Source organism: Peribacillus sp. N1 (assembly GCF_054600815.1).
Window position 1 is genome coordinate 173,015 of the sequence record NZ_BAAHZO010000006.1, and the last position, 57,671, is coordinate 230,685.

At 42.5% G+C, this 57,671-nt stretch carries 56 protein-coding genes (2 of these 56 running past the window's edge); 4 read left to right on the forward strand and 52 right to left on the reverse strand.

Annotation, left to right across the window (positions count from 1 at the left end; genetic code table 11):
• Together ACYP5M_RS21605 and ACYP5M_RS21610 are read right to left on the reverse strand one after the other, a co-directional pair.
• Positions 1-1,041 carry the beginning of a calcium-translocating P-type ATPase, SERCA-type gene (locus ACYP5M_RS21605; RefSeq protein ID WP_459735541.1) on the reverse strand. 1,638 nt of this gene lie to the left of the window's left edge, so 1,041 of the gene's 2,679 nt are visible here — the first part of the coding sequence; its start codon is at positions 1,039-1,041; the stop codon falls past the left edge of the window.
• A complete protein-coding gene (locus ACYP5M_RS21610; RefSeq protein ID WP_260357047.1) occupies positions 1,041-1,169 on the reverse strand; it encodes a hypothetical protein in 129 nt (42 codons plus the stop codon). The genes ACYP5M_RS21605 and ACYP5M_RS21610 overlap by 1 nt, the downstream gene beginning before the upstream one ends.
• 293 nt (positions 1,170-1,462) lie before the next feature.
• On the opposite strand from ACYP5M_RS21610, the gene ACYP5M_RS21615 reads away from it, so the two are divergent.
• Entirely contained in the window at positions 1,463-3,184 is a 1,722-nt protein-coding gene (locus ACYP5M_RS21615) for an Rqc2 family fibronectin-binding protein (protein ID WP_434169052.1), read from the forward strand.
• 46 nt (positions 3,185-3,230) lie between these two features.
• Here ACYP5M_RS21615 and pyrE read toward each other — a convergent pair whose 3' ends face one another.
• From pyrE to ACYP5M_RS21825, 42 genes are all read right to left on the reverse strand, one after another.
• Positions 3,231-3,866, reverse strand: coding sequence for an orotate phosphoribosyltransferase (gene pyrE, locus ACYP5M_RS21620; protein ID WP_434169051.1), 636 nt, complete (start codon positions 3,864-3,866; stop codon positions 3,231-3,233).
• Positions 3,860-4,576 (reverse strand): orotidine-5'-phosphate decarboxylase, encoded by a 717-nt coding sequence (pyrF, locus tag ACYP5M_RS21625; RefSeq protein ID WP_434169050.1) that lies wholly within the window; start codon positions 4,574-4,576, stop codon positions 3,860-3,862. Before pyrF ends, pyrE begins: the two co-directional genes overlap by 7 nt.
• On the reverse strand, positions 4,548-5,489 hold the full coding sequence (locus tag ACYP5M_RS21630; protein WP_101224602.1) for a dihydroorotate dehydrogenase: 942 nt from the start codon (positions 5,487-5,489) through the stop codon (positions 4,548-4,550). Before ACYP5M_RS21630 ends, pyrF begins: the two co-directional genes overlap by 29 nt.
• Positions 5,486-6,265, reverse strand: a complete 780-nt coding sequence (locus tag ACYP5M_RS21635) for a dihydroorotate dehydrogenase electron transfer subunit (protein ID WP_101224601.1) — start codon at positions 6,263-6,265, stop codon at positions 5,486-5,488. Before ACYP5M_RS21635 ends, ACYP5M_RS21630 begins: the two co-directional genes overlap by 4 nt.
• Positions 6,262-9,468, reverse strand: a complete 3,207-nt coding sequence (gene carB, locus ACYP5M_RS21640; RefSeq protein ID WP_434169049.1) for a carbamoyl-phosphate synthase large subunit — start codon at positions 9,466-9,468, stop codon at positions 6,262-6,264. The genes ACYP5M_RS21635 and carB overlap by 4 nt, the downstream gene beginning before the upstream one ends.
• On the reverse strand, positions 9,447-10,553 hold the full coding sequence (locus tag ACYP5M_RS21645; RefSeq protein WP_459735509.1) for a carbamoyl phosphate synthase small subunit: 1,107 nt from the start codon (positions 10,551-10,553) through the stop codon (positions 9,447-9,449). Before ACYP5M_RS21645 ends, carB begins: the two co-directional genes overlap by 22 nt.
• A complete protein-coding gene (locus ACYP5M_RS21650) occupies positions 10,550-11,836 on the reverse strand; it encodes a dihydroorotase (RefSeq protein ID WP_230177546.1) in 1,287 nt (428 codons plus the stop codon). The genes ACYP5M_RS21645 and ACYP5M_RS21650 overlap by 4 nt, the downstream gene beginning before the upstream one ends.
• Positions 11,799-12,734: an aspartate carbamoyltransferase catalytic subunit gene (locus ACYP5M_RS21655; protein ID WP_101224736.1), complete on the reverse strand. Its 936-nt coding sequence runs from the start codon at positions 12,732-12,734 to the stop codon at positions 11,799-11,801. Before ACYP5M_RS21655 ends, ACYP5M_RS21650 begins: the two co-directional genes overlap by 38 nt.
• A gap of 194 nt (positions 12,735-12,928) precedes the next feature.
• A complete protein-coding gene (locus ACYP5M_RS21660; protein WP_101224597.1) occupies positions 12,929-14,218 on the reverse strand; it encodes a solute carrier family 23 protein in 1,290 nt (429 codons plus the stop codon).
• Between the two features lie 177 nt (positions 14,219-14,395).
• The gene (pyrR, locus tag ACYP5M_RS21665) at positions 14,396-14,938 is read right to left on the reverse strand and encodes a bifunctional pyr operon transcriptional regulator/uracil phosphoribosyltransferase PyrR (RefSeq protein ID WP_434169636.1); all 543 of its coding nucleotides are present in this window, start codon (positions 14,936-14,938) and stop codon (positions 14,396-14,398) included.
• A 196-nt stretch (positions 14,939-15,134) separates the two neighbouring features.
• Positions 15,135-16,052: an RluA family pseudouridine synthase gene (locus tag ACYP5M_RS21670; protein WP_402941751.1), complete on the reverse strand. Its 918-nt coding sequence runs from the start codon at positions 16,050-16,052 to the stop codon at positions 15,135-15,137.
• Positions 16,045-16,515, reverse strand: coding sequence for a signal peptidase II (gene lspA, locus ACYP5M_RS21675; protein WP_101224594.1), 471 nt, complete (start codon positions 16,513-16,515; stop codon positions 16,045-16,047). Before lspA ends, ACYP5M_RS21670 begins: the two co-directional genes overlap by 8 nt.
• 195 nt (positions 16,516-16,710) lie before the next feature.
• Positions 16,711-19,479 (reverse strand): isoleucine--tRNA ligase, encoded by a 2,769-nt coding sequence (gene ileS / locus ACYP5M_RS21680; RefSeq protein ID WP_459735542.1) that lies wholly within the window; start codon positions 19,477-19,479, stop codon positions 16,711-16,713.
• 394 nt (positions 19,480-19,873) lie between these two features.
• On the reverse strand, positions 19,874-20,389 hold the full coding sequence (locus ACYP5M_RS21685; RefSeq protein WP_034313857.1) for a DivIVA domain-containing protein: 516 nt from the start codon (positions 20,387-20,389) through the stop codon (positions 19,874-19,876).
• Positions 20,390-20,474: 85 nt separating this feature from the next.
• On the reverse strand, positions 20,475-21,248 hold the full coding sequence (locus ACYP5M_RS21690; protein WP_101224592.1) for a YlmH family RNA-binding protein: 774 nt from the start codon (positions 21,246-21,248) through the stop codon (positions 20,475-20,477).
• A 134-nt stretch (positions 21,249-21,382) separates the two neighbouring features.
• A complete protein-coding gene (locus ACYP5M_RS21695) occupies positions 21,383-21,649 on the reverse strand; it encodes a YggT family protein (protein WP_101224591.1) in 267 nt (88 codons plus the stop codon).
• 6 nt (positions 21,650-21,655) lie between these two features.
• Positions 21,656-22,120, reverse strand: coding sequence for a cell division protein SepF (locus ACYP5M_RS21700; RefSeq protein WP_034313864.1), 465 nt, complete (start codon positions 22,118-22,120; stop codon positions 21,656-21,658).
• Positions 22,121-22,141: 21 nt separating this feature from the next.
• Positions 22,142-22,813: a YggS family pyridoxal phosphate-dependent enzyme gene (locus ACYP5M_RS21705; protein WP_434169046.1), complete on the reverse strand. Its 672-nt coding sequence runs from the start codon at positions 22,811-22,813 to the stop codon at positions 22,142-22,144.
• A 2-nt stretch (positions 22,814-22,815) separates the two neighbouring features.
• Positions 22,816-23,643: a peptidoglycan editing factor PgeF gene (pgeF, locus tag ACYP5M_RS21710; protein WP_230177547.1), complete on the reverse strand. Its 828-nt coding sequence runs from the start codon at positions 23,641-23,643 to the stop codon at positions 22,816-22,818.
• 54 nt (positions 23,644-23,697) lie between these two features.
• Positions 23,698-23,967: a YlmC/YmxH family sporulation protein gene (locus ACYP5M_RS21715; protein ID WP_101224588.1), complete on the reverse strand. Its 270-nt coding sequence runs from the start codon at positions 23,965-23,967 to the stop codon at positions 23,698-23,700.
• Between the two features lie 220 nt (positions 23,968-24,187).
• On the reverse strand, positions 24,188-24,967 hold the full coding sequence (gene sigG, locus ACYP5M_RS21720) for an RNA polymerase sporulation sigma factor SigG (protein ID WP_034313871.1): 780 nt from the start codon (positions 24,965-24,967) through the stop codon (positions 24,188-24,190).
• Between the two features lie 151 nt (positions 24,968-25,118).
• The gene (gene sigE / locus ACYP5M_RS21725) at positions 25,119-25,838 is read right to left on the reverse strand and encodes an RNA polymerase sporulation sigma factor SigE (protein WP_034313874.1); all 720 of its coding nucleotides are present in this window, start codon (positions 25,836-25,838) and stop codon (positions 25,119-25,121) included.
• Between the two features lie 58 nt (positions 25,839-25,896).
• Entirely contained in the window at positions 25,897-26,823 is a 927-nt protein-coding gene (gene spoIIGA, locus ACYP5M_RS21730; protein WP_101224587.1) for a sigma-E processing peptidase SpoIIGA, read from the reverse strand.
• Positions 26,824-27,271: 448 nt separating this feature from the next.
• A complete protein-coding gene (ftsZ, locus tag ACYP5M_RS21735; RefSeq protein WP_230177549.1) occupies positions 27,272-28,432 on the reverse strand; it encodes a cell division protein FtsZ in 1,161 nt (386 codons plus the stop codon).
• A gap of 44 nt (positions 28,433-28,476) precedes the next feature.
• Positions 28,477-29,775 carry a cell division protein FtsA gene (ftsA, locus tag ACYP5M_RS21740; RefSeq protein ID WP_137018792.1) on the reverse strand — a complete coding sequence of 433 codons (1,299 nt, stop codon included), beginning with the start codon at positions 29,773-29,775 and terminating at the stop codon, positions 28,477-28,479.
• A 255-nt stretch (positions 29,776-30,030) separates the two neighbouring features.
• Positions 30,031-30,396: a small basic family protein gene (locus ACYP5M_RS21745; RefSeq protein WP_137018793.1), complete on the reverse strand. Its 366-nt coding sequence runs from the start codon at positions 30,394-30,396 to the stop codon at positions 30,031-30,033.
• On the reverse strand, positions 30,396-31,106 hold the full coding sequence (locus ACYP5M_RS21750) for a DUF881 domain-containing protein (RefSeq protein WP_459735510.1): 711 nt from the start codon (positions 31,104-31,106) through the stop codon (positions 30,396-30,398). Before ACYP5M_RS21750 ends, ACYP5M_RS21745 begins: the two co-directional genes overlap by 1 nt.
• Before the next feature lie 42 nt (positions 31,107-31,148).
• Positions 31,149-31,841 (reverse strand): DUF881 domain-containing protein, encoded by a 693-nt coding sequence (locus ACYP5M_RS21755; protein ID WP_459735511.1) that lies wholly within the window; start codon positions 31,839-31,841, stop codon positions 31,149-31,151.
• Positions 31,828-32,610, reverse strand: a complete 783-nt coding sequence (locus ACYP5M_RS21760; protein WP_434169042.1) for a cell division protein FtsQ/DivIB — start codon at positions 32,608-32,610, stop codon at positions 31,828-31,830. Before ACYP5M_RS21760 ends, ACYP5M_RS21755 begins: the two co-directional genes overlap by 14 nt.
• A 130-nt stretch (positions 32,611-32,740) precedes the next feature.
• Entirely contained in the window at positions 32,741-33,649 is a 909-nt protein-coding gene (gene murB / locus ACYP5M_RS21765) for a UDP-N-acetylmuramate dehydrogenase (protein ID WP_260357038.1), read from the reverse strand.
• 355 nt (positions 33,650-34,004) lie between these two features.
• Positions 34,005-35,105: a stage V sporulation protein E gene (spoVE, locus tag ACYP5M_RS21770; protein WP_098371083.1), complete on the reverse strand. Its 1,101-nt coding sequence runs from the start codon at positions 35,103-35,105 to the stop codon at positions 34,005-34,007.
• A gap of 160 nt (positions 35,106-35,265) precedes the next feature.
• Positions 35,266-36,618 carry a UDP-N-acetylmuramoyl-L-alanine--D-glutamate ligase gene (gene murD, locus ACYP5M_RS21775; RefSeq protein WP_230177553.1) on the reverse strand — a complete coding sequence of 451 codons (1,353 nt, stop codon included), beginning with the start codon at positions 36,616-36,618 and terminating at the stop codon, positions 35,266-35,268.
• Complete coding sequence (mraY, locus tag ACYP5M_RS21780) at positions 36,619-37,596, reverse strand: phospho-N-acetylmuramoyl-pentapeptide-transferase (protein WP_101224579.1); 978 nt, start codon at positions 37,594-37,596, stop codon at positions 36,619-36,621. It lies immediately after the preceding gene.
• 88 nt (positions 37,597-37,684) lie between these two features.
• Positions 37,685-39,157 (reverse strand): UDP-N-acetylmuramoyl-L-alanyl-D-glutamate--2,6-diaminopimelate ligase, encoded by a 1,473-nt coding sequence (locus ACYP5M_RS21785; RefSeq protein ID WP_434169040.1) that lies wholly within the window; start codon positions 39,155-39,157, stop codon positions 37,685-37,687.
• A 159-nt stretch (positions 39,158-39,316) separates the two neighbouring features.
• Positions 39,317-41,239 carry a stage V sporulation protein D gene (locus tag ACYP5M_RS21790; RefSeq protein ID WP_230177554.1) on the reverse strand — a complete coding sequence of 641 codons (1,923 nt, stop codon included), beginning with the start codon at positions 41,237-41,239 and terminating at the stop codon, positions 39,317-39,319.
• 113 nt (positions 41,240-41,352) lie between these two features.
• On the reverse strand, positions 41,353-43,506 hold the full coding sequence (locus tag ACYP5M_RS21795) for a penicillin-binding protein (protein ID WP_232782994.1): 2,154 nt from the start codon (positions 43,504-43,506) through the stop codon (positions 41,353-41,355).
• Positions 43,507-43,508: 2 nt separating this feature from the next.
• Positions 43,509-43,865 (reverse strand): cell division protein FtsL, encoded by a 357-nt coding sequence (ftsL, locus tag ACYP5M_RS21800; RefSeq protein WP_101224576.1) that lies wholly within the window; start codon positions 43,863-43,865, stop codon positions 43,509-43,511.
• Between the two features lie 31 nt (positions 43,866-43,896).
• Positions 43,897-44,829 carry a 16S rRNA (cytosine(1402)-N(4))-methyltransferase RsmH gene (gene rsmH / locus ACYP5M_RS21805; RefSeq protein ID WP_101224575.1) on the reverse strand — a complete coding sequence of 311 codons (933 nt, stop codon included), beginning with the start codon at positions 44,827-44,829 and terminating at the stop codon, positions 43,897-43,899.
• A 52-nt stretch (positions 44,830-44,881) separates the two neighbouring features.
• Positions 44,882-45,313, reverse strand: a complete 432-nt coding sequence (gene mraZ / locus ACYP5M_RS21810; protein WP_034313914.1) for a division/cell wall cluster transcriptional repressor MraZ — start codon at positions 45,311-45,313, stop codon at positions 44,882-44,884.
• Between the two features lie 343 nt (positions 45,314-45,656).
• Positions 45,657-47,285 (reverse strand): bacillithiol biosynthesis cysteine-adding enzyme BshC, encoded by a 1,629-nt coding sequence (bshC, locus tag ACYP5M_RS21815; protein WP_459735512.1) that lies wholly within the window; start codon positions 47,283-47,285, stop codon positions 45,657-45,659.
• A gap of 109 nt (positions 47,286-47,394) precedes the next feature.
• Positions 47,395-47,787 (reverse strand): DUF3397 domain-containing protein, encoded by a 393-nt coding sequence (locus tag ACYP5M_RS21820; protein ID WP_101224573.1) that lies wholly within the window; start codon positions 47,785-47,787, stop codon positions 47,395-47,397.
• Positions 47,788-47,791: 4 nt separating this feature from the next.
• Positions 47,792-48,676 (reverse strand): 2-dehydropantoate 2-reductase, encoded by an 885-nt coding sequence (locus tag ACYP5M_RS21825; protein WP_434169037.1) that lies wholly within the window; start codon positions 48,674-48,676, stop codon positions 47,792-47,794.
• Between the two features lie 467 nt (positions 48,677-49,143).
• Here ACYP5M_RS21825 and ACYP5M_RS21830 point away from each other — a divergent pair, with 467 nt between their 5' ends.
• Positions 49,144-49,632 (forward strand): N-acetyltransferase, encoded by a 489-nt coding sequence (locus ACYP5M_RS21830; RefSeq protein WP_101224571.1) that lies wholly within the window; start codon positions 49,144-49,146, stop codon positions 49,630-49,632.
• A 43-nt stretch (positions 49,633-49,675) separates the two neighbouring features.
• On the opposite strand, the gene ACYP5M_RS21835 is transcribed toward ACYP5M_RS21830, so the two are convergent.
• From ACYP5M_RS21835 to ACYP5M_RS21850, 4 genes are all read right to left on the reverse strand, one after another.
• Positions 49,676-50,296, reverse strand: coding sequence for an RsfA family transcriptional regulator (locus ACYP5M_RS21835; RefSeq protein ID WP_434169036.1), 621 nt, complete (start codon positions 50,294-50,296; stop codon positions 49,676-49,678).
• Between the two features lie 79 nt (positions 50,297-50,375).
• On the reverse strand, positions 50,376-51,218 hold the full coding sequence (locus ACYP5M_RS21840) for an enoyl-CoA hydratase/isomerase family protein (protein ID WP_459735513.1): 843 nt from the start codon (positions 51,216-51,218) through the stop codon (positions 50,376-50,378).
• 70 nt (positions 51,219-51,288) lie between these two features.
• The gene (gene rpmF, locus ACYP5M_RS21845) at positions 51,289-51,462 is read right to left on the reverse strand and encodes a 50S ribosomal protein L32 (protein ID WP_034313929.1); all 174 of its coding nucleotides are present in this window, start codon (positions 51,460-51,462) and stop codon (positions 51,289-51,291) included.
• Between the two features lie 65 nt (positions 51,463-51,527).
• Entirely contained in the window at positions 51,528-52,049 is a 522-nt protein-coding gene (locus tag ACYP5M_RS21850; protein ID WP_098371093.1) for a YceD family protein, read from the reverse strand.
• A 219-nt stretch (positions 52,050-52,268) separates the two neighbouring features.
• Between ACYP5M_RS21850 and ACYP5M_RS21855 the strand changes: the two genes are divergently transcribed.
• On the forward strand, positions 52,269-53,474 hold the full coding sequence (locus tag ACYP5M_RS21855; protein WP_459735514.1) for a nucleotidyltransferase: 1,206 nt from the start codon (positions 52,269-52,271) through the stop codon (positions 53,472-53,474).
• A 78-nt stretch (positions 53,475-53,552) separates the two neighbouring features.
• On the opposite strand, the gene ACYP5M_RS21860 is transcribed toward ACYP5M_RS21855, so the two are convergent.
• Positions 53,553-54,578 (reverse strand): SepM family pheromone-processing serine protease, encoded by a 1,026-nt coding sequence (locus tag ACYP5M_RS21860; protein ID WP_459735515.1) that lies wholly within the window; start codon positions 54,576-54,578, stop codon positions 53,553-53,555.
• The gene (locus tag ACYP5M_RS21865; protein WP_101224567.1) at positions 54,568-55,365 is read right to left on the reverse strand and encodes a patatin-like phospholipase family protein; all 798 of its coding nucleotides are present in this window, start codon (positions 55,363-55,365) and stop codon (positions 54,568-54,570) included. Before ACYP5M_RS21865 ends, ACYP5M_RS21860 begins: the two co-directional genes overlap by 11 nt.
• 309 nt (positions 55,366-55,674) lie before the next feature.
• Here ACYP5M_RS21865 and ylbJ point away from each other — a divergent pair, with 309 nt between their 5' ends.
• On the forward strand, positions 55,675-56,892 hold the full coding sequence (gene ylbJ / locus ACYP5M_RS21870) for a sporulation integral membrane protein YlbJ (RefSeq protein WP_459735516.1): 1,218 nt from the start codon (positions 55,675-55,677) through the stop codon (positions 56,890-56,892).
• A 41-nt stretch (positions 56,893-56,933) separates the two neighbouring features.
• On the opposite strand, the gene coaD is transcribed toward ylbJ, so the two are convergent.
• Positions 56,934-57,425: a pantetheine-phosphate adenylyltransferase gene (gene coaD, locus ACYP5M_RS21875; RefSeq protein WP_098865200.1), complete on the reverse strand. Its 492-nt coding sequence runs from the start codon at positions 57,423-57,425 to the stop codon at positions 56,934-56,936.
• Positions 57,426-57,671: the 3' portion of a 16S rRNA (guanine(966)-N(2))-methyltransferase RsmD gene (gene rsmD, locus ACYP5M_RS21880; RefSeq protein ID WP_034313946.1), read on the reverse strand. 330 nt of this gene lie beyond the right edge of the window; the window shows 246 of its 576 coding nt (coding positions 331-576); the start codon falls outside the window, past its right edge; its stop codon occupies positions 57,426-57,428.

A 57,671-nucleotide genomic window follows, 5' to 3' on the forward strand; every position in this document is an offset into this window, starting at 1 on the left:
AGTTTTCCCTCCACTCCAAACCTTCGTCACCGTCATTTTGTTTTGGGTCAGTGTTCCTGTCTTATCTGAGCAAATCACCGTTGCGCAGCCTAGCGTTTCTACAGCAGGAAGCTTGCGGACAATCGCTTTTTGTTTGATCATACGCTGAACGCCTAAAGACAAGGCTACGGTCACAATGGCTGGCAAGCCTTCGGGAATCGCTGCAACAGCCAATGATACCCCGGCCAAAAACATCGTATAGAGGTCATGCCCTTGAATGACACCAGTCAGGACTACAATTACAGTTAATATTAAAGCCGTGAAGATCAAAATTTTGCCTAACTGCTCCAACCTCCGCTGAAGCGGTGTTTCTTTTGTTTCTGCAGTCTGCAGGAGATCCGCAATCTTGCCCATCGCCGTATTCATACCCGTAGCGGTTACGATTCCGACTCCATTTCCTCTTGTCACCATCGTTCCCATAAAAGCCATATTTTCCTGATCACCGATACCTTCGACTTCATTCATCAATGGATCGGAACATTTAACGGCCGGGAGTGACTCTCCGGTAAGTGCAGACTCTTCTATTTCAAGGCTTGAATGGTCGACGATCCGTAAATCGGCACCAATTCGGTCACCGCTCGAAAACTTCAGGATATCCCCCACAACGACTTCCTTCGATGGGATCTTCAGCCACTGTCCATCTCGAAGCACGTTAACCTGCGGCGCTGCCATTTCCTTTAGGGCATCCAAGGATTTTTCTGCCTTCCGTTCTTGAAAAAAACCAAGTAATCCATTCAAAAAAACAATCGCCATGATGGCAATCGCATCGATATATTCACCCAATATCCCGGAGACCAATGTCGCGGCAAGTAAAACGATGACCATGAAATCTTTGAATTGGGCGAAGAATAAAAGTATGGCAGACTGTTTTTCCCCTTCCTTCAATTCGTTATAGCCATGCTTTCGCAGCCTGTCCTTTACTTCATCATCGTCCAAACCGTGTGTAACGTTTGTTTGAAGCGCTTTCTCCATTTCTTGATTATTCATTTCCTTGAACTCCATCAAGTATCACACATCCCTTTGAATAGAATGAAATAGGCTCCTGTATACATCTCAACAGGCGCTTTTTGCTTTACCCATCCAACACCTGCCTGCTTACCGATACATAAAACAACCTGCTCTTCTTCCATGATTATTCAGACTCGTCCAAAATAATGCTATAATTAAACAGAATTGCGGAAAGAAGAACGATGCGGATAATTTAATGAATGAACGAAAGCTAATCATGATGGATGGTCTAATTTAGGATTTATCTCAGGAACCTATAAAAATAGCATCCATTCAATATTCCCGAACGGCAGCTACAGCTTTCCACCCAGTTCGCTTAAATTTGTGATTAGCTAAAATGGGCAGTCCAATGCACTGATAACGCTTAGCAAAATGAGTATCTTAGAAAATCTTATGTAAAGGAAGTAAAAATAGAATGTCATTTGATGGATTATTTACGAAAGCGATGACGGAAGAAATCGCTTCTATATTAAAAGGTGGACGAATCAATAAGGTACATCAGCCTTATAAAAATGAAGTAATACTGGTTGTTCGTGCTGGAGGTAAGAACCATAAGCTCTTATTGTCAGCCCACCCAAGTTATTCGAGGGTGCAAATGACCGAAGAAAGCTATGAAAACCCCAAGGAAGCACCCATGTTCTGCATGCTTCTTAGGAAGCACCTCGAAGGCTACACGATAGAAAATATTTATCAATATGAACTTGATAGAATGATCATTTTTGAAGTGAAGGGCCGCAATGAGCTTGGTGATGTCTCCCAAAAGCAGTTAATCATCGAAATCATGGGACGTCACAGCAACATTGTTTTAGTTGATAAAGAACGGAATATGATTTTGGACAGCATTAAGCATGTTTCACATGCAGTTAACAGTTATCGGGCGATACTGCCTGGCCAAGAATATAAGGCTCCACCAGCACAAGAAAAGAATAATCCCTTTGATGCTACGGAGGACGGTATCAGGAAGAATATCGACTTCAATGCAGGAAAGCTGGATCGACAGCTTGTTGCCCATTTTTCCGGAGTTTCACCATTAGTTGCAAAGGAAGCCGTCTACCGGGCTGGGCTTGCCAACAGCACGACCCTTCCTTCAGCATTTTTAAGTATTATCCAGGAAATCTCGGAGCAAAAATATGCCGCAACGATCAAACAAGATGGAAATAAAGAAGTTTTTTATATGCTTTCACTAGAGCATCTGACTGGCAATCAACGTACGTTTCCTTCATTGAGCGAGATGCTCGACCGCTATTACTTCGGAAAGGCAGAAAGAGATCGGGTTAAGCAAAAGAGCCAGGATGTAGAACGTTTCATTACGAATGAAATCGAAAAGAACACAAAAAAAATCGGGAAGCTCGAACGTACATTAAAAGATACGGAACGCGGGGAACAGTATCAGTTGTTCGGTGAGCTGCTTACAGCTAATCTATATCAAATGAAAAAAGGCATGAAGGAAATAGAAGTCGTCAATTATTATGATGAAGATCAAAATATGGTCACCATCCCGCTTGACCCTTTAAAAAATCCATCAGATAATGCACAGAAGTACTTCTCCAGATACCAAAAGTCCAAAAATGCAGTCGGAGTAGTGCAAGAACAAATCGAAAAAACAAAATTGGAATTGGCCTATTTTGAAGCCTTGCACCAGCAGCTTCAATCAGCGTCACCCAGAGATATAGAGGAAATTCGCGAAGAACTTCAAGAAGAAGGATACATTCGGCAAAAAAAGAAAAAAGGCATGAAAAAGCCTGCAAATGCAAAACCGCAGCTTGAAACATATTATGCTACAGATGGAGATCTGATTTTTGTCGGGAAGAATAATAAACAAAATGATTACCTAACCAATAAGTTTGCACGCCGTGATGAAATATGGCTTCATACCAAAGATATACCTGGCTCACATGTTGTCATTCGAAATGAATCGCCAAGTGAAGAAACGATAAAAGAGGCAGCCGTATTAGCAGCTTTCTTCAGTAAAGCCAAGCAATCGAGTTCAGTGCCCGTTGACTTCACACAAGTTCGCCATGTTAAGAAACCGAATGGTTCCAAGCCCGGGTTCGTGATCTATGAGCAGCAGCAGACCGTATATATTACACCTGATGCCGATACCGTCATACGCTTAAAGGAAGCGGTAAAGGAGTAAAAAAATAGAGTTGGCCCAATCCTCCGTGATTGGGTCAACTCTATTTTCATGCTGAAATCCAAGCTGTATCAGCCGGATTCTCGCGCCATTTTTTTAGCTTTTCCAATTCATCTGCCGTGATGTACCCTTTTTCATTAGCGACTTTTATCAAAGTCGAGTAGTCACTCAACGAATGGTTAATAATGCCCTCAGCATCGAATTTTTCTTTTCCCTTTTCCAATTCATAAGTAAAGATCGAAACGACTCCTAGAACATCACAGCCTGCTTCCTTCAGCGCGTTAACAGCAGTTATTACACTTCCGCCGGTTGAAATCAAGTCTTCCACAACCACCACTTTTTGTCCTGGAACAGCACGGCCTTCGATTTGATTGCCCTTTCCGTGCTCCTTGGCTTTGGATCGAACATAGCACATCGGTGCATTTAATTTTTCACTTACCCAAGCTGCATGCGGAATGCCGGCAGTTGCTGTTCCTGCAATTAGTTCAGCCTCAGGGAAGTGCTGTTCAATCAATCCTTTCAATCCTTCCGCTATTTCATTACGAACCTCTGGGTACGAAAGGGTTAAACGGTTGTCACAATAAATGGGTGATTGAATTCCAGATGCCCAAGTAAATGGGTCATTCGGCTGTAGGTACACTGCTTTTATTTTCAAAAGATGTTCAGCTATCTTATTATTTAACATGATATTCCCTCCCAAGCTGCTTTCATATCCAAATACGCCCTTAATGGATCTTCCGCTCCCGTTATGGCTCTTCCTACAACGATGGCATCGGCTCCAAATTCCCTAGCCTGTTCAGGCGTGGCAATTCTCTTTTGATCATGCGTCTGTCCTCCTGCATTTCGGATTCCAGGTGTGACCGTTAAAAATTCATGTCCGATGCGTTCATGTATGGTCTTTACTTCATGGGTGGAACAGACGACTCCATCCAACCCTGCCTGTTTAGTAAGTTTTGCATAATGGAGGACCGAATCCTCCAGAGATCCGGCAATGTTTTGCTCAACATTCATTTGTTCTTGTGACGTGCTCGTCAGTTGGGTAACCCCTATGCATAATGGACGCTTTTTACCAGCGGACGTTCCCTTATCCAGGCCTTCGATGGCTGCTTCCATCATTTTTTGGCCACCCGCCGCATGTACATTGACCATGTCGGCACCTAAAGTTGCCAATCCTGTCATGGCCATTTTGACCGTATTTGGAATATCATGAAGCTTCAAGTCCAAAAACACATCGTGACCTTGCTCTTTTACGAAAGAGATTATTGATGGTCCATTCTGATAAAATAATTCCATCCCCACTTTTACAGCCAGTTTTTCCGAGTGGAACTGTTTTAGGAATTTCTCCGTTTGAATGAAGTCAGGGAAATCAAGAGCGATAATTAGTGACTGTTTCATTCTGCTTCCAGCTCCTTCCGGTACATTCTGAAATATGGTCAAATCCCAGCTCATCCAACAATTTCGGCAATTCTTCAATGATGGTCGGGCAAACAAAGGGATCCACGAAGTTCGCGGTTCCTACCGCAACAGCACTGGCACCCGCATAGAAAAATTCAATGACGTCTTCCGCTGTAGCGATGCCGCCCATTCCGATTATTGGAATCGACACTTGCTGGCTTACCTCATAAATCATCCGGAGCGCAACTGGTTTTATTGCAGGACCAGATAAACCTCCCGTTCTGTTCGATAGAATCGGTTTACCAGTCTTTAAATCCAACCGCATGCCGACTAATGTATTTATCATTGTCAGCCCGTCGGCCCCGCCTTCTTCTACAGCTTTGGCCATTTCCACAATATCACTGACATTCGGTGAAAGCTTCACATATACAGGAACGGAAGATACTTCCTTGACCGCCTTTGTTACCTCTTTGGCAACTTCCGGTACCGTACCGAAAGCTATGCCTCCTTCTTTTACATTCGGACAAGAGATATTCAATTCAAGTGCTTTTACATTCCCTACCTTGCTTATTTCCCTGGCAACCTTTACATAGTCAGCTATTTGAGAACCTGCAACGTTGGCGATGATGGGAACATCATACCCACCTAGCCAGGCCAGTTCTTCACTGATGACCTTTTCTAAACCTGGATTCTGCAGACCGATGGCGTTCAGCATTCCCGAAGAGGTTTCCGCAACACGCGGAGTAGGGTTACCGAACCTCGGCTCAGGAGTGGTCGCTTTGATCATGATCGCCCCAAGAATATCCAAGTCGAAAAATTGACTGTATTCACGGCCAAATCCAAAGCATCCAGATGCTGGCATGACTGGGTTTTTCAAATGTAATCCTGGTAATTCAACTGAAAGCCTGCTCATAGTACCACCTCTCCTGCCCGGAACACGGGTCCATCGCTGCATACCTTTTTATAACTGAAACCAGTTGGATCATCCCCTGTATGACACACGCAGGCAAAGCATGCACCGATGCCGCAGCCCATCCTTTCCTCAAGGGACAGGTAAAGCTTTTTCTCACGATAGCCCGCTTCCAACGCTCTTAACATTGGTGTAGGCCCGCAGGAAAAGATTGTTGCAAACTCTTGCTCAAGGTTGTCTATTACAGTCGTAACAAATCCTTTTGTCCCATATGAACCATCCACAGTGGCTATATGGGTATCACCTAATTCACTGAATTCTTTTTCGTAAAAGATGGCGGACTTGGTCTGGAAGCCCAATACATGGATTACATTTACACCTTTCGCAACCAACATCTGTGATAGTTGATACAGGGGCGGGACACCAATCCCGCCGCCAACCAATAATGCCGTTTCTCCCTTTTTGGCCTCATGAACGGGAAATCCGTTGCCAAGCGGTCCAAGAATATCGACCGCTTCCGCCTCTTTACGCTGTGATAACAGCGTCGTCCCTTTCCCTTCAGCCCGGTATATCATCGTGAACTGTTTTTCACTGCTGTTGTAAGAAGAAATTGAAATCGGGCGTCTTAACAATGGCTCAGTGCCTTCAGTTGTCTTGACTTGGACAAACTGGCCTGGTTGCTTCATCTCTGAAACCAATTCACCTTGCAGGGTAAGTTCAAAGATGGATGGGGCCAGCTCCTTATGATTTAACACCTTCATTCTTTCCTTCTTGATCATATATAGCTCACCTCACGACTTTTTTCCGTTTTTCCCATTGCTTCTGCCGAGAAGGTCATGGATTCTATCACTCTTAAAATAGCTTCTGCCGTATCAAGTGATGTTAAGCATGTCACTCCATTTTCAACCGATTCACGTCGGATTCTGAAACCATCCCGGGCCGGCTGCTTGCCTTTTGTCAAAGTATTTATGACAAATTGCGCTTCCCCGTTCCGGATAACATCCAGCAGGTTTGTACCTTCTTCGCCAATTTTACCGACAATCGCAGTCGGGATGCCCGATTGCTGCAATAGGGCCGCAGTTCCACTGGTGGCTATCAGCTTGAAACCGATATTATGGAAACGTCTTGCTAAAAGTAGCGCTTCTTGCTTATCTTTGTCCGATATCGTCAATAACACCGAGCCATGCCCCTTAATTTTGAAGCCGGAAGCGACCAACCCTTTATATAAAGCCTTTTCGAGGGTGCTATCTTTCCCCATTACTTCACCAGTCGATTTCATTTCAGGTCCGAGAGAAATGTCCACGCCTCTTAATTTTGCAAAAGAGAAGACCGGCACTTTCACAAAGACCCCAGTTTGTTCTGGCACTAACCCAGATTTGTAACCTTGGCTTTCTAGTGTGTGGCCCAAGATGACCTTCGTGGCTAAGTTAGCCATCGGCACATTCGTAATTTTACTTAAGAATGGAACGGTCCGGCTCGAACGTGGATTTACTTCAATTACATACACTTCTTCATTGCTGATGACATATTGAATGTTCAAGAGACCAATTATATTCAAGCCTTTTGCCAATCGGGTCGTATAGTCGATGATTACTTCTTTTTGTTTTTCCGTTAAATTTTGCGGCGGATAAACTGCAATCGAATCACCTGAATGGACGCCGGCACGTTCGATATGCTCCATGATCCCAGGGATAACCACCGTTTCACCATCGGAAATACCATCGACTTCTATTTCCTTACCCGTTAAGTAGCGGTCTATCAGGACAGGATGATCCGGATTTATTTTCACGGCATTTTTCATGTAATGCAGCAATTCTTCTTGTTTATAGACGATTTCCATCGCTCTTCCTCCGAGAACATACGATGGCCTTACTAAAACAGGGTAACCAATATCTTCAGCGATGACGATCGCTTCATCAACCGATGTTGCGGTTTTACCCTTTGGCTGAGGAATGCCTAAATCCTTCAGTGCTTTTTCAAATTTATTGCGATTTTCCGCCCTATCCAGGTCTTCAAGTGAAGTACCAAGGATTTTCACTCCTCTTTCAACAAGACCATCTGCAAGGTTGATTGCTGTCTGTCCGCCAAACTGGACGATGACGCCTTCCGGTTTTTCCAAATCGATGACATGCATGACATCTTCAATAGTCAATGGTTCGAAATAAAGTTTGTCGGAGATACTGAAATCCGTCGAAACTGTTTCTGGATTGTTGTTGATGATAATCGCTTCATATCCCGCTTCTTTAATGGCCCATACCGAATGTACGGTCGCATAATCAAACTCTACTCCTTGCCCGATCCGAATTGGACCTGATCCCAGGACAATGACACTTTTCTTGTCGGTCACGATGGATTCATTCTCATCTTCATATGTCCCATAAAAATACGGTGTTTCCGATTCGAATTCGGCAGCACATGTATCAACCATTTTGTAAACAGGGATGATTCCTTGCTGTTTCCGGTACTCATAGACGTCAATTTCGGGAACTTCCCATATTTCCGCGATCGTTTTGTCAGAAAATCCTAGTTCTTTAGCCTTTTGCAATACTTCACAATCAAATGAATGTTCTTTAAGCTGCTTTTCAAAGTCGATTATCTTTTTCAACTTATGCAAGAAGAATAAATCGATCTGGCTCCATTCGTGGATCGTTTCGATCGTTTTGCCCCTTCTTAAAGCTTCACCGATATAGAATAACCGTTCATCTCCGGCTTTTCGGATCCTTTTCTCTATTTTTCCATCCTCAAACTCGTCATTCAAGTTAAGATGGTATATACCCGCTTCAAGGGAACGGACAGCTTTTAAGATGGATTCCTCGAATGTACGGCCGATTGCCATGACTTCTCCGGTCGCTTTCATTTGGGTCCCGAGTCTACGGTTGGCGCTTTCGAACTTATCGAAAGGCCAGCGCGGAATTTTCGTAACGACATAGTCCAGTGCCGGTTCAAAGCTGGCATAGGTTTTGCCAGTGACAGGGTTCATCATTTCATCAAGTGTCAAACCAACGGCTATCTTTGCTGCCAGCTTTGCAATTGGATACCCAGTCGCTTTTGAAGCAAGTGCCGAAGAACGGCTGACCCTTGGGTTCACTTCAATGACATAATATTGATAGCTGTTTGGATCTAGCGCAAGCTGAACATTACATCCACCTTCAATTTTCAAAGCGCGGATAATCTTCAAAGAAGTATTCCGAAGCATTTGATACTCTCTGTCACTTAATGTTTGGCTTGGTGCCGCAACTATTGAATCGCCAGTATGGACACCGACAGGATCGAAGTTTTCCATATTACAAACGACTATTGCATTATCATTGGAATCACGCATCACTTCATATTCCACTTCTTTGAAACCGGCAATGCTCTTCTCAAGCAGACATTGGTGAACCGGGCTGCTTTTCAGGCCACCCTCAACGATCTCGATAAGCTGCTCTTCGTTATCACAAATCCCACCGCCTGTTCCGCCAAGCGTGAAGGCTGGACGAACAATAACCGGATAGCCGACTCGTTCAACGAATGTATAAGCTTCTTCCAAGTTATGAATAATGTCGCTGTCAGGCACTGGTTCCCCAAGATCGTTCATTAGCGTACGGAAAAGGTCACGGTCTTCCGCTTGTTGGATAGCCGAAAGTTTGGTACCAAGAATCTGTACATTGCATTCTTCCAAGATTCCTGATTCGGCAAGCTCAACGGCCATGTTCAAGCCAGTCTGTCCGCCCAAGGTAGGTAACAGTGCATCCGGGCGCTCTTTACGAATGATTTTGCTGACAAATTCCAATGTGATCGGTTCAATATAAACCGCGTCAGCCATTTCAGTGTCTGTCATGATTGTAGCAGGGTTAGAGTTAATCAGGATCACTCGATAACCTTCTTCTTTTAAGGCTATACACGCTTGGGTTCCTGCATAATCGAACTCGGCGGCCTGTCCGATGACGATCGGACCGGAACCAATTACTAGGATGCTTTTTATATCAGTGCGTTTTGGCATGTTTTTTCCCCCTTGTTGGTTGCAGCTTCAATCATTTGTAAGAATTCATTGAATAAGTAGTTGGCATCTTCCGGACCTGGTGATGCTTCCGGGTGATATTGCACGGTGAAAGCAGGATACTTTTTATGGCGCAGTCCTTCAATCGTATCGTCATTCAATGCTGTATGTGTCACAATAAGATCTGTACTTTCTACGGAAAGCTCTTCAACTGTATATCCATGATTTTGAGATGTGATGGATACTTTTCCGGTACGAAGGTCCCTGACCGGATGATTCGAACCTCGATGGCCGAATTTTAATTTTGCTGTATCCGCCCCGTTTGCAAGTGCGAATAATTGATGTCCTAAACAGATTCCGAATAACGGCACTTGCGTTTGGATTGTCCGGATCATTTCGAGCGTCTCATGAACACTTTTCGGATCTCCAGGACCGTTTGAAAGCATCACGCCATCCGGATGATATTGCATCACTTCTTCGGCCGTGACGTTATAAGGCACAACCACGACATCACAGCCGCGCTTCGTCAACTCACGTAAAATCCCATGCTTCATGCCGTAATCTACAAGAACTACCCGCGGGCCTCTGCCCGGGCTGGAATAAGGTGCTTTTGTTGAAACCTGTTTTACCTGATTAGAAGGAATCACCGTTGCTTTCAATTGGGAAACCACTTCATTTGCATCTTTATTGATATTGCAAAGTGCCCCTTTAAGTGCACCTGATTTCCTGATGATTCTTGTCAGCTTTCTCGTATCGATTCCGCTAATTCCAGGTATGTTCTTCATTTTCAAATATTCATCTAGTGATAATTGGTTTCGCCAGTTGGAAGGATGTTCTGCTGTTTCCTTAACGACGAATCCTGCTATGGCTGGATTGATGGATTCAAAGTCATCCCGGTTTATACCGTAGTTCCCGATTAATGGATACGTAAGTGTAACGATTTGACCGCAATACGATGGATCGGATAGAATCTCTTGGTATCCCGTCATTCCTGTGTTAAAAACGACTTCACCTATTTTTTCTACGTCCCCTCCGAATGCTTCCCCAAGGAATACTGTCCCATCTTCTAAAATTAGCTGTCTTTTCATCCTTGAACACGTCCTTTTTCCCAAGCTATTTTTCCTTGTGCAATCGTCATGACTGGCCAGCCATAACATTTCTTTTCATTAAAAGGTGTATTTTTCCCTTTTGAAGCAAACTCTTCAGCATTGATTTCTTTTTCCGTTTCCAAATCGATGAGTACGATATCCGCAGTAGCACCTTCTTTTAGCTCTCCATAAGGAAGGGAGAAACTTTCAGATGGTTTGATTGTCATGAAATCGATCAATTGCTTTAATGTTATGATGCCCTTTTTAACCAATTCGGTGTAAAGCAGCGGGAAGGCGGTTTCCAATCCTACTATTCCGAAAGGAGCCAGCTGCATTCCCTGCGCCTTTTCCTCTGCCGTATGCGGGGCATGGTCTGTTGCTATAAAATCGATGGTTCCGTCAAGCAGTCCTTCAATCAACGCGTCCCGATCTTCACGGCCCCTTAATGGCGGGTTCATTTTATAATTCGCATCAAGTCCCGGTATATCATCTTCACACAATAATAAGTGATGCGGTGTAACTTCGGCTGTAACTCGGATACCTGCACGTTTTGCATCCCTTACCGTCCTTACCGATTCCTTAGTGGATATATGGCACACGTGATAATGGCAGTTAGCCGCTTCGGCAAGAAGGATATCCCGGGCGATATGTACCGCTTCACATGCCGACGGAATTCCATTGATTCCCTGTTCTTTTGAGAATCTTCCTTCATGGACGGAGCCTTTATTGATTAAGCTATTGTCTTCACAATGAGCTACTATGGCCATATCTTGAGCGGCTGCCCGTTTCATCGCTTCCAGCATCATCCCGGCTTCTTGAATTCCTACGCCGTCGTCCGTAAAGGCGAAAGCACCCGTTTGTTTTAATGAAGCAAAGTCGGTCAGCTCCTTGCCTGCTTCCCTTATCGTAATGGATGCATATGGGAGTACCCTGACATGAGCCGTTTCTTCAATCTTCCTGTTAAGCGCCTCAAGGTTCTCCACTGTATCAGGAACTGGCCTTGTATTCGGCATCGCCGCTACCGTAGTGAAACCACCTCTTGCCGCTGCAAGCGTCCCGCTTGCGATCGTTTCTTTATGTTCACCGCCAGGTTCGCGTAAATGGACATGCAGGTCAACGAATCCTGATGTAATAAGTAACCCTTCAGCGTCAACTACCTTACAATTTTCCGTTGCCAGGTTTTCGCCGATTTTTGTGATGACCTTGCCTTCCATTTCAATGTCCGCTTTTTTGAATGAGTTTTGATTATCTAGCAATACTCCATTTTTGATTACTGTTTTCATGAGTGTTTCCCCCTTCGGATTGTTCAAGCACATTTTTTAATACGGCCATTCTAATGAACACGCCATTCTCCATTTGTTTAAAAATTCTTGAGCGGCTGCATTCGACTAAATCACTGTCTATTTCAACACCGCGGTTTATTGGTGCAGGATGCATGATGATCGCACCCGGTTTCATATTTTCTTCACGTTGTTTGGTCAGGCCGAAACTTTCCAGATAATCACCATTTGCCTGATCGTATTTTTCAATATGCCTTTCATGCTGTATTCTGAGCAGCATGACCACATCCGAGGTAGCTACCGCATGATCGATGTCCTCATACCTCCCTAAACTGTTTGTTCTGTCAAACCATTCAGGCGGGCCCGAAAATACGACATTCGCTCCTAAGCGGGTCAATGCTTCTGCATTCGATTTCGCAACCCGACTATGCCTCACATCACCAATTATGGCAATCTTCAGACCTTTGAAACTTTTAAACTCTTGTTTTATCGTCAATAGGTCCAGTAATGATTGGGTTGGATGATTTCCGCAGCCATCCCCTGCATTGATTATTGGAATCCCGATCTTCTCATTCAATTCGTCAAAATAATTATCCTGTTCATGACGGATGATCAAGGCATTTACACCTATTGCTTCTAGTGTTTTAACAGTATCATATAAGGTTTCACCTTTTAACACGGAGGATGTACCCGCATCAAAAGGAATGACCTCAAGTCCCAATTTTCTTTCAGCCATTTCAAAGCTTGATTTTGTACGTGTACTTGGTTCAAAGAAGAGATTGGCAACTGTGGTCTGCTGCTTTGGATTCCAGCTAGATCCGTTGGCAAAACACTCTGCCTCATGTAAAATTCTTTCAATATCGGTTAAAGTCAATTCATTCATGGTCAATAATTTTTTCATCGAACCTGCTCCTTTCACATTTGTGATGCGGGGCATAAAAAACACCCCGCCATTAAGGACAGGGTGTAGGTCATAAAGAGTGTGAGGTCACGGAATGGTTTACACTTTATCCCGTTCTCATTCTTTACAGCAACACCCTTTTAAGCCTCTCTGGACTTCTTTTAAAAGGTGATTTATTGTTTTGATGCAGTATCTTATTTTTCAAATATATCTCCGGATATTTTTTCACGGTCCGGAAGAATCAAGTTAAGAAGGATTCCGACGATGGCTGAAAGTGCCATTCCGGAAAGCGATACCGTTTCCGATAGTTGTACGAACGCTCCTCCGATTCCTAACACCAGGATGACTGAAGCTATCATCAGGTTTCTTTTCTTGTCAAAATCGACCTTATTATCAATCAGCATCCTTAATCCGCTTGATGCGATGATACCGAAGAGCAAGATGGAAATGCCGCCCATCACCGCGCTGGGTATCGAGCTGATCACTGCTGAAATCTTACCGTTAAAGCCAAAGATGATTGCTGTTAATGCTGCCCCGCCGATGATATACACACTGTACGCCTTTGTCATCGTAAGGACCCCAATATTTTCACCATATGATGTCAGCGGCGGACCACCGATGAAGGAACCAATCATGATTCCTGCTCCATCTCCTAAAATCGAGCGATGCAAACCGGGCTTTTCCAAAAAGTTTCTGCCGACTACTTTGCTCAGAACCATTTGGTGACCAATATGTTCTGATAAAGTTACGATGGCGACGGGTACCATGATGGCAATGACCTCCCATGAGAAGGTTGGTGTATAGGTTACATATGGCAACATGAAGTCAGGCATTTCCCACCATTGTGCCGATTTGATCGGTTCATAATCTATTATTCCTGCAACAGCCGAACAGGCGTAGCCCACTATGATTCCCATTAAAATCGGGATCAAGTTAATGAATCCTTTAAAGAACACGTTACAGATGATGGTTACCGCTAAAGTGATCAGCGCTATAACTATATATGTGACGCTGTATTTATCTTGCGGATCATACATTGCCATGTCCACGGCCGTTCCGGCAAGGCTTAATCCGATTACGATGATGACCGGGCCCACCACAACCGGAGGAAGTATATTCATTAACCAGCGCAATCCGACTTTTTGGATAATCAATGCTACTATCCCATATATGAACCCTGCTGCAAAACAGCCGATCATGGCCGCCTCCGGACCACCTAATGCCTTTGCCGCGATAATCGGCGTAATGAAAGCGAAAGATGACCCGAGATAAGCTGGTATCTGACCTTTGGTTATCAATAAGTATGAAAGTGTGCCCAACCCGCTTGAAACTAGCGCTACCGCTGGGCTTAACCCTACCAAGAATGGCACCAGCACCGTTGCACCGAACATGGCGAACAAATGCTGGATGCTTAACGTAATCCACTGGCCAGCCTTTGGTACGTCCTCAACATCCAGTACGATGTCTCTTTTCGTTTCTTCCATTTCCGTATCCCCCTCATGAAAATTCCATCAAAACTGCAAAAACCCTCTTTGCAGGTATACAAAGAGGGTTTCTCAGAAGGCGAATGCCTATGCATAGGCATAGCTCTCCCGATTGACTCCCCTTTGCCAGCCTCTCTGGACTGTCTTTAAAAGGGTAATATGAAATTTTCATGTTGTTTAGTATTCTAATATAGTAACTTGATCTATTTCATCTACTTCTGTTAATGTAACGGTAATTTTTTCAGATTGGGAAGTCGGAACGTTTTTGCCGACGAAATCCGCTCGAATCGGCAATTCCCTATGTCCCCTATCCACTAATACGGCAAGCTGGATCTGCGAAGGTCTTCCCAAATCCACCAGAGCATCCATTGCCGCTCTAACGGTTCTGCCTGTGAAAAGAACATCATCCACTAAAATCACTTTCTTGTCAGTGATATTGACCGGAATGTCTGAACCTTTTACGATGGGTTCCCCATCATTGGTCTTTTTCGAAAGGTCATCGCGATAAAGTGTAATATCCAGTTCACCCAGTTCTATTTCCTTGCCTTCTATTTGATTGATGCGCTTTGCAAGTCGGTCAGCGAGGAAAATCCCGCGTGTACGTATCCCGATTAAGACGCAATCTTCTATACCCTTATTTTTCTCAATAATTTCATGGGCAATTCTCGTCAAGGCTCTGCTAATGGCCTTCTCATCAAGTACTATGGCTTTCTCATTCAACACGTCGGCCACCCCGATTCCATTTTTCTGATAGGTCAATTTCAACAAAAAATCCTCATGCCAAGAAGGCATGAGGATTTTTTCGCCATGGGCATAATTATCCCATTTTGCGTATCCGTTTCCTTCTCAGTCTCTCTGAACTGTGTTAAAGGTTCTTATTAAGTTGTTATTATAATATATCAGAAAAACGAATTTGTCAATCCTTACTTCTACGCAATTGATTAATTAGATTTTCTAACTCTTCCGGAATCGGAGCTTCGAATTCCATATACTCATTTGTACGAGGGTGAATGAAACCTAGAAGTCCGGCGTGCAATGCTTGTCCATCTAATTTCAGGGTCTTTTTCGGACCATATTTAGGATCACCCGCTAGCGGGAAGCCAATGTATTTCATGTGAACACGAATTTGATGTGTCCTTCCTGTTTCAAGCTGGCATTCCACTAAAGTGAAATCCTTGAAGCGTTCGATGACCCGGAAATGCGTGACAGCATTTTTGGCATTCGAATCTGTTACAGTCATGCTTTGGCGATCTTTTTTATCGCGGCCGATCGGTGCATCGATCGTTCCGAAGTCATGTGGGATCACACCATGAACTACAGCTTGATACTTACGGGTAACCGTTTTGTCCACAAGCTGCTGTACCAGTTTTTCATGTGCCATATCATTTTTGGCAACCATCAATAGACCTGAAGTATCTTTATCGATTCGATGGACGATTCCAGGCCGCATGACACCGTTGATTCCAGAAAGGTCCTTGCAGTGTGCCATCAATCCATTTACAAGCGTACCGGATACATGACCAGGTGCAGGATGGACGACCATACCGCTCGGTTTATTAACCACAAGTACATCTGCATCTTCATAATAGATATCCAAATCCATTTCCTCTGCTACCGCATCCAATTCCTCAAGTTCAGGAATCGTCACTTCGATTGTATCGCCAGGAACAGCTTTGTAATTCGTCTTTATCGCCGTGCCATTTACCAAAACATGATCATCCTTAATCCATTGCTGGACTTGAGTACGTGACCATTCCTCATTCAAAGTGGAAAGAGCCTTATCAATCCTGACTCCTTTTAGTGTTTCATCGATGCTGTATAACCTTTTATCCATTATCTTTCTCCTTAGCGTTTTTTTCTTCTAAAAACATATGAATCACGAGCAGTCCGACACCAATTGAAAGCGCAGCATCAGCAACATTAAATACCGGGAAACTGTAGCTGAAAATATAGGTATGAACGAAATCCACCACTTCCTGACGAACAACACGATCGATGAAATTACCAATCGCACCGCCTAGCATGAGAGCAAGTGCAGCTCCAAGCAAAACGCTTTCCTTCGCCATTTTCTGAATATAATAGACAAGTCCAATAATGACAGCGATGGTGATGATGTAGAAAAACCACATTTGACCTTGTAGAATTCCCCATGCTGCCCCACGATTACGATGCGAGGTGATATATAGAAGGTTTTCAATAATTTCAATGCTTTCTCCGTACTCCATTTTTTTCACAATCATCCATTTTGTCAGCTGATCGAGAGCTATGACCAAAAGGGCAATCAAATAATAAAACACATTTTTTCCCCCAAACTAATCAAATCTTCACTTTTGAATTGTAGCATAAACTAGAAATAATGACTAATCCGAAAAGCAGAATCTGCTGTCGGTACCTGAAGAATATAGTGCAGATTGAATAAAGGCAATTCCCTATGGAGGTTAAACACAAAAAAGCCGGTCCCTTCATGAAGGGACCGGCTTTCCTTTTTTGAATTATTGATTCACGTAATGCTCTTTCACGACTGTAGCACAACGCGGGCAAAGTGTCGGATGTTCTTCCACTTGACCTACTTCCTTCGAAACATTCCAGCAACGTTCACACGTTTCACCTTCTGCTTTTGTAACAAGGATCGCTATATCCTCAAGTTTAACCGCTTCTGCCGGGGCACTTGCCACATCACCAGCGATTTCGAATTCGGATACGATGAATAGCTGTTCAAAGCTTTCCTTGATGCCATCAAGCAGATTCTTCGTTTCTTCATTAACATAGACCATCACTTTAGCGTTCAGTGATTTTCCGATGACCTTCTGGTTACGGGCTTCTTCTAATGCTTTAAGTACATTATCACGGACATCCATGAACGCCGTCCATTTTTCTTCAATGACTTCAGCATCATCAATTGAAATTTCTTCAGGCATCAATGTCAGCTGTACACTTTCTTCCGTTACACCCGGAATGAACGCCCATACTTCATCAGCTGTATGCGAAAGGATCGGTGACACCAATTTCGTTAAGCTGACCAATGATTCGTAAAGGACCGTTTGAATGGCCAAACGCTCTTTACCATTTGGTGCTTCACAATAAAGAATGTCTTTTGCATAATCAAGGTAGAATGAACTTAAATCCTGTGTACAGAAATTATTGACCATATTATAAATTGTAGCAAACTCATAATTTTCATAACTTAACTTCGACTGTTTGATCAGTTTATTCAATTTAACCAGCATGTATCGATCGACTTCAGGCAATTCTTGAACTGCCACTTTATCGGTTTTTGGATTGAATCCATCCAAGTTCCCTAACAGGAAGCGGAATGTATTACGGATTTTACGGTAAACTTCCGAAACTTGTTTTAAAATAGGATCGGAAACCCTGACATCCGATTGGTAATCCACCGAAGCTACCCAAAGGCGTAAGATATCTGCTCCAAGTTGGTTCATGACCTTTGATGGCAGCACAACGTTCCCAATTGACTTACTCATTTTACGGCCTTCTCCATCCAATGCGAAACCGTGGCTAAGTACGCCTTTATATGGCGCTTTGCCTGTAACCGCAACACTTGTTGAAAGTGATGAGTTAAACCAGCCGCGATATTGATCGGAACCTTCTAAATAAAGGTCAGCAGGACGCTGCAAGTCATCTCTTTCTTCAAGTACCGCTTGATGGGAAGAACCGGAATCGAACCATACGTCCATGATATCCGTTTCTTTCGTGAAAATACCATTCGGGCTGCCTCCATGTGTATAGCCTTCAGGCAGAAGTTCTTTCGCTTCACGCTCAAACCAGATGTTTGAACCGTGTTCGCGGAATAGGTTTGAAATATGGTCGATGGTTTCATCCGTAATGATCGGCTCGCCATTTTCTGCATAAAACACTGGAATTGGCACGCCCCAAGCGCGTTGGCGGGAAATACACCAATCCCCGCGGTCACGAACCATATTGAATAGGCGCGTTTCGCCCCAAGCCGGTACCCATTTGGTTTCTTCAATCGCTTCCAGAAGCTCACTGCGGAAGTCTTTGATTGAAGCGAACCATTGTGCTGTTGCACGGAAGATCGTCGGCTTCTTCGTCCGCCAGTCATGTGGGTAAGAGTGCGTAATGAACGTCAAGTTCAATAACGCGCCTGCTTCAGTTAATTTTTCGGTAATTGGTTTATTCGCTTGATCATAAAATAATCCGGCAAATTCCCCTGCCTCTTCCGTCATGACTCCTTTTTCATCTACAGGACAAAGTACGTCCAAGCCATATTTTTGCCCAATGATAAAGTCATCTTCACCATGGCCAGGCGCCGTATGAACACAGCCCGTTCCAGCTTCAGTCGTTACGTGCTCACCTAACATCACTAAAGATTCGCGGTCATAAAGAGGATGTTTGGCAACAGCGCGGTCCAACTCGCTACCTTTTACCGTTTTTTCGATAGACGGGTTTTCCCAGCCTAATGTTTCCGTTACCGATTCAAGCAGTGCCTCAGCAAGTAAGAATTTTTCATTTTCGACAGCCACTACTACGTAATTTAATTGCGGATGCAATGAGATACCAAGATTGGCAGGAATCGTCCATGGAGTTGTCGTCCAGATGATGATTTTGACGCCTTCATCGATTACACCTTTGCCATCTGTGACTTCAAAAGCAACATAGATCGACGCAGAGCGCTTGTCTTGATATTCAATTTCAGCTTCGGCTAGCGCTGATTCACTTGAAGGGGACCAGTAAACAGGTTTTTTCCCTTTATAAATGTAGCCCTTTTTCGCCATTTCACCGAATACCTTGATTTGCTGCGCTTCATATTCAGGCTTTAATGTGATATAAGGATTATCCCAATCACCACGGACCCCTATTCTCTTAAACTGCTCACGTTGATTGTCAATCTGACCATAAGCATACTCTTCACAAAGCTTTCTGAATTCGGCAACGCTCATCTCTTTCCGTTTCACGCCTTTTTTCGTCAATGCCGTTTCGATTGGAAGACCATGCGTATCCCAGCCAGGTACATATGGTGCTTGAAAACCGCTCATCGATTTAAATCGGACAATGAAATCCTTTAAAACCTTATTCATTGCATGGCCCATATGGATATCGCCATTGGCATATGGAGGTCCATCATGCAAAATGAATAAAGGACGTCCTTCCGTTTGTTCTTGCACTTTTTTATAGATGTTCATTTCTTTCCATTTTTCTTGGATTTCCGGTTCACGTTTCGGTAAATTCCCCCGCATTGGAAATTCAGTTTTAGGCATCAATAAGGTATCTTTGTATTCCATCATAAAATCCTCCATCCGTCTTTTAAAAAAATTCATTCGAACCGATGACTTGATATCCGGCCAAAATAAAAAGCCCTCTCATCCCTGAAAAAGGGACGAGAAAGCTTTGCTTCCCGCGGTACCACCCTGGCTAGAAAGATCCACATAGTGAATCCAACCTCTCGAGCATTCGTAACGTGAATGAAACGCTTCATTTACTTGCTGCCTAGGCAGTTTCAACTCAGAACTCAAGGGTGATCTTCAATATCTTCGCTTATTCCGGGCTTTCACCATCCCCGGTTCGCTAAAAATAAGTGTGTGAAGAATTTACTTTCCCTGTCATCGTCTAATTTCATAATGAATAGTATTGTTAAAAAATTATATGCGAAAAAAGTGTTCAAAGTCAAGGAATCGTTTAAATTTCCTCTTCCACTCTCTCATTTAATTCTATTTCAGTCGCATCCACTTCATAATCCAGAAGATGATCCCAATCGTCATTATCCAGCAAATCCAGCTGTGCACCGACAAGCATTTTGAAACGTGTCCGGAATACTTTGGATTGCTTTTTCAAATCCTCAATATCCATCGCTATTTTCCTTGCTTTCACAAGTGACTCATTGACGATCCTGTCAGCATTTTTCTCTGCTTCCTTTATGATCAGTTTCGCTTCTTTTTGGGCATTGCGCCTTAATTCTTCGGCTGCTTCCTGAGCGACAATAATCGACTTGTTAAGTGTACCCTCAATTGTCGTAAAATGTCCCAAACGATCAAAAGTCTCGTTCAGTTTATCTTCAAGTTCTTTCTTCTCCCTCAAAATCAGTTCATAATCTTTAATGACCTGGTCGAGAAATTCATTTACTTCATCTTCATCATACCCACGAAATACTTTGTTAAATTCCTTGTTATGTATATCTATCGGGGTTAAGGGCATTACGGCACCTCCAGAACGGTTTCTACTCTAGTATGTTAAAACTCTATATTCGACAATAAATTTATAAATCCTGCTTTTTATTGAATTATTTTTGTCTGCCTAACGAGATTCTCCACTTATCCTTCTTGGTTTTCCCATCGATTGAAGCTATTTTACACCTGCCAAAACCTCTGATGGAAAGTGTGTCACCTTCACGGCATTCTTCCGAAACGTTTTCCGTTTGCTTGAAATTCACCTTTACTTTTCCTGACGTTATCAAGGCCTGCGTCTTTTGACGGGACATATTCAGGACGGACGATAGCACACTGTCAAGTCTAAGGGAACTGACGGTGGTTACTTGCTCTTCCCATTTTTCCTTAACTTGAACGATATTCTCGATTGGAAGCCGTTTGATGGAAACGGAAGCGTTACCTATTTTCTCAAGATTTCCAGTGAGATATGAATCCATCTCTTCGGCAGCTATAAATTGAATATGCTCCTCCGTCACTATTATATCACCAAATTTTTCACGCTTTACCCCAAGTGACATCAAGGTTCCAAGTATTTGCCTATGTTCAAGCGTTACAAATTTTTTTGGATAGGAGATATCGTATAAGGAGATATTGAAATCCGATGGATCAGGAGAGTAATAATCAGGATAGATAAGCACACGTTTTCGCTCTACGAAATCGCTTCCGCCATTGAATTGCAGTTTCACATCCGGATCATTCCCAATTAAGGAAGTAAGGATTTCCTGCTGACGCGGATCAAGAAAATCAGATAGTTTCGGAGCGTAGGAATTTTTAACCTGATCAATCCAATTCATAGCCTGGTCAATAAAATCTTTTTCCTCCGGCCTGAAATGCTGATAAATACTCATGATTGAATAAATGCTCCTTAGTTATCAAATTAATGGTCGATCATAAGGAATGAATTAAATTCATTCTGCGTTGCTACTACACAGCGGAGGATCTTCCGACTGTGTAGTAAGATGCATGTCAGGTTAATTGTCGATCATCCTATCAAAGTCTGTAAGTAATAGATCCCATAACCGCTGGCAAAATTAAGAACCAGCAAGGCCACAAGTGGTGAAAGATCAATCATGCCAAGCGTCGGAATGAACTTTCTGAACGGTTCTAAATATGGTTCGCAAATCTTTTCCAGAAATTGACCAATCGACGTCTCCCTTGCATTGGGGAACCATGACATCAATATGTAAACGATTAATGCCATTGAATAAATTTCAATTAAATAATATAAACCCTGAAGCACTAAACCCATTAACCATTACCACCTCGCTTCTTCGTACTCCTCTTCGGCGGCGAAGCCGGTAATATTACCGGAAACATCGACGTTGTCCGGGGTACATAAGAATATATCTGTTCCGATTTTTTGGATATCCCCGCTGATTGCATAGACAGTCCCACTTAGAAAATCGATGATTCGCTTTCCTTGGTCATGCTGGATTCGTTGAAGGTTCACGACTACAGCGCGCCTGTTTTTTAAATGGTCAGCTACCTCCTGGGCTTCTGCATAAGCACGAGGCTCCAATAATACTACTTTAGAAGATTTCTGTACGCTTTGCAAACTTACGATATTCTGATTTGTATTATTCCCTGCAGAAGCTGACTGCTGCTGTTTAGCTGACTTCACGACTTTTGGTTCAGCCTCCTCTTCTTCCACTACTTCATCCCTGTACTCATACTCATCATCCAGCGCGAAATAAGATTTAAATTTTGATACGAACGACATCTATTGCGTACCTCCTTAAAATTATTCGCCTACAAGTGCTGTACCAATCCTGATCATTGTAGCGCCTTCTTCAATGGCAATCATGAAATCATTGGACATTCCCATGGACAATTCAGTGCAGGGGGCATGCTTCAACGCTAAATTTTGTATTTCAACCTGGATGCCCTTCAGTTTCCGGAAGCATTCCCGCAAAACCTGTTCATCATCGGTCAATGGAGCCATCGTCATCAATCCTGCAACATTCACCTTATCAAAGTCGGATAACCCTTTTATGAAATCCATTGTCGCGTCAGGATCCAGACCATGTTTTGATTCCTCACCAGAAACATTCACCTGCACTAAACAGTTTATCGGCTCTTTTGCGCGCTTTTGAATTTCTTCTGCCAAAGAAATGCGATCCAATGAATGGATATACGAAATTTTATCGATGACATTCTTTACTTTGCGTGTTTGCATGGAACCAATATAATGCCAGGTGGGCTTGTCCTTGAGCACTTCATATTTAGTCAAAAGCCCTTCGTCACGGTTTTCACCCAAATCGAGTATTCCCGCTTCCAAAGCTTCATTCGCTCTATCGACCGAAACATATTTCGTTACTGCGATCAACTTTATCGCTTCGCGGTCCCTTCCACTATTTTCACATGCTCTATTTATTTTTTCTTCGATGTTTTTTAAATTGTCCACTACTTTCACTATTACTCTAAATCCTCCTTCCAACCGATAAAGCTCATCAATCTGCCTGTCTTCCCGTTATCACGGCGATGTGAAAAAAACAATTCATGATCACAGCTTGTACAGTATGATGTAACGTCGATCTGACTTTTTGGAATTCCTGATTTTTGAAGAATCAATGCATTAAGTTGCTTAAGGTCTAACTGATATTGTCCTTCACTGATTAAATTATAGGGCTTTTCGTCAATATCTACCAGCAAATTCTGCACTAAATCCATGACATAATCATCAACTACATAGCATTTCGAACAAATCGACGGTCCAATAACAGCAAATATCTCACTTGCTTTTATACCCTCACTAAGCCAAGCCTCAACCATTTTTCGTGCAATTCCATTAACGGTACCCTTCCAGCCAGCATGTGCCACCCCAATCATACCATGTGCCGGAGCAAGAAAGTATAAGGGCACGCAGTCTGCATAGCATAGGGTCAATAGAGCGTTTTGGTCCTTCGTATAGAAGCCGTCAGTCGCTTTAAAGGCAGAATCATAATCCATAGCACCTCTCCCGCCATCACGGCTGGTAACTTGACGGATTTTCGTTTCATGTGTCTGCTCGGCACCTATCCATTCATTAAGCGGAAACATCAGCTTATCGGCTATGATCCTGCGGTTTCCCTGGACATCTTCAAGTTTATCACCGACATGAAAACCGGTATTCAATGTTTGAAAATCACCTGTACTGACTCCCCCATTTTTTGTGGTGAAGCCCGCTACGAGCTGGAGATTTTTTTGTCTCCAGCTGTCAATGAGCATATATTGATCTTTTATTAAAACAAATGGCTCTTTCATGCTATAAACCTCTTTATTTTTAGTCTAGTGTATCATATATTTGCGCCATGCACCTTAAAACCGTTCATCTTTCAGTTCTGCTTGAAATACCGTCTGATGTTCAACAAGTATGACATCTGCACCGATTTTTTTTATTTTGCGCCACGGAATCACAATATCCTGATCCCTGCCAAAAAAACCCATCAATCTGGTTCCATTCGAAACGACGATGGCCTCTATTTTCCCCGTGGCCGTATTGATTTCAAGATCTGACATATTACCTAATTTCTTACCATCCGCTATATTGACGATATCCTTAATTTGAAATTCGGAAATCCTGGTCACATCACTCAGCTCCTCAAAATTTCATCATAGATGAAGGTCCTATTCCTATGTATATGACATGATGCGCTCAAGGATGAAGAATACGATAAATAAACGTCCATTCGATTCACGGAAGGGCTTTTCTACAAAATAAAAAAGCCGCTATGGATAAGTAGCTGATAAGCGGGTATCGACATTTTTGCCCTACCCGCTTCAGCTAACTACTTCTCATGCTCAGCTTCTACTGTTGGATATTTTTATTCATTTGCTTGATTGCCGCTTTTTCCAATCGGGAGACCTGTGCTTGTGAAATGCCGATTTCCTCGGCTACCTCCATTTGCGTCTTCCCTTGGAAAAACCGTTTACGAAGGATCATTTTTTCCCGGTCATTCAACCGCCTCATGCCTTCATTTATAGCTATTTCATCAATCCAGGTACTATCTTTATTTTTTTCATCACTCAGTTGGTCGAGTACATAAATCGGATCCCCGCCATCATTATAAATCGGTTCAAAAAGTGAAACTGGATCTTGTATAGCATCTAGTGCAAAAACAATTTCTTCATGAGGTACTTCCAACACCTTGGCGATTTCTTCAGCTGTCGGCTCACGAAGGGTCTGGCTTATGAGCTTCTCTTTTACCTGCAAAGCTTTGTAAGCGATGTCTCTTAAAGAACGGGATACCCGAATTGGATTATTGTCACGAAGATATCTTCTGATTTCTCCAATAATCATCGGTACAGCATACGTTGAAAACTTAACATTTTGACCTAGGTCAAAGTTATCTATCGACTTCATCAACCCTATACAGCCTACCTGAAATAGATCATCTACATACTCTCCCCGATTGTTGAAGCGTTGAATTACGCTTAGAACGAGTCGAAGATTCCCGTTTACCAGTTTCTCTCTTGCTGAAATATCGCCATCTTGCAGTTCTTTAAAGAGTTTTCTCATTTCTTCATTCTTTAAAACCGGTAATTTTGATGTATCCACACCGCAGATTTCAACCTTATTACGAGACAAAATTATTCCCTCCTCACAGGAGCGCTGTACAAAAAACAGTATCTCCGCGGGAGGAAAAAATATGCACATGGCTAGAACAGAAATCCGCCATTATTTTTCAATATAGCTACCAAAGTATTGATTTGATTGACATTTAAGCAAAATTATTTTTTTACACCATTTTATTAAATTCTTTACGAAGCCTCTTAATAATCCTTTTTTCCAAACGCGAAATGTAAGATTGGGAAATCCCCAGCATGTCGGCAACGTCCTTTTGGGTTTTTTCTTCTCCGCCCGCAAGTCCAAAACGGAGTTCCATTATTTGTTTTTCACGTTCGGATAACTGTGTAAGTGCTTTTGTCAGCAGCTTACGGTCAACGTTTGCCTCAAGATCTTTCGTGATAATGTCATCGTCCGTTCCAAGTACATCGGATAACAGAAGTTCATTACCATCCCAATCAATATTCAGAGGTTCATCAAAAGAAACCTCAGAACGGATTTTGTTATTTCTGCGTAAATACATTAATATTTCATTCTCGATGCATCTCGAAGCATATGTAGCCAGTTTTATTTTCTTCTCAGGATTGAATGTATTCACAGCTTTGATTAAACCTATGGTACCAATGCTGATTAAATCTTCAATATTGATGCCGGTGTTTTCGAATTTCCTGGCAATATAAACCACCAGCCTTAAATTACGTTCAATCAAGATCGAGCGTGCAGCTTCATCGCCATTGGGTAATTTATTGATCAGTATTGCCTCTTCTTCCTTTGAAAGGGGAGGCGGCAGTGCCTCACTCCCTCCTATATAAAATATTTCGTCCGTTTTCAATCCGAGCTTGAACAATAGTTTGTACCAAAAATAAGTGAGCCGAAGAATGAATTTCTTCAAAATAATTCTCCCTTCTAATAAACGGATTATGGGTCAAATTTAAGAGTGAATCGATGGTTCAGGAGGCATTTTGCACCGGTATCCCGGTTAACATTTTCGGGTGAACGATAGATTGATAGCTATTGTCTGGAGAGAGTTGCTGAAAGGTAAACGAAACGAGACCCTGCTTGACGTGAAATTCCTTTTCTCCTTGAACGATTTTGATGTAATCCGGTTTGATTGCGGTTAACAGCTGATGTTCATGACCCACGACTTTATAAGGGATGACACGCATTCTTCCTGTCCATGAATATTCGGGCTGCTCTTCCTGACTAATCAGGTTATCAGGGTTTTTAAAAAGCTCCAGCATATCGTCCGGAATTCCTGCTTCCCCGCCAGAAAGAGAGATGATCATTACTGGGGAACGTGTAATCGGGTCATATAGTTGATTGCCGCTATCCACCAATCCATGAAATTTTCCTTCGAAGTCAGAAATTTTAACCGAGACCGAAACCATTTGTTCATGTGTAAGTTTTGTCATCTCCATTCCTTCAAGTGTTCGCTTGGAAAATTGCCATGCGAGCGGGAACCCGATCATTACGAATATCCAGCTGACAGGATCCCCAAAACGGTTGATTCCTGCATATTGACCAGGGTCCTTTGACACGATTTGGAATTCAAATAGGTAATGTAGTCCCAGAAGGATTCCTCCCGATAAAAACGTCACGAAATATAAAGTGGCCACCGATTTCATGAAAAGTTTTAACCTATTAAACCCAAAGGTTGCCAGCACCATGACCAGGGATACTAAAATCTTCATATACACTCGGTCGGCAATTGCATAAAAAGGAGTGAATGCCAATACGATAATGAAGGAACCAATCAGCCCGCCGATGCATACCCGCCAAAGAGCTACCCTTCGTTTGAGAATAATTGCGGTCCAATATAAAAGGAGGCAGTCAAATAACCAATTCAACAACCAGATCACATCTAAATATAAAGTCAAAAACCCTCCCCTCCTTTTATGAACTAACCTTCCACTAGCAAAAAGTATAGCGTACCTGCCCTTAGAAAGTGTGTCACTTTTTGTACTGAAAACTTAAGAGTTTTTCAGTCATTTTTACCCTTTTTGTAGAAAAACAGCTATTGATATTTTCATTACAGTCATGGAGACTATCCTGCTCCCTTTTACTTCTGTCGATTTATGTTATAAAAGTTTAATAATTTATTGCTCTCATCTTTTTGGATTCCTTCTGCCAAGGCGATCCGTCAGATACCGCTGAGTGACATGCAGGCAAGAACAAAGATACTATTATGCAGATTGCGCCCTGCACTTCGGTCAGAGTGATAAAGCTGAAGAATGCCCCCATTATGATTGGACACTACTGCTTTTAAGGAATTCATTTAAACGACAAAAAACCGTCCCCAAATGGGGACGGCATGTGACGTCGATATTAACGGCGTCTATTACGGTTACGGAGGAATGTTGGAATATCCAAGGCCTCATCACCTTGATTTGCATTACGTGCAGGCTGTTCATTGACTTCTTCCCTTTTCACTTCCCGCTTCACGTTTTGCTGTGGCGTTTGTTGTTGTGTCTGAGGTCTTGATTGCTGCTGTTGTCCGAGTGTTGGACGTCCAGTAGGCCGTATTGAAGCTTCAACCTCGTTAAAGCCTGTTGCAATTACCGTAACGACGATTTCATCTTTTAAGTTTTCATTGATAACCGAACCAAAGATCATGTTTACGTCTTGATCGGATGCAGTAGCCACGATATCGGCCGCTTCCTGGACTTCAAATAGACTTAGGTTCGTACCACCGGTAATATTCATCAGTACGCCTTGGGCACCATCAATGGATGTTTCAAGCAACGGACTGGAAATGGCTTTTTTCGCCGCTTCCGCCGCACGGTTTTCCCCTGAGGAGATCCCGATTCCCATAAGTGCGGAACCTTTGTTGGACATGATGGTCTTCACATCGGCAAAGTCCAAGTTAATTAGACCTGGAACAGCAATTAGATCTGAAATCCCTTGTACACCTTGACGAAGCACATTATCTGCTTCACGGAATGCTTCAAGCATTGGCGTGCTTTTATCGACGATTTCAAGGAGGCGGTCGTTTGGAATAACGATCAGTGTGTCAACCGATTCCTTCATGGATGAAATGCCGCCTTGTGCCTGTGTTGCACGTTTTCGGCCTTCGAAGGTAAATGGACGCGTAACTACGCCCACTGTAAGTGCTCCTAGATCTTTAGCAATGCCCGCTATGACAGGAGCAGCCCCCGTTCCCGTACCGCCGCCCATTCCAGCCGTTACGAATACCATATCGGCACCTTTAAGCGCTTCTTCGATCTGCTCTTTGCTTTCTTCTGCAGCTTTTTTTCCTACCTCGGGATTGGCACCTGCACCCAAACCGCGTGTAAGCTTTCCACCGATTTGCATTTTGATTTCTGCTTTTGATAGATTAAGAGCCTGTGCATCAGTATTGACAGAAATAAACTCAACACCCTGTACTCCATGCTCGATCATTCTGTTTACCGCATTGTTTCCGCCGCCGCCAACACCTATTACTTTTATCGTTGCTAATTGTTCTAGATTAGAATCAAACTCCAACATGACAATCCTCCTATTTTGACGAAATTCCCGATTCTTAATGATTGTTATTCAAAAAAGTAACCTAGGATTTTTTTGAATTTAGATTCACCTTTTTCACCTTGTTTTTTAGCCGTGTTCTCTTTGTTTTTCTGAGAAACCTTCTGGCTGCGCTGGTCGTTATCTTCTTGTGCTTGTCCAGCTGCTACAGGAGTTTTATTAGCGGTGTTTTTTTGCATTCTCTCTTTCTTGCATGCGTGTTTAATCAAACCAACAGCTGTCGTGTATTGAGGTTCCCTGACACCGATGTAATTCGGTTCAGCTGTCCTTACGCGGTTTTGGAACACATATTGAGCAAGCTCCAGGACTCCCGGCATCTTGACGACGCCCCCGGTCAACACGAAACCACCCGGTATATCCTGGAAGCCAAGTCTCCTCAAATCATCTTGAATCAACTCGAATATTTCGGTCACCCGCGCTTCAATGATATCCGAAAGCATTAACTGGTTACAGGTCTGCTGCTGATCGCTGCCGATGATCGGTATTTGGAATACTTCATCTTCAGACGCGTCATCATAAAAGGCATGTCCATGCTTCACTTTTATTTTCTCAGCTTCTTCCATCGTCGTCCTTAGAACGATGGAAAGATCCTTCGTAAGTGTTTCCCCGCCTATAGGTATCACAGACGTATATTGTAAATAGCCTTGTTCGAAAATTGCCAGAGTCGTGGAACCTCCGCCAATATCGACAAGTGCCACACCAAGTTCTTTTTCATCCTTGGATAATACAAGGGAACCTGCGGCTAAAGGCTGAAGGGCGATATCGGTTATTTCTAACCCTGCCCTTTCCACACAGCGCAGCGTATTATGTAAAATTGTCCGAAGACCTGTGATTAATATCCCTCTCATTTCCAACCGGACACCTATCATGCCCCTTGGATCACTGATTTCATCAAGTTCATCAACTTTGTAATGGATCGGCACCACGTCGATGATTTCCCTGTCGGATGGTATCGTTATTAACTCCGCGGCTTCCCTGACACGGAAAACGTCATGCTCGGTAATCTCTTTATTGTCACTGGATACCGCTACTACCCCATGACACGGCTGAAGCGTCACATGATTTCCGCTTATGCCGACGATTACCTTTTTTATCTCCATCCCTATCATCCGTTCTGCTTGCTCTATAGCCTTTTGAATGGATTGGACGGTTTCATCTATGCCGACGATCGAACCCTTTTTGAGCCCCTCTGATTTAACATTTCCCACGCCGATTATATTTAATGTGTCATTGACCATTTCCCCAATGATAACTTTTACACTGGATGTACCGATGTCAAGACTTACGTATATTTCGTTGCTGTTCATTCCATGGCACCTCCTTCAGTTTTATACATGTATTAGTAGAATAACATTTTTATATCGAAGACTTATACATTATAGAATAACAGAACTGATTACAACAACTGACGAATTACATAGATAAGCGTTTCATTTTGTATTTCCCGAACAAAACTCGTACTTTATGGTGCATATTGTTCGCTTCTCTACGAGACTGATTTACTAAAAAAACTAGATACTGCCATAAACTATTCGTCATTTATAACTTAATTCCCTTTAAAATTATCGATTTTTTTTCTGCTTTTTCCGGGAAATGGACCATTTTTCAATCAGGATCCTTCTAATCAGGGCAATATTTTGAAACAACCTTACGCCGAACACAAAGATTGCGGCTAAATATAAGTCTACACCAAGATGTACACCTAGAAAAGCCAAACCTGCGGCTAAAACAATATTAAAGAAGAATCCCGTTACAAATACTACTTCATCATAAAGATTTTGCAAATGAGCCCGTATTCCCCCAAATAAGGTATCAAAAGCAGCAAGCACGGCTATGGAGAGATAATTTGAATATTCATGGGGAATATCAAAATCCACCAAAAAACCAAGCGTGATCCCAATCAATAGTCCGAAAACCGGAAGCCACATTACGATTCCCCCCCATCCATAATGGGTTCCATGTGTTTTACATCAATATCATTTTGGTAGGCCGGCAATGTCAAACCACCGGTAGGCACCTTAATCTGCACTTCAAAATTATCTATAAAGAAATCATCCATAAGTTCGGAACCTTCTATGCGCTGCTTCAGTTTCATTGGATTAACGGTTATTGCCTGCAGTTCGACCGGGTAATGAACAAGAGGATATCCGTCCATTTTCGGCTGCCCATTAATATCACGAATAACCGATGTTGATATATACCTTTGTCCTGAAATGGAAATTTCGTCAGCGCCATACCTATACATTTCATTAATGAGCCGAATGATCAATACAGGTGAAATATACTCGACCTTCTCACCAAGAAGGATATCCTCTTTGATAGGCTGTATGGAAATGATGACCCCTTTACCTTTTATTTCCTTCAAACCTGCGTCAGTCTTTAATTCGATCAGGGTGTCACGCAATACTTCTTCTTTACTCTCATTTTTCTTTGTTTCATAGGATGCTATTTTTCCCTCAAGCTCACTGATACCCTCTATTAACTCCGCCTGGGTCTGCTGTTCTTTCAATAAATCATTTTTCAGCTCCCACATATCCCTTGTATCGGATATGACAGGCTGATTCACCAAATTGAATTGAATAGCGAGCATGAAGCCGGCAATCAATGTAACCAAACTAAAAGAAAGCTTTTTATTCATTTCCAGTTTCTCACCAATCTTTCATCGAATCCGGCGGTCTGATCACCCTCCAATAATTGGATCAAAAATGATATTCTTTTGCTTTTCGACTGTAAAGATAATATTGTCATTAACCAGCTGTTCCTTGATGCCACCGGGCAGGTCTAGTGAAGCAGCCAGGACATCCGGGTCCCCTATCGCAGATATGATGAAGGGAGCAGGATGCTGATGGCCATCGATTGTAATCACTGGCCCATTACAGATTATGTATGAATCATGATTTAACCTTTGACCGTTAATCGCAACTGCCTCTGCACCTGATATGTATAGTTCATTGACGACCTTGAAGACATGCTGTTCATGAACGAGGTAGTTATTAACATTGGCTTCCGACTCCATATCTGTACCATCTTCAAGCGTCACCTGAAGGCCTGATCCTTTCACCTTCACTTTTCCGAGAAACATCCGGTATTTTTCCGTTTCCTTTGCCAAATTGAAAAAAAGCTGCTTTTCCTGAGCTAGGTCTTTTTCTATTTGGGATACATTTTCTTGCTTCTGGAGGAGTTCCTTCTGAAGTTCGCGGTTCTGCTTCTCTTGTTCGATCAGCTGCTGCCTGAGCTCATATTCCTGGTCCCAGTCTTTGTCCTTCCCTACACCTTCACCTTCTTTGGTCAGATTGTAAGAGAAGGCAATCATGAATCCGAGAACCATGCAAACCAGGGGCAAAACCACCCGTTTGCCATTAATTTTCCTCATTGGTGTCTTCCTTTTGTTCAGCGTCTTCATATGCTTTAAAATAAGAACCCACTTCCAGATCGATGACTCCCTTTACCTCTGGATCCAACTGGCTGACTATCGATGGATAGTGAATCATTTTCTCGTATAAAGTACGGCTTGTCGCACTTACTTCAAACCCATCGTTCATATACATGACGATATGATAGTCATCGGTTTTGGTTGGAGAATAATGAATTTCTGAAATGGCATTCTGAATCTCGACAGGAAGCTTGTCCAGCTCTTCTAAAAGCAACTTTAATGCTTTACCCTCTTTGAAACCAATTAAAACAGGGGCAAATACTGGAATTTCGCCTGTTGCTAGCTCCTCTAAAACGGACCCGTTTTCCAAAATGGGTGCAAACTTCCCATTATTGGACAGATATGCCATCCTGTTATGTTCCGAAACCGTGATTTTAATGGAATTGGGAAATACCGGAGTCACCTTAACGCTTTTTATTTCTTGATTTTTTTTGATATTGGCTGCTGTTGCCCCTGTATCAACCTTCCAGATGCTTCGATCCTTCTTCACCTTACTCAATTTAATGATCTGTTTGGAAGTAATATAACGATTCCCCTCTACCTGCACGGATTTCACATAGCTCAACGGGGATAAGAAATATAGCACACAAGCAACCAGAATGAAGAAAAGGGAAAGCAAAAGAACAAGCCGCCTGTTTGCTTTGCTTTTTCTTAATTGTTTTAATTTCGGGATGCGGTCCTCAATGGAAACGATTTTCCCCTTTTCCATCCCCTTCACCTCTTCCTGAAAAAATGGATGGTTCTTGAAAGTGTGAAATCAAGACAAACTCAATATTTGGCTATTTACAAACTTTAAAAGGTAACACATTATATCACAATATTTGGATATAATGAATCCATTATTTTCTGCCGATAATTTCCACTTCTGTTTCCATTTCAATTTCAAATTTATCATACACAGTATCCTTCACATGCTGTATCAAGGCTTGAACATCAGCTGCACTTCCATTACCTGTGTTAACGATAAAGTTCCCGTGCATTGGTGAAATCTGAGCTCCTCCAATAGAATGTCCCTTCAGGCCTGCATTCTCGACCAATTTACCTGCATGATGTGGAAGTGGATTCCTAAATATGCTCCCGGCACATGGAAGATTATACGGCTGGGTATCTTTACGGTAATTCTTGTTATTCTGCATTCTTTCCACGATTTCGGTTTTATCGCCCTCTGTCAATTGAAATATTGCTTCCAGTACGATACCCGGTCTTTTCTTCTGAAGCAGAGAAGTTCGATAAGAAAACTCCATTTCTTCCTTCGAAAGCCATGCTAAAGTTCCATCTTCGAAAAGAACATGTGCCTCCTTGAGAATTTCACTCATATCGGAACCGTGTGCACCAGCGTTCATATAGACTGCTCCGCCGACGGAACCAGGAATTCCACTGGCAAATTCCAATCCTGCATACCCTTTTTTACTGATTTGCACGGACAGGCTGACAAGTGATACCCCAGCTCCTGCTTTTATCTCCGTCCCATTTATCTCGAGATGATCAAGTCCTTTACCCAATTTAAGAACGGCACCTTCAATTCCGCCATCACTGACAAGTAGGTTCGAGCCCCTGCCGATTACCCTCCATGGCATCCCATGATCTTTAATGACCTGCATCGTTTTTTCTATATTTTCAATGGATGACGGCACGATGAATAAATCAGCCGGCCCCCCAATTTTCATAGTTGTATGATTCGCAAGCGGTTCCTGTTCAAGAACTTTGCCGATTTTCATTTCAGTTAATTGCTTTATCACATTATCCATGATAAACCTCCTTGTTGTTCCAAAAATTCCAAGTTATAAATTTTCATTTCCTCTTCCATGAGGTCCCTTATATTACAAGATTAATAACGCCTTTTAGCAGAAAAATGAACAGAAGCAAGCCCCAGTACGGCCTAACCCTCTTATACTATAGTCTAAACAAAGCCGTATTGCCAATATTTATTGTGGATTCCTCAACATTCATACATGGTAATATTTAAGCGACATTTCATTTATTTCTAAATTTCGGCAAGGCTCCCTCCAAAATCGTTTTCCGGCAAGGGTTTTCAATGTAAAAAAAGGGAAGCCCTGCGTTTAACAGGACTTCCCTTTTGCTCAACCATATATTTTTCTTATTTCAGAACCTTGAATAACGGCTAATATTCAGGAGCACCCCAATCGCCATCAACATGAGCGTCAGTGATGAACCGCCATAGCTTAAGAGGGGCAAGGTGATCCCCGTAACTGGCATCAGTCCCGTTACCACCCCTATATTAATCATCACTTGTATGGCGACCATCGCAATGATTCCCACCGCTACAAGGCTCCCATATAAATCAGGGGCACCAAGTGCGATCCGAATTCCCCGCCAAAGCATGAGCGCAAATAATAAAATGACAAGAGAGCCCCCGATGAAGCCAAGTTCCTCTGAAAGGATGGCAAAAATGAAATCAGTCTGCGGTTCTGGTAAATAGAAAAACTTTTGGCGACTTTGCCCGAGTCCCAGGCCGAACAATCCACCGGGCCCGATTGCATAAAACGATTGAATCATTTGAAACCCGCTGCCTAAAGGGTCTTCCCAAGGATCCAGGAAAGACGTGATCCTCTTTATCCGGTAGGGCGCCGACAAAATCAAACCGATAAAACCTGCTACCCCGATTAGCCCCAACCCGACAAAGTGACTGATCTTTGCCCCGGAAATAAAAATCATGACGATGCACGTTCCAACCATTACCGTTCCCGTTCCAAGGTCCGGCTGTAACATGATCAAACCAAATGCCAAAAACACTAAACCCAAGGATGGAAGCATCCCTTTTTTAAAGGAGGTGATCAGCTTTTGCCGTTCTGATAAAAACTTAGCTAAAAAAGCGATCATTGCCAGCTTCATGAACTCAGAAGGCTGGACCGAAAAGGCACCTACACCAATCCAGCTCCTCGAACCATTTCTCGCCATCCCTATACCCGGTACAAGTACAGCCAGTAACATAATGAAACAAATGATGATAAGAATCTTGGCCCATGTCCGCCACGTCCAGTAATCCACATTCATGATGAAAAACATGGCTATGACACCAACGCACGCAAACAGCAACTGTCTTTTAGCAAAATAAAACGAATCATCAAATTTATATGTTGCCCATATGGCACTCGCGCTGTAAACCATGATTAATCCAACAGTCAAAAGACTTAAGGTGACGATAATGAGAATGAGATCAGGATTCGATTTTTTTAATGGCACGGACATCCACCTCTAGGAAGTTTTTCGAGCCTGCGAATATAAACATCTTTGCTGATTGCTTGTCAGCACTTTAGTCAAAAAAAAAGCGATAACGGCTCATTATCGCTTTTTTCCAAGGTGTCAACGTAGAAGTAGGTTCACTTCTCTTTTGCGTAAGCTCTTACTTAAGTTTATGCACGGCCTCCATAAACATGTCTCCTCTTTGCTCAAAAGTTTTATATTGATCCCAGCTTGCACAAGCCGGGGAGAGAAGAATGCAGTCGCCTTCATTTGATAATTCAAATGCAGCCGGCACGGCCTTTTCTACATTATCGACACGTTTTATATTCGCTATTCCTATTTCTTTTGCTATCCGTTCAATTTTTTCTGCAGTTTCACCAAAAGTTATCACGGCTTTGACATTTTTCATCGCCGGTTTCAACTCATCGAATTCATTTCCGCGATCCAAACCGCCTGCCAATAAGATGACAGGTTCCGTAAAGGATGTTAATGCTTTGGAAGCTGCAAGAATGTTCGTCGCTTTCGAATCATTATAAAATTTACGGTTATCTATCGTTGCGACAAACTGCAGACGGTGCTCCACACCATAAAATGTTTTCAGTACAGTCTGAATGGCTTCGTTAGCTACACCCTTCAGTTTTGCCGCCGAGATGGCCGCGAGCACATTTTCCAAATTATGCTTTCCGGGAAGGGCTATCTCTGAAACTTCAATGATTTTTTCTCCTCGGAAACAGGCGGCGCCATTTTCCACATAGGCTCCATTTTCATGTTTCACTTCAGCTGAAAAAGGAACAAGTTCAGCCTTGGTCTTTTTCGCCATGGATAAAACAAGATCTTGATCTGCATTATAAATCATGAAATCTGAGGCTATTTGATTTTTTGTAATGGCAGCTTTTGCTTCGACATATTCCTGTTTGGAACTGTGATAATCCAAATGTGCATCATACAAATTTGTCACGATTGAGATTTCAGGACGAAATTCGTCTATTCCCATTAACTGAAACGACGATAATTCAATGACGATCGAGTCATCGGGTTTTGCTTTTTGGGCAACACCAGAAGCAACTGTCCCGATATTACCGGCAATCAGCGGGGATTTTTCACCGGTTTTCAACATTTCGTATATCAATGTTGTCGTGGTCGTTTTCCCATTTGTACCTGTGATTCCTATGAAAGGTGCCTCACTTATCTGATAGGCCAGTTCAACTTCCGTTATAACTGGAATCCCTTTTTCCAATGCCCCTTTTATAATAGGGTTCCGATAAGGGATTCCCGGGTTTTTCACGATCAGCTCGAAACCTTCATCAAGGAGCTCGATCGGATGACTGCCGCAGATGACTTTGATTCCCTGTTCAAGAAGTCCTTGAGCCTCAGGATTTTCCGATAATGGCTTCATGTCATTGACTGTCACGAATGCACCTAATTTATGTAGAAGCGAAGCTGCCATCACTCCGCTTTTTGCCAAACCCAATACTAATATCTTTTTCTCTGAATACTTTGCAGTCTCTTTCAATTATATCCACACCTCTAAATAGATTCCGAGTACCGCACACAGCAGCCCCACTGTCCAGAAAGTCACGACGACGCGCCATTCCGACCAGCCGGAAAGCTCATAATGGTGGTGAAGCGGACTCATTTTAAAAATACGTTTACCAGTCGTTTTAAAAGATCCTACCTGCAGGATGACCGAGAGCGTCTCTATGACGAAGACTCCGCCAATGATTACCAGGAGGATTTCAAGCTTCGTTAACAAAGCGATGGTTGCGATCGCTCCTCCAAGGGCCAAGGAACCCGTATCCCCCATGAAAACCTTTGCTGGGTGTGCATTGAATACCAAGAATCCAAGTACTGCACCGACAACCGCCACCGAAAAAATAGCGACATCATATTGTGACTGACTCCAGGCCAAAATGGCAAAAGCACCAAAGGCAATGGCTGATGTTCCTGAGACAAGTCCATCAAGCCCATCCGTCAAATTGACGGCATTCGAAAAACCTACAAGCCAGAAAATAACGATAAACAGATAAAACCAGCCAAAATCAAAAGCAAAGTCAGTGCCTGGAATCGTCAATTCAGGATTAAAACGGTCTGTCTGCTTAAAGACGAAGTAAAAGATGACCGAAATCACAATTTGTCCAAGCAGTTTTTGCTTGGAGGTCAGTCCCAGGTTTCGCTTCATGACCACTTTGATGAAATCATCCAGGAAACCTAATAAACCAAAACCTAAAGTAACGAATAGTAATAAATACGTTTCGGTTGATGGTGCCGAGAATTTCAAAGTCATGATCAGTGTAGCGATGGTAACAGATAATAATATGACCAGACCGCCCATGGTGGGTGTTCCCGTTTTCTTCAGATGCGATTGTGGGCCTTCTTCCCTGATACTTTGCCCGAATTTCAATCTTCTTAAAAACGGGATGAAAATCGGCGAAAGAAGAACGGTTACTAAAAACGCCACCAAAATCGTATAAAAAATCACTTGTTCCAACATTCCTTACTCCCTCATTCCTAACACAATTCAAATATAAAATTCTGCTTGATGTCTTTTCTTATTTGCTCCAGGGCAATCTAGCGCCGGTTCAAACTGAACCTAAACGACTTTGAATCGCCTTTTCCGCTTCTTCACGGTCATCGAAGTGAAGCACTTCGTCACCGACCAATTGATATGTTTCATGACCCTTTCCAGCTATTAATATAACGTCGCCCTCTTCCGCCTTGGAAACAGCGTAAGCTATCGCCTGCCTGCGGTCTTCGATAACCGTATATTCTTTGCCTGCTACACCAGCTTCCATATCCCGGAGGATCTGGGCAGCATCTTCACTTCGCGGATTATCCGAAGTGAAGATCGGGTCAGTCGCCAATCTGCAAGCAATTTCGGCCATGATGGGACGCTTTGTCTTGTCTCGGTCCCCGCCGCAGCCCACTATCACAAAGATTTTCTTTCTAGCAAACTCACCAACAGTTTTGAGTACATTTTCTAAGCTGTCCGGAGTATGAGCATAATCAACAATGACCGGGAAGTCCTGATTCGCTGTAATGAGCTCAAAACGGCCTGCAACACCTTTTATTTCCTCGATGGATTTAATTGTCTCATCCAGATCGTTACCGGCGCACAGAGCGGCAGAGATGGCAGATAGTACATTATAAACACTGAATTTACCAATTAGCTTCAGCTGAATGTAACGCTCTTCTTTACCTGCTGTCAAGGTGAAAGATGTGCCATTTGCATCAATTTTTATATCCGTGGCCCTGATATCTGCTTCTTTGTCTATGCCGTATGTTACCACTGTCGCAGCAGTCGCTTTAATGAAATCGGCTGTTGCCTCATCATCAGCATTAAGCACAGCATATTTAGGACGATTTTCTATGTAAGCATTGCCGAGCTGTGAGAAAAACAAGGATTTTGCTTGCCTGTATCTGTCCATGGTCTTATGAAAATCCAAATGATCCTGTGTAAGATTCGTAAAGACGGCAATATCATAATCACAGCCATGGACGCGTCCAAGCTCAAGTGCATGAGATGAAACTTCCATAATGGCCGTGGTAACTGATGCTTCGGTCATTTCATGAAAAGCCTTCTGCAGCGTAACGCTATCTGGCGTCGTATTCTTGGTTTCATATACCGTATCGGCAATTTTTGTATACATCGTGCCAATCAAGCCTGTTTTTTCTTGTCGATCCTCGAAAATCTTTTCCAATAAGTGACTGGTCGTCGTCTTTCCATTCGTACCTGTAATTCCGATCAAGCGCATCTTTTGAGTCGGATGGCCATAAAATGCATCGGCAAGCACCGCCATCGCCCTGCTCGAATCCCTGACTACGATCACGGGAACATCGAGGTCAAGCGGCCTTTCGGCAATGACTGCTGCAGCTCCATGTTCTACAGCAAGTTGGGCAAAATCATGACCATCGACTGTATAACCTTTTATACAAACAAATAAACTTCCGTCTATGACTTTACGGTTATCATTTTCAATGGAGGTGATTTCAGGATTCTCTCCTTCATACGGAAATAAGGAGTGTAAATAAGATAGTAATTTGTGAAGCTTCATTTTTCCATCCCTCTCAACTTAATTTGAGGATTCATTATATGTGATTAGCCTCGGCTTGTCGAGAAAACCAATTTCAATTATACGGGGTTATCCCGACTCCGTAAACAAAGCGGCTGATGATTCTTCAGCCGCTTTAACTATTCATATATTATATTATACTTATTCTGTATTTTCGCCAAGATAAATTCTTATTGTAGAGCCTTGTTTTACTTTAACGCCTGGATCCGGGGCTTGATTTATGACTTTATCCCCATTTCCGGCAATATCCAGCTTAAGGTCGATGAGCTGGGTTTGCAACTCTTTTTTGCTGAGACCCACAACGTCAGGTACCTCGACCATTACGGGATCCGTCCAGACCGTTTCCTTCTCAATCTGGTTTTTCCTTGGCTTGACGCCCATGGCCCTAAGTGAATCCTCCATGATGTTCCCAACGATCGGTGCGGCTACTACCCCACCGAATTGTACCGTCCCTTTCGGATTATCCACAGCTATATAAACGACGATTTGCGGATCATCCGCTGGAGCGACACCTATGAATGAGAGAATATAATTATTTTCAAGGTATCGGCCATTTTCAGCTTTTTGGGCGGTACCCGTTTTCCCGCCGACCCGGTACGACTCCACGAAAGCTCCTTTACCGCTACCTTGGGCGACAACGGATTCAAGTGCTTGACGGACTTTCTTAGAGGTTGCTTCTGAAATCACCTTTTTCTTCGCCTGTGGGGTCTTTCGCATCAGCACTTCCCCATTTTTGGGGTTCACTAGTTCCTTCGCGATATAAGGTGTATACAAAGTTCCGCCGTTCACAGCAGCCGATACCGCTGTCACCTGCTGAATGGGCGTTACGGCTACACCTTGTCCAAACGCAGTCGTTGCCTGCTCAACCGGACCCACTTGATCCATGTTGAACATGATTCCTTTTCCTTCTCCGGTTAAATCTATCCCCGTCTTTTGCCCAAACCCGAAATCATTTATATATTTAAACAGCTTGTCTTTACCAAGCCGGTTCCCTAATTCAACAAACCCCGGGTTACATGAATTCTCGACGACTTCAAGAAAAGTTTGGTCACCATGTCCTCCGCTTTTCCAGCAGTGCAGTGTAGACCCTGACACTTCCACATGACCGGAATCATAAAAATGTTCCTTTTCTAAGTCGACCTTCCCTTCCTCAAGCGCCGCAGCAAGCGTGATGATCTTAAAAGTCGAACCTGGTTCATATATACTCCAAACTGGTAAATTACGATTATACACTTCCGAAGGTACATTTTGGAAATTGGCTGGGTCGAAGGTCGGCCTGCTGGACATTGCCAATATTTCCCCGGTATTCGGGTTCATTGCAATGGCAATTATCCCATCGGGATCATATGTCGCCTCCGCATTATCGAGCTCCCTCTCCACGATTGTCTGGATTTTGCTATCGATTGTTAGCTTCAGGTTATCGCCATCAACAGGAGGCTTATAGTCATCGGCCATATTCTCAAGCCTTTTCCCTTTCGCATCCGAGTAAAATTTAACGAATCCTTTTTCCCCGCTTAGTTCCTTATCATAAGACAATTCAATACCCATCAACCCTTGATTATCGGAGCCCGTAAAGCCAAGAACATGCGAAAGGTATTCACCAAATGGGTAATGCCGCTTTGAATCTTCAGCGATATAAACACCCTTTATCCCTAATGCTTTAATTTCCTTCGCCTTTTCATGAGATATCTTTCTGCCTTCCGGAATCCTGACGCTCATCGCCTGTTTCGTTAACCATTGATAAGCCTTTTCCTTTGTCATATCCAATATTGAAGCAAGCTGTTCCGCCGTCTCCCCTGGATTCTCAATCTGCCTTGGGATGACATAGACCGTTGGCGCAGATATATTCGTTGCCAGCTCGACACCATTCCGATCGAGGATTTCTCCTCGTTTGGCTTCAAAAGGAATATTCCTGCTCCAGGAATCTTTAGCCAGCCCCGTCAACTTATCCCCAAGATAAAACTGTACAATTCCCAATCGGATATCAATGATAAAAAAAACAACGATACCGATCGCCAATGCGATTGCCAGCCGTTTTCGGACAGTAACATTCGAAACACGCAAAAACAGGCACCTCCATTTCATACATGCTTCAATATATGCTTGTCTAATCGATGCTAGACTAGAAACCTTGAAAGAAATAAAGAGGGAATCCATTTGGGATCCCCTCTTTATCTTCACTCTGTTTTCTCTTTAGTCGGTATATCTACACCAGCCCCTTCAGGCTGGGATAATTCAATATTGATGGTTTCTCCTTCCTTTACTTTTTTCCCGGCCTCAAGACTTTGTTTACTCACATATCCAGCACCTTCAGTTTTCAGATCCAGTTTTGCAACCTTAGCCAATTTCATAACATCGCGCAGGGACCATCCCTTCATGTCAGGAACATTCATTTCTCCTTCAGTCCGAAGTATTATCTTTTCACCCTGTAAGAGTATACTCCCGGCTTTTGGTGATTGATCGAGTACTTTACGCCCACTTCCGATCGTACTTGCATCATAGCCAAGTTCCTTCAGTTCTTTGACAGCTGAACTCTCGGTTTGATTCGTATAGTCTTTGATTTTATTTGCTTTTTGTTTTTTAACATCAGAAGGTTTGATGTTTAGATATTGCAGGCTATTTTGCATGACAGGATTAAATATCTCTGACAATGGATCAGCCCCAACATAAGATGCACCTAACTTCGGCTGCTTGACCGCCACATACATGACCAACTGTGGATCATCTTTTGGAGCCATGCCTAAAAAGGAGAATACATAGTTATTTTTCCCTTCTAAATATCTACCTGTCGGACCTGGAATTTGTGCGGTACCGGTTTTTCCCGCTACTTCATAACCATCAATGGCATATTTTTTCCCAGTTCCTTTTTTCGCGGAAATTACCGTTTCCAAATAATCACGTACCTGTTTTGCAGTTTCTTCCGAAATCGGTTGCCCTGTCACTTTCGGTTTTGTCGTTTTCAAAGTTTTTCCGGTATCTTGATCGGAGATGCTTTTTATTACGTATGGCCGCATCATTTTTCCGTCATTGGCTATTGCGGATGCAGCTTGGATTTGTTGAATTGGTGTAACGGTCGAACCCTGTCCAAAGGCAGTAGTCACTTTTTCAAGCTTATACTTGTATTGAATTTTACCGGTTATCTCGTTCGGCAGGTCAATTCCCGTTTTTTTATCAAATCCGAACTTAGTCAAATACTCACGAAAAGTATCCGCTCCTATTTTATCCATTGCAAGTGTAGCGAAAGCGACGTTGGAGGAGCGCTGAACCCCTTCAAGAAAGGTCATGCTCTTCCCTCTTTCGATTCCGCTATGATCTCCGATTTTCCCCGATCCGGCTTTGTAGGTTCCTGCAACAAAGCTTTCATTCGGATTAAAGACCCCTTCCTCAACAGCCGCGGCAAGGGTGAATGTTTTCATGGTTGAACCCGGTTCGAATGTTTCTTCAATAGCCAGGTTACGCCATGTATCCGTAAGCCCGACTTTCGTTGTCGGATGGAAGGTAGGCCTTTGCCCCATCGCCACTATCTCCCCCGTTTTTGGATTGGAGACAATCGCTATGATTTGTTCGGGATCGTATTTTTCCTGCACTTTGCTCATCGAATCTTCCAAGAACGTTTGTATTTTCTTATCGATGGTCAGCATGACATCATTTCCATTATCCGGGGCAACCACCTTTTCCTCCTTATCTGGTAAAAGGAAGCCCCATGAGTCACTGTCATATGTCAGCTTCCCATCCGTTTCCTGCAATTCTTTATTGAGGTACCTTTCAATGCCGAACTTACCAGCCATTTCTTCCGTTTCTTCATCCTTTTCTACATAGCCAATCAGATGGGAGGCGAAAATCCCATTAGGATAGAAACGTTTATTGGTTCTTCCGAATGTAATTCCCGGCAGTTCCAATTTTTCTATTTTCTGCTTGACGACCTGAGTCAAGTCCTTGCCGGCACTGCCAAATTCCACCTGGTATGCCCCGTTCGTAAGTCTTTCATAAATGTCCTGTTCATCCATGTCGATATATTTTGCAAGCTTACTAGCGGTCATCTCCGGATCCTTGACATGCTCGGGCTCCTTTTCACTGAGTACAGCCCTTAAGATATAGGAGGAAGTATCCTCGGCGATGACTTCCCCCTTTGTATCGAGTATGCTTCCCCTTTTGGCTTCTATGACCTGTTTTTTTTCATATTTCTTGTCGATTTTTGAAGCCAGTACCTCCCCGCCTGCTGTTCCCGTCACCTGAATATACAAAAAGCGGCAGACTAATACAAAAAAGAGCAGGCCGAATAAGAAGAATAATCCGGCTGCCCCATGCTTCATATTTTTTTGTTTCTGCATTATCACTGCACACCCTTCACATTATTCTCATTTAACTTGAACCCTAGCGCTGCAGCTTTTTTCCAAATTCTTTCGTATGTACTAAGTTCAGCAACCTGCACTTTCAAATCATCATTCACTTTACCCTGTTCTTCAATCGACGTTTCCACTAGCTGGATCTCTTTATTCGTTTCATAGATGGCCGCTTGATTTGAGACTATTTTCACTCCCATGAAGGTAACCATGATAGCAAGGGCACATAGTAAGAATACTTCACCAATGGATATCTTCGCTTTACGGATGACCACCGTTTGATGTGTCTGTTGCTGCTGTTGGTCTTCATATTGCTGTTCTTGTATTTTTTTGGCTATGGAACTCATTCATGTTCCCCCTTACTGTTTTTTTCTGTAATTATTGCTTTTCGGCGATTCTTAGCTTGGCCGACCGGGAACGATTATTCCCTTCCAATTCTTCTTCCGAAGGTAAAATCGGTTTTCTCGTAATTATTTTCATGGTTGGCTTGAATTCATCCGGGATAACTGGAAGTCCAGGCGGAAGGTCAGGAATGCTACTGGCCTTTTTAAATACCGTTTTACAAATTCTATCTTCAAGAGAATGAAATGTAATGACAGATATTCTTCCCTCTTTATCCAAAAGCGATATGGCCTGCTCCAAGGAGTCTTCAAAAACACCAAGTTCGTCATTCACAGCGATTCTTATTGCTTGGAACACTCGTTTCGCAGGGTGTCCGCCTTTACGTCTTGCCGGGGCCGGTATCCCATCCTTTATTAACTCCACAAGCTCGAACGTCGTTTCAATCGGTTTTATTTCACGTGCCGCTTCAATTTTCCTGGCAATTTGTTTCGAAAACTTTTCTTCTCCATATTGGAAGAAAATTCTCAGCAAATCATGGAATGACCAAGTATTCACGACATCATAGGCAGAAATGGCAGCACTTTGGTCCATCCTCATATCCAAGGGTGCATCATGGTTATAGCTGAAACCACGCTCTGGTGTATCCAATTGTGGGGATGACACGCCTAAATCATAAAGGATCCCGTCCACTTTCTCGATTCCCCGGGCATTCAACTCTTCTTTTAAGTATTTAAAATTATTAGGAACAAGAACAATACGTTCGCCATAGCTTTCCAATTTTTCCTTAGCATTCCGAATTGCCGTTTCGTCCTGATCAAAAGCATAAAGCCTGCCTTTATCAGAAAGCTGTGAAAGCAAGTATTCGCTGTGACCGGCTCCTCCTAAAGTACAATCCACATAAATTCCATCAGGTTTGATGTTCAATCCATCAACCGTCTCTTTTAATAACACTGTTGTATGTTGAAACATGCTAGACATCCTTCCAATCGGTTATTGAGTGACTCTATTTCTGAGGGCAGCCTTAAATATCAAAGCCAATCATATTTTCTGCTATCTCAGCGAAAGAATCCTCCGAAGCTGAAAAATAGTTTTCCCAAAGGGATTTGCTCCAAATCTCAATACGATTGGTAACACCAAGAATTACACATTCTTTTTCCAATTGGCCATATGAAGTAAGCGGCGTGGGGATATTAATTCGCCCTTGTTTATCAATTTCGCATTCTGTAGCTGCAGAAAAGAAAAAACGGGTAAAGGCTCGGGCATCTTTTTTTGTTAAAGGCAGGGCTTTCAGCTTTTCTTCAAGCAGCTTCCACTCTTCCATAGGATAACCAAATAAACATTGATCGAGTCCGCGGGTAAGAACAAATTGCTCCCCGAGATTTTCCCTGAATTTCACCGGGACTATCAAACGGCCCTTAATATCGATGTTATGATGGTACTCTCCCATGAACATACCCACTACCCCCACATTCTAATCTCAATGTACCACATTCCCCCACCTTTCTCCACTTGTTTTTACTTTCTCCTTCCAAGTAAAAATTCCCTTCTTTTCTTCTTAAGTTTATTTAGGCAAATTATTCAAAGAACCGCGCGTTTCCCTCGAATGGACTCAGACTAAGACGCAGACCCTCTATTACTGTCGAAGGACTACCGGACAAGTGCCCAGAAAACAAAAAAAAGACAGGCTTTAGCACCTGTCTTTTTTTTTACTTTTTAATCCCTCCGTCAGGATTGGTAAGTCGCAACCCATTAAAAAAATGATTAGTCCGCCACTTTTCCCCAAAACGGATGATTTTCTAAATGAAAATCAATTTATGCTGATTATTGAACCGGTATTCCAGTTTCATCATATCCCGAACGAACTCTGGCCCATATTGATTCAAGTAATAAAACACATTCCAAATCCGCTCCTGGGGTGATTCAAGAGGGTAAAGTGAATTTGCTATCCGTTCATATTTCTTCAATATGACCGAATGCCGTTCCTTTGTACGGTCACCGATTTTGCCATACATGAAATTCAATTGCTTTTGGATGAATTCGATGTTTTTGTTCAACATCGGCTCAAGTCCTCTATCTAAAGAGACAGCATGGACAAATAGCTTTTCATGGTTCTCTTCAAGCTGCGATTTCAGCGTCCCAAACAGATTGTCAATCGTCTCATCCTTTACGGAATCAAGGTAACTTTTCACCGCATTAGCGGTTCCTTCAGTCAGAACAGTTTCCAAACTGAGTTCCATTTCTTCAAGATCGCTATGGATACTGCGCTCCACCAGCGTGATGTTTAACCTAGGAATGATTGGCGGCATCTTCATGGAAAACAACTCAAATACCTTTTTCAATTCTGCCCAATAAGCTATTTCCCCTGGCCCCGAAACGAAAGCCAATACAGGGAAAAGCATTTCCTGCATAAGCGGGCGTGTAATGACATTGTTGCTTAATCGTTCCGGATGGTTTTTGGCTATCTGCAAGAGTTCCAGCTCGGTAAATGATACCTCACCGTTTTTTCCGCTGAAACCGCCTTCTACACGCTCGAGTAAACATCGATCTTTTTTTTCTGGATCATAATAAAATAAATTAGCAGCCTGTTTATCCATTTCAATCATTTTTGCATACCCTTTCGCATGCATGAATGATTGCTGTACCTCGACCATTTCAGCAATCTGTCCACTTTCATTGACCATCGATTCAAAATATGCCTTCTCAATTCGCCTTAATTCCGGATCTCCGGCATCGACTAGTAAAAGTCCATATTCTTTGAACCATTCATGAATCAGCCTGGCGAAGAATTCGACGAAGGTATTCGATTGCTTAATGGTTTCCTTCATATCAATCAGGAGTTTATTCGTAAAGGCCGTTTCTCCATATGTTTCAATGATTTCCTCAAGCCATTTCTCTGCCTTTTCCGTTTCCAGCTCCACGTCAGAAACCATTGTTTTATACGGTTGATAGGAAGGATAGGTTTTTTTATCGGGTTTACCATTTTTCATGACATAAACATGATTGACTTCAGCTAAATCATGATCTTCTCCAGCTATCCAAAAAACTGGAATGACTGGCTGCCCCAATTCTTTTTCCTGTTCTTCCGCAAGCTTAATGATCGAAATTACTTTATGAATGGTATACAGCGGCCCTGATAATAACCCAGCCTGCTGTCCTCCAATCACAACCACGGAATCATCCCTGCGCAACCTTTCAATATTCCCATTAACTGCCTCACTGAATGAAAGACGAGACATGTATTGTTGTATGTAATCCGACAATTCATCACGTGAAAAAGAGCGGTTCGTCAATTCACTATATCTATTGTGATAAATGTCAGGCTTTGCTAAGTCATAGTGAAAATAATCCTCCGTTTCAAGACGGTTTTGTAAATAGTCCGATGCAAAACGGTTTAAAGATGGTAACGCGAGATCTTTCATCTCCATTTCTGTTCTCCCTTTCTCTGCAACTACAATTCTTTTTAGAGTATAACATTCCGGTTTAAGAAAACAAAAGAAGTTGCCCAGCAGCAGAAAATTGATGCGATGTTCTATGTTATGTAGTCAATATCTTCGTAATACTTGTTATTATACCAATGGAAAATAATAGAAGGTAAGCCACAAAAAAGAAGGCGAAGTTCACTCTCCAAAAACCCTTTAATACCTTATGGAAAATGATTTCTTCTTTTACCTTGTAATGGACAAGGACCACCAAGAATGCGTTAACGATCATTATGAGCATGATCACCCAAAGAATTTGCTTATCCCAAATCGTAATGATCAAATAATGGACGGATAATACGAACAGCAGCGTACTCATGTCCATTGCAAATTGAACGGAGCGCCTATGGTTCCCAGTGAATTGTTTGGCACTAATAAAAAAAAGTATATACCCTGCGAAAGGCAAGGTAATAAATATCGCGGCAAGGTTTGAAACTACGTACGGCACATCCTCATCCCCCCTGAGACTCTTTTCCTTTGACCATCTTATATAGAGAAGACGTCAGGCAATAACTTTTCCCTTTGCTCTTTGCCTCCGAGAGGATATGACCCAAAATGGCATCAATTTCCGTTTGACGGCCATTTTCCAAATCTTTTAGCATCGATGATCGATTTCCAGCTGTTGCCATACAAACGGACCTCACATTTTCGAATGACTCATCCTTATTTTGAACTTCCAAAATACCGGAGACTTCTTCAAAAAGGTCTTGAAACAATTGGTAATAAAAAGGATTGGTGATCAAACCTCCATTTTCCACGCCAAGTATCGCTGTTAATGGATTTATCACTGCATTGACGACAAGCTTATCCATCAGCATCGAGTGAAAATCCTCACTCTTCATAAAAGGAAAATGATCGATCCTTTCATCCACTAACGATAGTTGCTCAAGTTCCCCTTTAAAGGAAGCGATCCTTGTTATGCCGAGCCCTGTATGCTCGACGGTATTCCCGTCATGTTTCAATGCCCCATGCTCCACTACCCCCACATATATGCTCGGGGATTGAAGCTGCTTTAAATAAGAAATATGCCCATAGCCATTCTGCAAGAATAGCAATGGAACCTGAATACCTTTGATTCTAGGCAATATTTGCGGCAAGTGATATTGCTTGACGGCCAATATAAGAAAATCCACATCCGATATCCCTTCATCCAGCCCCATAGAAATGATGCTTGTCAGCAGCCGGCTTTCACCACCCGCAATAAGGCGGATTCCATCACGTTGGATGATGGACGCCTGATCAGCAGTATGAGTATAGAGAGTCACACTATGTTTCTCACTTAAATGAGACGCAAACAGTAGCCCGATGGCCCCTCCCCCAATGATTCCAATTCTCATAATACCCTTCCTTACTTTTTGAAATATATTTACTATTTTATCACATTATCTTTTTTATCCTGCATCAATTTCACATCAACAACTTTGGAAACGCCGTCAACCTGATTGCATGGAGTTTACCCGCCATCAACAAGGCTCGCCATAAAATATCAATGGAAAGAATTATTAATAAGCCATTGAAGATATATTCTCTTCTTTAAGCGTTAATTTAATGGTATATTAGATACGAAAAGCTTAGCCATTTTGAAGACTTTATAGGAACAAAAGATAACTCCAATCTCTACCCACGAATTTTGAAGGGAAAAGAGCGGGGGATAAAAGGCTATAAGCATTTATCAGCTAGGATAAATCGATGATGTCATACTAGATATAACCTAAGCTGGAATTCCACATGGTAAAGGTCAGTGGGATGACTTTCAAAGGGTACTATCGGAAGAGGTTTATCAGAATTAAGGGGGAGCTTTTTTATGGAATACAAGGTTGAACGATTACTTGTAAATTTTAAAACGCTTGAGGAATTCAAAAAATTCAAAGAATACGGGATACAGGAACTGTCCATGCTCGATGATTTAGAGGCTAACATCATTGAAAATGACAGCCAATCACCTTTTTACGGAATCTTTTATGGCGACAAACTTGTAGCCCGCATGAGCCTGTATAAAAGAAGCGCTAAATTTGACCGGTACTTTGACAATTCTAGGGACTTCCTTGTTCTCTGGAAACTTGAAGTCCTGCCTAACTATCAGAAAAAAGGTTATGGAAGAGCTTTGGTTGAATTCGCCAAAAGCCTGAACATGCCTATCAAAACCAACCCAAGAGTTCATTCACAAGACTTTTGGAAAAAGATGGGCTTTTCTGCTGTTTCCTATGATTTGGACAGGGACCTTGGAGAAAACCCGCTGATTTGGAGCCCATTTGACATACAAGATAAAAAAGAAATAGATACGCAGGAATAGGAATACCAAGAAAAATGCGGGCGGATTTTCCCACCCGCATTTTTCATTTATTGACCCTTTCCAAATTACCATTCTTATCCATTTGGAAACTCACCTTCGGATTCGTCTTTTCGTCCTCTTGTACACTAAGCTTTCTTGCACGCTCCATGATCTGCATTAACGCACGATAATCTTCCTCAACAGCTTTCAAGTTTTCTTGGAGCAAAGCATTCTCTTCCAGCAATCGGACATTTTCCTGTTCAAGAAATAAGGACCGCTCAGAAATCAGTTCTTTTTCCTTATTATCAACCTGAAAGAATTCATCCATTTTGGTTAAATATAATATAACTTCCTGAAGGGTGATAGATTCTTTATCTTCATGCCGGGGGGGCTTTTCTTCAATCGTGACATTTTCCACCGCCGCTACCGAATCCCTTTCCATTTCAGGATTATTGACCACCTGTTCTTTCCTTTGTTTTTTCGCCAGCTCTATCCCTGATTTATATTGCTTCCTTACAAATGAGTTCCAACGGAACCCACAAGCAGCAGATGTTCTCGATAGCTGTTTCCCCACTTCTTCAAACGCCTTTAATTGTGTACTGCCTTCTCGTATATGCCTTAGCACCACTTCAGCCAACAACAGATCCTCATCATGAGTCCATGCATCTTGTCTCGCAATCGTCATCTCTCTACCTCCTTAGCAAGTTTTAATTCATAATATGCACATGCTAGGGAAGATAGAAGATATATAGAGCGTGTAATATTTATTTTTTCTTATTTAAAAAACGATCGACTGCAGCGTGATGCTCATCACTCGCCCACAGTTTAGAACATTCCCGGATTTCAGCATCCATTCTTCCTCTAAGCCCGCTACCCTGCCATTTATGGACCAGCAATCGCTTATAAGCCATCAATACCCCTGTCTCATGGCGAAGAAAATCTTCTGCGAACCTTTCCCATTCATCGGCACCTTCTCCGACTATCTCATCTACGAAACCCAATTCCTTTGCTTCCTCGGCTTTATGTATTTTTGCATCCAATAATAGCTTTAGCGCTTTTTGCCCTGATATTTTTTCAAGTAAAAGTGAAGCTCCGCCCCAGCCTGTCGTTATTCCCAGAGTACCTTGTACAAACCCCAGCTTAACTTCCCTCTTTGCTAATCTGAAATCACAAGCTGTCGCAATTTCGCATCCACCGCCTAAAGCACTTCCATTGATGAGCGCTATTGTTGGTTTTGGGAAAACTGCTAGTTTATACAGAATTTCACCCATTTTCGATAACATAGCAAAGGCCTCTTCTTCTGAACGCAAATCCTGAAATTCCCTTAGATCCCCGCCTGAACAGAATGCCTCGGAGCCCGCCCCTGTCAGGACCAGCAACTTAACTTCATCATCGCATGCAGCTTCTGACAATATCGACTCGAGTTCGTCCATCAATTGATAATTCACGGCGTTCCTTTTCTCCGGTCTATTAAACAGGAGCTTCATGAAACCGCGTTCATCCTTTTCAACATTAATTACTTGATCCACGTAAACACCATCTCCGAAACCATCGGCAAACATAGATGATTCAAAATATTCTGCCAAATATATTTGTAAAAAAAGCACAGAGAAAAATCCCTGCGCTTTGATTAGCGTGTTGCATCAAGAAAGCAAAGCTCTCAAGTAGGTCAAGAAATTATTTTGCGACAACTTCTTTTCCTTTATATGTTCCACATTCTTTACAAACGTGATGTGAAAGAGTCATTCCACCACAGCTCGGGCATTCTACCATACCAGGTACTTGAAGCTTGAAGTGTGTACGACGTTTTCTTTTTACAGTTTTCGACGTTCTTCTAAAAGGTACAGCCATTATTCCCACCTCCTTAAAAAATATAAAAAAGCTGGAAAAATCGGATTAACGATTTTTCGTTCCAATCAAGATTCTTTATTGTTGTCAAAAAAGTCGGCAAGCTTTGCAAATCTCGGATCAACCTTATGCTCATTTTCCTCTTCAGAAATAACAGCCCAGTCTTTTCCGGATTGAGGAGCAGCTTCATTCGAATCGACATCCTCACAAAAAACCTGCATCGGAATTTCTAGCAATAAATTTTCTTTAATTACCGGTATTAAGTCTACAACGTCACCTTCCACAACAGTGACATCGTCTCCGTAGAAATCGGCGCCATCTGCCTTTAAAAGAAAGGTTTCCTTTGTATCAATATCAATCGGATATTTAACGTCTACCAGTGTACGGGAGCAAGGTAATGTTAATTCACCTGAAAGATGCAAGTGAAAAGTAATCTCGGTCGAGCTGATATCAGCTCTTCCTGCTACTCTGATCGGAGAAACATCGCGAATTTGCGGGTCTCTTTCTCTAATGTCCAAGACATCCACCAGTTCATCAAACCGTAAATCTTTGTCCCGAATTTTTTGAAGTTGACTAATCGTCCATTTCAATTGAAATCACCTCAAGGCAACAAAAATAATTATAGCTTTCAATTATAAGTTTGTCAATATTTTTTCTTTACACTATAATGTAGTCATCCTAACTGATTGTCTAGGTTTAAGAATCATTACAAACAAAAAAATCCGGACGAATACTTATAGTTATTTTACTTGAAATACTATTTTAGCACTAAGTTGATAAAATACAAAGTTTTTCTCTGAGGTGATCAAATGAAAGCTTGCGGTTTAGTAGTCGAATATAACCCTTTTCATAATGGACATGTTTTACATGCAAGAGAAAGTAGAGAAAAAACAGGGGCAGATGTAGTGGTGGCTGTCATGAGCGGGCCCTTTTTACAGCGCGGCGAGCCCGCTATCGTCAGCAAGTGGACCCGTGCCGAAATGGCCTTGAATGGCGGCATAGATCTTGTCATTGAACTTCCCTATGCTTTCGCGACACAGAAGGCGGAGATATTTGCAAAAGGATCTATTTCCCTTTTGGAATCCCTTGGCTGTGACTCCTTTTGCTTCGGAAGCGAAGATGGCCGAATTGAACCATTCATCACCGCACACAGAATTCTTTCGGATAATTCCGATGAATTCAATACTGCAATTAAATCGGCTATGGATGCCGGTAATAGTTATCCGGCCAGTGCTGCCCAGGCTTATCGTTCGATCATCAATGATGAGGCGGCATTGGATTTGACGAAGCCAAATAATATTCTTGGAAAGGAATATGTAAGTGCTGCCCTATCAAATGGCTACTCCATTCGCCCTTATACGATTCAAAGGGTCGCTGCCGGATACCATGAAACAAAGTTGTCCAAAGACCCTATTGCCAGCGCAACGGGGATACGTAAAGCCATTCATGAACACAGGGAATTAAATCCTATTTCCAGTTATATTCCTCAGCCGACAATGAATGGTCTTGAGCAATATTTAACGCGCTACCAAGCCTTGCATGACTGGGAAATGTATTGGTCCCTTTTGAAATACCGAATCCTTTCTTCCTCTTTAATCGAATTGGCAGGGATATACGAAATCGAGGAAGGCATAGAACACCGAATAAAGGAGATGGCCAAACAATCTTCGAGCTTTTCTGGATTCATGGCAGATCTGAAGACAAAACGCTACACATGGACACGACTACAGCGGATGTGCGTCCACATACTGACCCATACATTAAAAGAACAGATGATTCACAATGAACAACCAGCCTATATCAGACTTCTTGGCATGAATGGCCGGGGACAAGAATACCTTAGCAATGTAAAAAAAGGCTTACCCCTCCCGCTCATCTCTAAACTTTCGTCCTATCAGAAGCAGGACATCGATACGGACTTGCAAGCGGCACAGGTGTATGCACTTGGCTTGTCCGAACCGTATCAGGCTGCCTTGATGAAACGGGAATATGAATCCCCCATCATTTTCAAATGAAGAAAGGTTTAAGCTTGGCCCTTCCATCCTTAATAGTAAAAAAAAGCGCAAACAGTAGTTGACTGCCTGCGCTTTTTTTCATTTTTCCTTTCCTTTCAGCTTCGTTAAATAGGCTATTGCATCATCGAAGTTGTCAACCGGTACGATCTTCATATCCGTGTCGATATCCTTTGCTGCAATGAGTGCATCTTCATAATTCGAACCTGCTGCTCCGTTTTCATTTGGGGCAAAGAATATTTCCGCTCCAGATTTATCGGCTGCAACTATTTTCTGTTGAATTCCGCCAATTGGACCGACTGTCCCATCATCAGACATCGTTCCCGTACCCGCTATGTCATAGCCACTTGTAAGATCGCCTTTTGTTAATTGATTATAAATCTCCAATGAAAACATTAAACCAGCCGAAGGACCGCCTATTTGTTCTGAATCTATGGCAATCGCCGGTTTTGTGATCACTTTTCGATTGTCATCCAGCGAAATGCCTATTCCGACCCTATTTGGGTCATTTTTAAAAGGCTGCAATGAAAGAACGGCCGTTTTCTCCGTCTCTTCCCGCTTATACACTATTTTCACTTCATCTCCAGCCTTTTTTCCGTTAATGTAGTCCATGAATTCCTGTGCAGACTTGAATTTAACGTCATCGACCTGTATGATTTGATCGCCCGCTTTCAGTTCTTTAGATGCCGGCATTCCTTTTAGCACGTCCAAAACATATACACCCAGGTACTCGTAATCGACTTCTTTCCCTGCTTTTTCATATGCGATCTGAATGGCATTATTTTTAGAACCATCCATTAAGTGCAGCTGCCTGATATTATATTCTTCATCTGTTTCATCTTCGCTTCGAATGGAGGTTTCCGGATAAAGCTCCTGATATTTGCTCCATTTCGCCAGCATATAGGAATATATATTCGCCCGGCCCATCCTTACAGTGGTTAACATAAAGCTTCCTTTTGCTTCATCTCCTCCGGATACCTCAATGATTGGCTCCAATTCTTTAGCCATTCCTGGTTTTGATACATAAAAAGGTAGGGAATAAAGGGCTGATGCTATGAGAAGTATAGCCACCACCAGGAAAGTGCGTACATATATTTTACGGCTCATCTTCAAAGGACTCCTTCCAAGTAACAATACACTGCTTAATTTGATCTATCTTTCCTCTTGCAGCTTCTTCTCCAATACTAATTATTTCCTGAACGTTTGTAAATGATTTAGAGCTGTATTTCTCAACCCTGGGGCGTATCATGACGTCTGAAGCAAACTCCCTGCTTTTAACAAGTTCCATTTGCAGGATATCGAGGCTTTGCATGATGACATCATAGATGGAGTTTATCTCCATATCCTGTTTCACGTGGGCTACATCCACACCAATTATGATGTCTGCTCCCATATCCTTCACGACTGAAACAGGAACCCTGTCAACAACGCCGCCATCAACAAGCAGTCTGTTTCCGATTTTTTCGGGAATGAAAATGCCGGGAATGGAAATGCTTGCCCTTACAGCCGGTGCGATTGGGCCTTCCTGAAAAATGACTTTTTCCCCAGTTTTTATATCAGTGGCGACGACCGCCACAGGAATATCAAGTTCTTCAAATTTCTTGCCATATGTAAATACCCTGATTAAATCCTTTGTCCGTTTACCCGAAATGAAGCCCATTTTAGGTATGGTGAAGTCTAAATAATACTTTCGCTTAAATGCACGGGACAACTTATACAGCCTCTCGATATCCGAACCCGCTCCATAAAAGGCTGCAACCATAGCTCCCATGCTGCTTCCAGCAATCATATCTATCGGAATGCCTTCTTGCTGTAATACCTTTATCACGCCAATATGTGCAAACCCCCTAGCTCCTCCTGACCCAAGTGCAAGCCCGACTTTTGGTTTCGACAAAGATATCCCTCCCGCTATAACTAGTTCAAAATATTGAAATAACACTCATTCAAAGTTATGGTCTTAAACGGATTTATAGAAGCATATTATTTATATTGACAGTGAAACAAGCATGGCAGATATAAACTATGCCAGCCAATAAAGTGCAGGGTTTCATTGAAATTCCATTGTGAGGAACATCCTCATTTATACATGACGGAACAATCCACATTTCATCATGCGCTTACTTTTCGAGAAAAGGAAGTTCATATTTTATTATATACGAAACGAACTGCCCTTATTTAGTAACCTTCAAGAGGAGGCTGAATTTTGCTAAAATCAAAATCTAAAACAGTACTGTTAGCTACCTCCGTCACGATGATGGCAGTTGGCTTGATCATCTTCCCCCAAGAATCCTTTGAAGCTTCCAAAGGCGGACTCAATATTTGGTGGACAATTGTGTTTCCTTCGCTTTTACCTTTCTTGATTTTCTCGGAGTTATTAATCAGTTTTGGGGTTGTCAGGTTCATTGGTGTCATGCTAGAACCATTTATGCGTCCCTTATTCCGTGTACCAGGAGTGGGCGGTTTCGTTTGGGCGATGGGACTTGCATCAGGATTTCCAGCTGGAGCGAAATTCACCGTGAGGCTTCGTCAGGAAGAACAATTGACCCGCATTGAAGCCGAAAGACTCGTTTGTTTTACTAATTCATCTAATCCCTTGTTCCTGTTCGTTGCCGTTGCCGTAGGGTTTTTCCACAATCCTCATTTAGGGATCATCCTTGCACTTTCCCACTACCTAGGAAATTTTTGCGTAGGCATCATCATGCGTTTTTACCGTTGGAAAGAAGAAAAATCGCATACTAAAGTAATGACCAAGCTCCCCTCCATAAGACAAGCTTTTAGCCAAATGCATCGAACCAGAATAAAAGAAACAAGACCATTTGGCAGTTTACTTGGAGATGCGGTACTCTCATCCATCCAAACCCTATTAATGATCGGGGGATTCATCATTCTCTTTTCGGTGGTGAACAAGCTTTTATTTCACATGAACATTACCGGATTGCTAGCATCGTGGGTCGGAGGAATTTTACATATTTTTAATTTCCCGGATTCCTTAAGCCTCCCCTTCATATCAGGCATGTTTGAAATGACTCTTGGTTCAAAATTAACCAGTACGGTCGAAGATGCGACACTCTTTCAGCAAACTGTGATGACTAGTTTCATCTTAGCTTTCAACGGTTTTAGCATTCAAGCGCAGGTTGCCAGCATCATAGCCGCAACAGACATTCGTTTCACTCCCTTTTTTCTTGCTAGGATAGCACATGGCCTTTTGGCATCCATTATTACCATCTTGCTTTGGGAGCCATTCTATAAAGGCAAGATGTACAGCGGCAGCCCGTTAAACGCATTCCCAGTCAGCGGATCCGGTGAACACGTGAATTCCCTATATCAGAACATGCTTGATTTCGGCCCCATTTTAACACTCTTGTTCTTGATCCTATACATCATCATATTTACCAAAAGGCTATTCAAAGGCCTTTCTTAAACCGAAAAAAAGAGCATTGCGCGTAGGCAATGCTCTTTTTTCTATCCTTTCAGTTCCTCGTACTTTTTGGCCAGGGCTTTCTGGACGACGTTTGGCACTAGTTCGGAGATATCTCCGCCATACTTCGCTACCTCTTTCACGATACTTGAACTCAAGAAAGAATATTGATTTTTCGTCATGATAAAGAATGACTCTATTTTATTGTTTAGGAATCGGTTCATCGAGGTTCCCTGCATTTCGTATTCAAAGTCGGAAGTCGCCCTCAATCCCCTGATAATGGCATTCGCGGAAACGCTTTCAGCATAGTCGACCGTCAATCCCTGATAGAAATCCACTTTAACATTCGGCATATGGGCAGTCGCCTCAGTAATCAATTCCAGTCTCTCCTCCACTGTAAAAAGTGAATTTTTCGCTGAATTGTTCACGATGACCACATATACCTCATCAAAAACATTCGCTCCCCTTTGAATGATATCAAGATGACCAAATGTTATTGGATCAAAACTCCCCGGACAAATCGCTATTTTGGACATTCATAGTTCCCCCTGTTCGTGTACATTTCCCCATTGATAAATCGTAACGGCAATGACGCCATAAACTTCTTTTCTCTTAACGGTAAAGTCACCAACTTTTTCTGGCAATGTAACATCATGGCCATGCTCACAAACAATGTATCCCATATCGTTCAGCAATCGGTATTTATGTATTTCTTCAAGAATCTCGACTAGCTTTTGTTTCTTATAAGGTGGATCAAGAAAAATCAATTCAAAAGTCATTTC

What these genes read in the sequence shown, in the direction of transcription:
- ACYP5M_RS21615 (WP_434169052.1), top strand. Translation starts at nt 1,463, where the DNA reads ATGTCATTTGATGGATTATTTACGAAAGCGATGACGGAAGAAATCGCT.
- ACYP5M_RS21695 (WP_101224591.1), bottom strand. Translation starts at nt 21,649, where the DNA reads ATGGGTTTAGTGCTTCAGGGTTTATATTATTTAATTGAAATTTATTCA.
- ACYP5M_RS21745 (WP_137018793.1), bottom strand. Translation starts at nt 30,396, where the DNA reads ATGTGGCTTCCGGTTTTCGGACTATTGATTGGGATCACGCTTGGTTTT.
- ACYP5M_RS21650 (WP_230177546.1), bottom strand. Translation starts at nt 11,836, where the DNA reads ATGAAAACAGTAATCAAAAATGGAGTATTGCTAGATAATCAAAACTCA.
- carB (WP_434169049.1), bottom strand. Translation starts at nt 9,468, where the DNA reads ATGCCAAAACGCACTGATATAAAAAGCATCCTAGTAATTGGTTCCGGT.
- ACYP5M_RS21830 (WP_101224571.1), top strand. Translation starts at nt 49,144, where the DNA reads ATGGAATACAAGGTTGAACGATTACTTGTAAATTTTAAAACGCTTGAG.
- ACYP5M_RS21785 (WP_434169040.1), bottom strand. Translation starts at nt 39,157, where the DNA reads ATGAAGCTTCACAAATTACTATCTTATTTACACTCCTTATTTCCGTAT.
- ACYP5M_RS21835 (WP_434169036.1), bottom strand. Translation starts at nt 50,296, where the DNA reads ATGACGATTGCGAGACAAGATGCATGGACTCATGATGAGGATCTGTTG.
- murB (WP_260357038.1), bottom strand. Translation starts at nt 33,649, where the DNA reads ATGGATAATGTGATAAAGCAATTAACTGAAATGAAAATCGGCAAAGTT.
- ftsZ (WP_230177549.1), bottom strand. Translation starts at nt 28,432, where the DNA reads ATGTTGGAGTTTGATTCTAATCTAGAACAATTAGCAACGATAAAAGTA.
- rsmH (WP_101224575.1), bottom strand. Translation starts at nt 44,829, where the DNA reads ATGTTTCAACATACAACAGTGTTATTAAAAGAGACGGTTGATGGATTG.
- mraZ (WP_034313914.1), bottom strand. Translation starts at nt 45,313, where the DNA reads ATGTTCATGGGAGAGTACCATCATAACATCGATATTAAGGGCCGTTTG.
- bshC (WP_459735512.1), bottom strand. Translation starts at nt 47,285, where the DNA reads ATGGAGATGAAAGATCTCGCGTTACCATCTTTAAACCGTTTTGCATCG.
- ACYP5M_RS21660 (WP_101224597.1), bottom strand. Translation starts at nt 14,218, where the DNA reads ATGGAAGAAACGAAAAGAGACATCGTACTGGATGTTGAGGACGTACCA.
- ACYP5M_RS21610 (WP_260357047.1), bottom strand. Translation starts at nt 1,169, where the DNA reads ATGGAAGAAGAGCAGGTTGTTTTATGTATCGGTAAGCAGGCAGGTGTT.
- ftsA (WP_137018792.1), bottom strand. Translation starts at nt 29,775, where the DNA reads ATGAACAGCAACGAAATATACGTAAGTCTTGACATCGGTACATCCAGT.
- ACYP5M_RS21760 (WP_434169042.1), bottom strand. Translation starts at nt 32,610, where the DNA reads ATGGAAAAGGGGAAAATCGTTTCCATTGAGGACCGCATCCCGAAATTA.
- ACYP5M_RS21645 (WP_459735509.1), bottom strand. Translation starts at nt 10,553, where the DNA reads ATGAAAAGACAGCTAATTTTAGAAGATGGGACAGTATTCCTTGGGGAA.
- ACYP5M_RS21655 (WP_101224736.1), bottom strand. Translation starts at nt 12,734, where the DNA reads ATGAAAAAATTATTGACCATGAATGAATTGACTTTAACCGATATTGAA.
- pgeF (WP_230177547.1), bottom strand. Translation starts at nt 23,643, where the DNA reads ATGAAAGAGCCATTTGTTTTAATAAAAGATCAATATATGCTCATTGAC.
- ftsL (WP_101224576.1), bottom strand. Translation starts at nt 43,865, where the DNA reads ATGAGTTCCATAGCCAAAAAAATACAAGAACAGCAATATGAAGACCAA.
- ACYP5M_RS21755 (WP_459735511.1), bottom strand. Translation starts at nt 31,841, where the DNA reads ATGAGGAAAATTAATGGCAAACGGGTGGTTTTGCCCCTGGTTTGCATG.
- ACYP5M_RS21630 (WP_101224602.1), bottom strand. Translation starts at nt 5,489, where the DNA reads ATGAGCAGGCTTTCAGTTGAATTACCAGGATTACATTTGAAAAACCCA.
- ACYP5M_RS21750 (WP_459735510.1), bottom strand. Translation starts at nt 31,106, where the DNA reads ATGAATAAAAAGCTTTCTTTTAGTTTGGTTACATTGATTGCCGGCTTC.
- ACYP5M_RS21635 (WP_101224601.1), bottom strand. Translation starts at nt 6,265, where the DNA reads ATGATCAAGAAGGAAAGAATGAAGGTGTTAAATCATAAGGAGCTGGCC.
- ileS (WP_459735542.1), bottom strand. Translation starts at nt 19,479, where the DNA reads ATGGAATACAAAGATACCTTATTGATGCCTAAAACTGAATTTCCAATG.
- ACYP5M_RS21795 (WP_232782994.1), bottom strand. Translation starts at nt 43,506, where the DNA reads ATGCAGAAACAAAAAAATATGAAGCATGGGGCAGCCGGATTATTCTTC.
- rpmF (WP_034313929.1), bottom strand. Translation starts at nt 51,462, where the DNA reads ATGGCTGTACCTTTTAGAAGAACGTCGAAAACTGTAAAAAGAAAACGT.
- ACYP5M_RS21860 (WP_459735515.1), bottom strand. Translation starts at nt 54,578, where the DNA reads ATGAGCCGTAAAATATATGTACGCACTTTCCTGGTGGTGGCTATACTT.
- pyrF (WP_434169050.1), bottom strand. Translation starts at nt 4,576, where the DNA reads ATGAAACAGTCACTAATTATCGCTCTTGATTTCCCTGACTTCATTCAA.
- ACYP5M_RS21700 (WP_034313864.1), bottom strand. Translation starts at nt 22,120, where the DNA reads ATGTCGTTCGTATCAAAATTTAAATCTTATTTCGCGCTGGATGATGAG.
- ACYP5M_RS21825 (WP_434169037.1), bottom strand. Translation starts at nt 48,676, where the DNA reads ATGAGAATTGGAATCATTGGGGGAGGGGCCATCGGGCTACTGTTTGCG.
- mraY (WP_101224579.1), bottom strand. Translation starts at nt 37,596, where the DNA reads ATGTTGGAACAAGTGATTTTTTATACGATTTTGGTGGCGTTTTTAGTA.
- ACYP5M_RS21685 (WP_034313857.1), bottom strand. Translation starts at nt 20,389, where the DNA reads ATGCCCTTAACCCCGATAGATATACATAACAAGGAATTTAACAAAGTA.
- coaD (WP_098865200.1), bottom strand. Translation starts at nt 57,425, where the DNA reads ATGTCCAAAATAGCGATTTGTCCGGGGAGTTTTGATCCAATAACATTT.
- pyrE (WP_434169051.1), bottom strand. Translation starts at nt 3,866, where the DNA reads ATGTTAAATAATAAGATAGCTGAACATCTTTTGAAAATAAAAGCAGTG.
- ACYP5M_RS21855 (WP_459735514.1), top strand. Translation starts at nt 52,269, where the DNA reads ATGAAAGCTTGCGGTTTAGTAGTCGAATATAACCCTTTTCATAATGGA.
- ACYP5M_RS21670 (WP_402941751.1), bottom strand. Translation starts at nt 16,052, where the DNA reads ATGGATAAAAGGTTATACAGCATCGATGAAACACTAAAAGGAGTCAGG.
- ACYP5M_RS21690 (WP_101224592.1), bottom strand. Translation starts at nt 21,248, where the DNA reads ATGAGTATTTATCAGCATTTCAGGCCGGAGGAAAAAGATTTTATTGAC.